The following is a 55,656-nucleotide window of genomic DNA, read 5'->3' as shown; positions in this document are numbered from 1 at the left end:
TCTGCACCTGGCCCAGGTTGAAGCCGGCACGCAGACCCAGGGCGAAGAAAGCGAAGATGACCGCAATCAACAGCGACAGGATCGGATTGTTAAGGGCATTGAACACCGCGTAGGCCAGCGACCCTTTGGCGCTGAAAGCGATGCCCAAGGTGCCGATCAGCATCAGCCCCGGTGGCAGCAGGACCGCGATGATCGACGACAGCAACGACACCTGGTGTTGGTCCGGGCTGACTTCACGGGCGCCTACAGGGCCTGCGGTGAGGTCGGGTGCGGGGCCGAACCAGGGGCTGATGAAGCGCGTGAAGATCGGGCCGCAGATGATCGCAGTGGGTACGGCGATCAACAGGCCGTAGAAAATCGTCAGGCCGGTGTTGGCATGGAACGCGGCGACAGCCAGGGTCGGCGCCGGGTGCGGCGGCAGCAGGCCATGAGAGACATACAGGCCGGCCGCCAGGGGCAGGCCGATATACAGCAGATGGCTATTGGTGCGCTTGGCCACCGTGTACACCAGCGGTGCCAGCATGATGAAGCTGACATCGAACAGGTGCGGCATACCGATCAACAGCGCGGCGGCGCAGATCGCCCAGGGCGCGTACTGTACCGGGCGCTGGCCGATGAAGGCATTGGCAATGCGGTCGGCACCGCCAGAACCCAGCAGAATACCCCCCAGCAACGTGCCCAGGCCTATCACCGGCCCGGTCTTGGCCAATGCTGAGCCGAAGCCCTTGGCGAAGCTGTCGATGGTCTCGCCAGCGCCTGCACCGCTGAGCAGGCCAAGGCCGATGGCGGTGAGGGTCAACGCCAGGAACGGGTTGAGCTTGAGCTTGGTGATGAGCAGAATCAGCACCACGATGGCACCGGCAGCCATCGCGAAAATCAGCAGTTCGCTATTCATGTTTTTATGGAACCTGTGAAGTGGACGTCGGTGCCCGTCATGGGCACCGGTATCGGCTCAAGGCCGGGTATGCGGTCAGGCCGACTGCAGGCCGGACTGCCAGGCGCTGTGCAGCTCGGCGTTGTAGTGTTCGATGTCGGCCATCAGCAACAGCTCGCCCGCCTTGATGTCCCGCGCAGCGGTGGCGTGGGCGGTCAGGTACAGTGGGGCGATGTCGTTGGGTGCGTCTGGGCGACCCAGCAATACCGCTTGGACGCCAGTGACGTCATGGTGATGTCCACCCATGTTCAGCACGGTGCCTGCGGCGATGTCCACCGTGGCCCGGCCGGCAAGAATGGTCGACTGGCTCGGCTTGTCGGTGCCGGATGCACGTTTGTGCAGTACCGCGTTGAGCAGGCTGATGGGGGTTTCCACGCCCATGAAGTGATACGGCAGGTACAGGCAGGCGTAGCGTCCATTGCGGCTGACCACGTGGCCCTTTTGCGCCAGCAGTTCCCAGGTCGGCTTGTCGTGGGTGCGGATGATCACGAACACACCGCCGGCGAAGCTCGCTTCGTCTGGCAGGCGCAGCACGTTGAACACTTCGATCACACCACTGCGGCCCAATATGCCACCGTCCTCACGCAGCGCGTAGATGTCGGCGAGCTCGCTGGTGCGGGCAATCGGGTAATGCAGCAGTTCGACGTCGGGCACCAGGCCGGTATTGGTAGCGACCACCGACATTTCACAGTAGTCGGCGGTGGCGGACGTCTTCAAGCCATTGAGGGCAGCGCGGCGGGCGGCCAGGGTGGCGGGAATGTCGTCGCCCAGGCGCAACAGCTCGCTCATGGCTGGCGCGCTTATGGTGGTGTCCAGTTGGGTGATGCTGCCGTCTTCGGGGTTGAACACCAGATCGTATTCGCTGGATTTGCCCGCAGCGACGATATCCAGCTTGAGCACACGGGCCCAGCTGACCCAGCCGATCAGGTTGGCCGGCTGATCGCCATCGGCCGTGGTGTACACCACGTCGTGCTTGGCGGCCAGGCGGGAGAGGGCGATACCGACGACCGAATCGACTTCCTTGCTGACCATGGCCACGTGGCGACCATCTTCGATGGCTCGGCGGGCGACCTGATAGCCGATGGCGGGGTTGCCGGTGGCTTCTACCAGGATGTCGTAGCGGGCAGCTTGCAGCAGCGCAACATCGGCAACCAGTACAATGGCATCGGCGGGCGCGCTGGCTACAGCGGCGGCATCGTTGCACACATGCAGCTGTTGGGCGGGAAAGCCCAGTTCCAGGCAGAGGGCCTGCAGGCCGGGAACGTCCAGGTCGCACAGGGCTGCCGGCACCAGGTTGGGCATCAGCCGGGTCTGCGCCAGCAGGGTGCGCGAGAAACCACCTTTGGCGCCGGTGAGTGCGTAACGTACAGCCTGGTCGGCGTGTGCAGCGAACAGCAATTCGAAATTCATGGTTCGTCCTCGGTGAAGGGAAGATCGGCAGCGACCACCGGATGAACAATATTTGTTATGGATTCGTAGCTCCCGAGTGCCAGCACGATAGTGTGAAATTCACATATAGGTCAATTTATTTCACAGGGATTAACACTGTTGCCTATTTCGATTGTAGTATTGGGCCATCCGAACGATCAGATGAACCAATAATTAACATGCACCGTGGCACTCACGGTGACCTGTGCAGGAGACCGCCCCCATGACCACTGCCAATCGCCCCTTGCTCGGCTGCATTGCCGACGATTTCACCGGCGCGACCGATCTTGCCAACATTCTGGTGCGGGGCGGCATGCGCACCGTGCAATCGATTGGCGTACCGGACAGAGACCTGGCCGAGTTCAGCGAAGCAGACGCCATCGTCATCGCTCTGAAGTCGCGCACCACGCCGGCCACCGAGGCCGTGGCCGAGTCGCTGCAGGCGTTGGAGTGGTTGCGTCAGCGTGGCTGCCAGCAGTTCTTCTTCAAGTACTGCTCGACGTTCGATTCGACGGCGACGGGCAATATCGGCCCGGTGACCGAGGCGCTGATGCAGGCGCTGGGCACTGATTTCACCATCGCCTGCCCGGCGTTTCCGGAAACCGGGCGCACGCTGTTCCACGGCCATCTGTTCGTCCAGGACAGCCTGCTCAGCGAATGCGGCATGCAGCATCACCCTCTCACGCCCATGACCGATGCCAATCTGGTGCGTGTACTGGACGCGCAAACCACGGCCGCAGTGGGCCTGGTGCGCTACGACGTCGTCGCGCAAGGTGCCGACGCCGTGGCAGCCCGTTTTCAGGCGCTGCGCGCAGAAGGCGTCAGCGTGGCCATCGCCGACGCCTTGAGCGATGGCGATCTACAAACGCTGGGCCGCGCCTGCGCTGACCTGACGTTGATCACCGGCGGTTCGGGTGTTGCCCAGGGCCTGCCGGAGAATTTTCGTCGGAAGGGCCTGCTGCGTGACGGCGATGCGTCGGCAATGCCGGTCATCGACGGCCGTGCCGTGGTGCTGGCGGGCAGCACCTCGAAGGCCACCAATGGTCAAGTGGCTGCATGGCTGGAGGCGGGTCGCCCGGCGTTTCGCGTCGATCCACTGGCAATCGCCCGTGGCGAGCCGGTGGCGGCACAGGCCGTGGCTTTCGCCGAGCGTGACGAACCGGTGCTGGTGTATGCCACTAGCAGCCCGGACCAGGTGGCCGCCGTTCAGCGTGAATTGGGTGCCGAGCAGGCTGGGGCCATGATCGAAGGGGTATTGGGCGAGGTCGCCGCGCAACTGCAAGGCAAAGGCTGGCGCCGCTTCGTGATTGCGGGCGGGGAAACGTCTGGGTCGGTGGTGCAGGCGCTGCAGGTCAAAGGGTTGCGCATCGGTCGCCAGATCGATCCTGGCGTGCCGGCCACGGTTGCTTTTGGTGGCAATACGGCGCTGGCGCTGACGCTCAAATCGGGCAATTTCGGCAGCGTGGATTTCTTTGCCAAGGCCTTGGTCCGTCTGGCGGGAGACTTCCAGTGAGAGATGAACAAGCGCTGCGCGAAGAAATCTGTGAAGTAGGCCTGAGCCTGTTTCAGCGTGGCTACACCGTGGGCAGTGCTGGCAACATCAGCGCGCGCCTGGACGACGGCTGGTTGATCACGCCCACGGACGCCTGTCTGGGTCGGTTGCAACCGCAGACCATCGCCAAGGTCACCACAGCCGGAGAATGGGTCAGCGGTGACAAGCCGTCCAAGACCCTGGCCCTGCACAGGCAGGTGTACGACCGTAATCCCGAGGTCAACGGCGTGGTGCACACCCATTCCACCCACCTGGTGGCGCTGACCCTGGCCGGGGTTTGGAGCAACCAGGACATCCTGCCGCCGCTCACGCCTTATCAGGTGATGAAGGTAGGGCATATCCCACTGGTCGGCTATCAGCGCCCAGGTTCGCCTGATGTCGCGACTCAAGTGGCGGCGCTGGCCCGGCAGGTGAGGGGGGTGATGCTGGAGCGGTTGGGCCCTGTGGTGTGGGAGAGTTCGGTGTCCAAGGCCAGCCACGCGCTGGAGGAACTGGAAGAAACTGCGCGGCTGTGGCTGATGACCCAGCCACGACCCGCGCCCTTGAGCGATGCAGCGATCGAGGAACTGAAAGCGGTGTTCGGCTGCGCCTGGTAAGGCATTGACCCTACTTGTGGAATGGCTTTTGTTGGGCTTTACTGGAACCAGCGTCCAACAAAAATCACAAGAGACGATGCCGATGAGCAATTCCGTGAAAACTCGCAAAAGCGACAGTCATGTCGATGCCTGGGCCATATTTTTCATGATCGTGGTAGTGGTGGCGACGGCGGTGTACTGGGTCAGCCACCAGTAACCTCACGCACCGGCCACGTACAGCACCAACTGAACCACGCCGTAGAGCATCACCGCAAAGATCAAGGTGCACAGCGCCCCGAGCACGATGAAGTGCAGGGGCTTGCCGTGGGTAAAATCGCGCTCGCGATTCTTCTGGCTTTGAACGCCCAGGGCGGCGGCGAGGATGCTTTGCAGCATTTGCCAGAAGGTGGGTGGAGTGGACATGGTTGAGTCCTTTGGTGGGGTGTTCTGCAGTTGGGTCTGTGGTGTCTGGTCCCCTCACCCCAGCCCTCTCCCTGGGGGAGAGGGAGCTAAAAGCGGATCGCGGTGTGACGGCTATCGGTGATCGGCTCCCTCTCCCTCAGGGAGAGGGCTGGGGTGAGGGGACCATTCACCGCAAATTCCCCCCCACCTACCTCACATCAATTCTCATACCCAAGATTCGGCGCCAACCACCGCTCACTCACCGCCAACTCCTGGCCTTTGCGCTGGGTATAGCTCTGCACCTGGTCCTTGTCCACCTTGCCGACCGCGAAATACTGCGCCTGCGGATGGGCGAAGTACCGGCCGCTCTTCTGGCTCTGAACGTCTTGGGCGGCAGCGGGGGTGCTTTGGAGCATTTGCCGGAAGGTGGGGGGGGGAATGGCTGAGCCCTTTGGTGGTGTGTTCGGGGTTGGGTCTGTGGTGAATGGTCCCCTCACCTACCTCACATCAATTGTCATACCCAAGATTCGGCGCCAACCACCGCTCGCTCACCGCCAACTCCTGGCCTTTGCGCTGGGTATAGCTCTGCACCTGGTCCTTGTCCACCTTGCCGACCGCAAAATACTGCGCCTGCGGATGGGCGAAGTACCAGCCGCTCACCGCTGCTGCCGGAAACATCGCGTAGTGCTCGGTCAAGGTCACGCCGCTTTGGCCATTCTGGTCCAGCAGCTCGAACAGGGTGCCTTTTTCGGTGTGATCCGGGCACGCCGGGTAGCCGGGGGCAGGGCGGATGCCCTTGTACTGTTCCTTGATCAACGCTTCGTTGTCCAGGGTCTCTTCCTTGTCATAGCCCCAGTGCTCCTTGCGCACCTGCTGGTGCAGCCACTCCGCGCAGGCTTCGGCCAGACGGTCGGCCAGAGCCTTGACCATGATCGAGTTATAGTCGTCGCCCTTGTCCTGATACGCCTTGGCAACTTCTTCGGCGCCAATACCGGCGGTGGTGATGAAGCCGCCGACATAGTCGGTCACGCCGCTGTCCTTGGGTGCGACGAAGTCGGCCAGGGAGAAGTTCGGTTTGCCGTCGGTCTTGATGATCTGCTGACGCAGGTGATGCAGCCGTGCCAGCGGCTGTCCGTCTTCGCCATACAGCTCGATGTCATCGTCCTGCACCTGGTTGGCCGGCCAGAAGCCGAACACCGCGCGGGCGCTGATCAGGCGTTCGTCGATGAGCTTGCGCAGCATGGCCTGGGCGTCTTCGAACAGCGCGGTGGCCGCTTCACCCACCACTTCATCGGTGAGGATGCGCGGGTATTTGCCGGCCAGGTCCCAGGAGATGAAGAACGGGGTCCAGTCGATGTACTGCGCCAGTACGTTGAGGTCGATGTCATCCAGCACCCGGGCGCCGGTGAACGTCGGCTTGACCGGCGCATAGCTGTTCCAATCGAACGTGGCCTTGGCCGCGACTGCCTGTGCGTAGCTCAGACGCTCGGTGCGGGCGCTGCGGTTGGCCGTGCGTTCGCGCACATCGATGTATTCCAGGCGCGTCTTCTCGACGAACGCTGGCTTGAGTTCCTTGGACAGCAACTGCGTTGCCACGCCCACGGCGCGGGAAGCGTCGGTGACATAGATCACCGCGTCGTTGCTGTACTTGGGTTCGATTTTCACCGCCGTGTGGGCTTTGGAGGTGGTCGCGCCGCCGATCATCAACGGCAGGTGGAAGTCCTGGCGCTGCATCTCGCGGGCCACGTGAACCATCTCGTCCAGGGACGGGGTGATCAGGCCGGACAGGCCGATGATGTCGCACTTCTGTTCGCGCGCCACCTGCAGAATCTTCTCCGCCGGCACCATCACGCCCAGGTCGACGATGTCGTAGCCGTTGCAACCCAGGACGACGCCAACGATGTTCTTGCCGATGTCATGCACGTCGCCCTTGACCGTGGCCATGAGGATCTTGCCTTTGGCCTCGGGTTTGTCGCCTTTTTCCAGTTCGATGAACGGGATCAGGTGCGCCACCGCCTGCTTCATCACCCGCGCAGACTTGACCACCTGGGGCAGGAACATCTTGCCCGAGCCGAACAGGTCGCCCACGATGTTCATGCCGGACATCAACGGGCCTTCGATGACCTCGATCGGGCGCTTGAACGACTGCCGCGATTCTTCGGTGTCTTCGACGATATGGGTGGTGATGCCCTTGACCAGCGCGTGTTCCAAGCGTTGATTCACAGGCCAGCCACGCCACTCTTCGGTTTCGGCTTCCTTGACGCTGCCGTCGCCCTTGTACTTGTCGGCAATGGCCAGCAGCGCATCGGTGCCTTCCGGAGTACGGTTAAGCACCACGTCTTCGACGCGGTCACGCAACTCGGCCGGAATCTGGTCGTAGATCTCCAGTTGCCCGGCGTTGACGATGCCCATGCTCAGGCCATTGCGGATGGCGTATAGCAGGAACACCGAGTGAATCGCCTCACGCACCGGGTTGTTGCCGCGGAACGAGAACGACACGTTGGACACGCCGCCGCTGGTCAAGGCATAGGGCAGCTCGTCGCGAATGTAGGCGCAGGCATTGATGAAGTCGACGGCGTAGTTGTTGTGCTCCTCGATACCCGTGGCCACGGCAAAGATGTTCGGGTCGAAGATGATGTCTTCGGGCGGGAAGCCGACCTGGTCCACGAGAATGTCGTAGGAGCGTTTGCAGATCTCTTTCTTGCGCGCTTCGGTGTCGGCCTGGCCAGCCTCGTCGAACGCCATGACCACCACCGCGGCGCCGTAGCGCTTGCACAGTTTGGCGTGGTGGATGAACGCCTCGACGCCTTCCTTCATGCTGATGGAGTTGACGATGCCCTTGCCCTGGATGCACTTGAGGCCGGCCTCGATCACTTCCCATTTCGACGAGTCGATCATGATCGGCACGCGCGAGATGTCCGGTTCACCGGCGATCAGATTGAGGAAGGTGACCATCGCCTTCTGCGAATCGAGCATCCCCTCGTCCATGTTGATGTCGATCACCTGGGCGCCGGCTTCCACCTGCTGCAGGGCGACTTCCAGGGCCTCGGTGTAGTTCTCTTCACGGATCAGGCGGGCAAAGCGCGCGGAGCCGGTGATGTTGGTGCGCTCGCCGACGTTGACGAACAGCGACTGGCGGTCGATGGTGAACGGCTCCAGGCCCGACAGGCGACACGCCTTGGGGATGTCCGGAATCTGCCGCGGCGCATAGCCGGCTACAGCCTTGGCGATGGCTTCGATGTGCCCCGGGGTGGTGCCGCAGCAACCGCCGACAATATTGAGAAAGCCGCTCTGGGCAAACTCTTCGATGATCCTGGCGGTTTCAGACGGCAGTTCGTCGTACTCGCCAAAGGCGTTCGGCAGGCCTGCGTTGGGGTGCGCCGACACATGGGTGCCAGCCTTGTTGGACAGTTCTTCCAAGTAAGGACGCAGCTCACTGGCGCCCAGAGCGCAGTTCAGACCAACGGAAATAGGCTTGGCATGGCTCACCGAGTTCCAGAAGGCTTCGGTGGTTTGCCCGGACAGCGTACGGCCGGAAGCATCGGTGATGGTGCCGGAAATCATGATCGGCAATTCGAAGCCCAGCTCTTCGTAGACACCTTGCACGGCGAAGATCGCTGCCTTGGCGTTAAGGGTGTCGAAGATGGTTTCGATCAGGATCAGGTCGGCGCCACCTTCGATCAGGCCTTTGGTGGCCTCGGTGTAGTTCTCCACCAGTTCGTCGAAGGTAACGTTGCGGTAGCCGGGGTTGTTGACGTCGGGCGACAGCGAACACGTGCGGCTGGTAGGGCCCAGGACGCCGGCGACGAAGCGCGGCTTGTCGGGAGTTTCCAGCGTCTTGGCATCGGCGACCCGCCGGGCCACTCGGGCACCTTCGACGTTGAGCTCGTAGACCAGCGATTCCATGCCGTAATCGGCTTGGGACACCTGGGTGGCATTGAAGGTATTGGTTTCCAGGATGTCGGCGCCGGCATCGAGGTAGGCCTTTTCAATCGCAGCGATCACGTCCGGGCGGCTGAGCAGCAACAGGTCATTGTTACCCTTGACGTCGCTGGGCCAGTCGGCGAAACGCTCGCCACGATAATCTTCTTCTTCGAGCTTGTAGCTCTGGATCATCGTACCCATGCCGCCGTCAAGAATCAGGATGCGCTCTTTGAGGGCTTGCTGGAGGACTTGGAGGCGAGCACTGCGGTCGGACATGGGGAACCACTCTTTCAGAAAATTCGGGCGCTGTTTCAGGGTGCGGATGATAGCAAACCTGTGTCGGATTTGATCGGGGGAGGGGTTTGCATGAATTTGGTTCATGTTGGGTGGGTGGTGGTGAATGGTCCCCTCACCCCACATCCCACCCCGACATCGCACCCCCATCCCCCCAACCCAGTACGCCCGTACCCACTCCCCCCATCTCTCTGTACAATACCCGCCGATTTCATACCAGGACCCTCCCATGTCGTACCGTTCCATGCTCGGCGCCGCGTGGCTGCTGGTCTGCAGCCTCGCGCAGGCGCAGGGTCCTGCTGTTTCCTACATCAAAGATGTCCAGCCGATCTTCACCGAGAAATGCGTGGCGTGCCATGCCTGCTACGACTCTGCCTGTCAGCTCAACCTGGGCGGCGGCGAAGGGGCTTCGCGCGGCGCCTCGAAAATGCCGGTCTACAATGGCGATCGCACCCAGGCGCAAGACCCCACTCGGCTCTATATAGATGCCCAGTCTCCTGCCGGTTGGGCGCGCAAAGGCTTTTATTCGGTGCTCGACGCCCAAGGCAGCCAGGCGGCATTGATGGCGCGCATGCTTGAGCTGGGCCATAACGCCGCGCCCCTGCAACCGAATGCCAAACTGCCCGACACCATCGTGCTGGGCCTGAGCCGCAGCAATATGTGCCCCACGCCCGGCGAATTCGATGCCTATGCCGCGGCGCACCCGCAGGAAGGCATGCCACTGGCCGTAACTGGCCTGACCGGCGCGCAGTACCAGACCCTGCAGCAATGGCTGGCACAGGGCGCACCGATCGACGAGCAGAGCCTGCAGCCCAGCGCTGAAGAAGCGCAGCACATCAGCGCGTGGGAACAACTGCTCAACGCCGATGGCGCGCGCAATCAACTGGTCGCGCGCTGGCTCTACGAGCATTGGTTCCTGGCCCATATGTATTTCGACGGCGGCAAGAGTGGGCATTATTTCCAGTGGGTACGCTCGCGCACACCCAGTGGCCAGCCGGTCGACCTGATCGCCACCCGGCGGCCGAACGACGATCCGGGTACCCACGCCTACTATCGGCTGATCCCGGTGCAGGGCGCCATCGTCTACAAGACCCACATTACCTACAACTTCGATGCCGCCAAGCTGGCACGGGTCAAGGCCTTGCTGTACACCGGCGACTGGCAGGTCAGTGAGTTGCCAGGCTATGGGCCGCAGCGGCGCGCCAATCCGTTCGAGACCTTTCAGCAGATTCCGGCGCGAGCCCGCTATCAGTTCATGCTCGACGACGCCAAATACTTCGTCGATACCTTCATTCGTGGCCCCGTGTGCCGTGGCCAGATCGCCACGGATGTTATCCGCGACCAGTTCTGGACGATGTTCCAGGCCCCGGACCGCGACCTGTACATCACCGATGCCAACTATCAGGCGCAGGCCACACCGCTCCTGGCCATGCCCGGCCAGAACGATGACGTCGGCAGCGTACTTGGCTTGTGGCTGCGCTACCGTGACAAGCGCAATCAATACGAAGCGCTGCGCAGCGCGGTGTACGCCGATGCGCCTGCGCCGGACTGGAGCAGCCTGTGGGCCGGAAACGACAATGCCATCCTGACCATCTTCCGGCATTTCGACAGTGCCACGGTCAGCAAGGGCCTGATCGGTGAGATCCCGCAGACCCTGTGGCTGTTCGACTATCCGCTGCTGGAACGTACCTATTACCAGTTGGCGGTGAATTTCGACGTGTTCGGCAACGTCTCTCACCAGGCGCAGACCCGCTTGTATTTCGACCTGATCCGCAACGGCGCAGAGGTCAACTTCCTGCGCCTGATGCCGCCGGACAGTCGCGAGGGGCTGCTCGATGACTGGTACCAGAACGGTGGCAAGTTGAAGATGTGGCTGGACTACCAGAATATCGACGACGACACGCCGACCGCCTTGAGCCTGGGGGAAAAGAACCCCAAGCGCGATTTCGCGCTGCAGCTGTTGCAGCGCTATGCCGGCCTCAATGCCAGCCCCGATCCGATCAATCGGTGTACCGGCGCGTTCTGCTCCCGCGACGGCGTACCGGCGCCGATCCAGGCTGCCGAGCAGGCCCTCAGTCGTCTGGTATCACGGCCCGCGGCCGGCTTGAAGATGATCGAGTTGATGCCCGAGGCGACGTTGCTGCGGGTGCAGGAAAAAGACGGCAAACGCGAGATCTACAGCCTGCTGCGCAACCGCGCGCACAGCAACGTGGCGTTCTTGCTGGGCGAGTCTTATCGCTTTCAGCCAGGGCTGGATACCCTCACGCTGTATCCCGGGGTGCTGACCAGCTATCCGAATTTCATGTTCAACGTCCCGGCCGAGCAGGTCCCGCAGTTCGTCGATGCACTGAGCGCGGTGACCGACCGTACAGGGTTCGAGCAAGTGGTACAGCGGTGGGGCATCCGTCGCAGCCATCCCCAGTTCTGGTCCTATTTCCATGACCTGACCCAGTATCTGCAGGAAAAAACCCCGGTCGAAGCGGGGGTATTGGACATGAACAGGTATGAAAACCTGTAGCCCAAAGATGCCCCCTCACGCCGCTCCCGCCCCTGTAGGAGCGGCGTCCAAGCCGCGAAAACGCCCCCCCCAACCACCCCACACCTTCCGTCGATCCCCCACCCCAAATCTGACCTTTCCGTCTTTTCTGTAGTCCGACCCCCTGAGAGCGCCCCCAAAAGGGGCATCGGATTCCGATTCAAAGGGCGGTACGCATGCTGATTTCGCTTCAAGCTTTACGGGCCCTGGCAGCCTGGATGGTGGTCTGTCATCACTTCATGCAGATCTTTTTCGATTTTCACGCTTCCGGCCCCATTGGCCAGTTCTTTACCGATCGGGGGGCGGTGGGAGTCGATATCTTCTTCGTCATCAGCGGTCTGGTAATCTACCTCTCCACCCAGGACAAACACATGCCCGCGGGGCGTTTTCTGCTCAATCGAGCGATTCGCATCGTGCCGGCGTACTGGCTTTACACCGTATTGATGGGGCTTATGCTGGTATTCCTGGGGCAATGGATGCCGCACTCGGCCATCGACCTGCCGCATTTCGTATTGTCCCTGCTGTTCATCCCCTCGGAAAACCCCGGCGGTTACGGGCTCTATCCAACGCTGAACGTGGGCTGGACGCTCAACTACGAGATGTTTTTCTACCTGTTGTTCTCGCTGGTATTCACCGTACCCCAGCGCTATCGGCCGTTGATCGTGGCGGCAGCGCTGTTCGCCGTGAGCGAAGTGCTGGGTCGCTATGGTGTGGTCAGCCGCTTCTACCAGAACAACATCATCTACGAGTTTCTGCTGGGTATCGGCATCGGCGTGCTGTATCGCCGTGGCCTCATCAGCCAAGGTCTGTGGCTGCCACTGGCGGTTATCGTCGCTTCGGTGCTAGCGATCTACCATCTGGACTCCAGCGATCGTCTGCTGCACTGGGGCTTGCCGAGCGCACTGATCGTCATGGCCTGCGTGGCGATGGAGCCGCACTTTCGCGGCAGTCGGGTACTCAAGAACCTGGGTGACTGTTCATACTCCGTCTACCTGGTGCATGTGCTGGTGCTGTATGGCGGCTGGCTGGCCAGCGTGCACTGGCACCTCAACCCTTACTGGGTGTTCGCGGTTTGTGTGCCATTGATTGCAGGGGTCTCCTGGGCCAGCTATGTATGGATAGAGAAGCGTCTGTATCGTCAGGTGAAGGCCTGGGCCGACGCGCGCTTGAGCCGTTCGGCCTCGGTACCGTCGAGCTGAGAGGGGCGGCGGTGACTGTCGGGGCGTGTATTCCCGACCAAAACAGTCAGGCTTTGTCAGGCGTCGCAGTTTCGCGTAAACTGCCGGCAAGTCTGTGAGGAACCACTATGAGTGCCATAACGATTACCGACGCTGCACACGATTACCTGGCCGATCTGCTGAGCAAGCAGAACACGCCGGGCATCGGCATCCGGGTCTTCATCACCCAGCCAGGCACCCAGTACGCGGAGACGTGCATTGCCTATTGCAAGCCAGGTGAAGAAAAACCGGAAGACACCGCTTTCGGCCTGAAAAGCTTTACGGCCTGGATCGACGCTGTCAGTGAGCCATTTCTCGATGACGCGGTGGTCGATTACGCCACCGATCGCATGGGCGGCCAACTGACCATCAAGGCCCCGAACGCCAAGGTGCCCACCGTCAACGCCGACAGTCCGGTCAACGAGCGCATCAACTACTACCTGCAAACCGAGATCAATCCGGGGCTGGCCAGCCACGGTGGTCAGGTCAGCCTGATCGACGTAGTCGAGGACGGCATCGCCGTACTGCAGTTTGGCGGCGGTTGCCAGGGCTGCGGCCAGGCCGACGTCACTCTGAAGGAAGGCATCGAGCGCACCCTGCTCGAGCGCATTCCAGAGCTCAAAGGCGTCCGCGACGTTACCGACCATACCCAGAAAGAAAACGCCTACTACTAAGGCACCACGTCCCAAAAGGGGAGTTGCCCGGGGGCTGAACACAGCCCCCAACACACCCCCCTTGTGGGTTGGTCTGGATGCCGCCCTCAACACAGCCCCCCCTTTGTGGGAGCGGGTTCTACCCGCGATGGCGGCAGTATGATCGCCGCCATTTCCGAATTCTGTACCGCCCATGCCGCCCTCATCGCGGGCAGAGCCCGCTCCCACAGGGGATTTGCGGGGCACCCCCGGTTTCTGGGTTTCAACACCGCCTTCTGTGGGAGCGGGTTCTACCCGCGATGGCGGCGGCATGATCGCCGCCATTTCCGAATGCTGTACCGCCCATGCCGGCCCCATCGCGGGCAGAGCCCGCTCCCACATGGGATTTGCGGGGGAGCCGGGATGGTGGGTTTCAACACCGCCTTCTGTGGGAGCGGGTTCTACCCGCGATGGCGGCAGCAGGATCGCCGCCATTTCCGAATTCTGTACCGCCCATGCCGACGCCATCGCGGGCAGAGCCCGCTCCCACAGGGGATTTGCGGGGCACCCCCGGTTTCTGGGTTTCAACACCGCCTTCTGTGGGAGCGGGTTCTACCCGCGATGGCGGCCGTATGATCGCCGCCATTTCCGGATTCCGTACCGCCCATGCCGGCCCCATCGCGGGCAGAGCCCGCTCCCACAGGAGATTTGCGGGGCACCCGGGTTTCTGGGTTTCAACACCGCCTTCTGTGGGAGCGGGTTCTACCCGCGATGGCGGCAGTATGATCGCCGCCATTTCCGAATGCTGTACCGCCCATGCCGACGCCATCGCGGGCAGAGCCCGCTCCCACAGGGGATTTGCGGGGCACCCGGTTTCTAGGTTTCAACACCGCCCCCTTGTGGGAGCGGGTTCTACCCGCGATGGTGGCGGTGGGGGCGCTGTCAATTCAGCGGCCGAAACGCTGGGCGTAGGCTTGTGGGCTTACTCCCAGGGTTTTCTGGAAGCCTCGTCGCAAGCTTTCCACATGGCCAAAGCCGCATAGCCTGGCCACGTTCTGCAGCGACATCTGTCCGCTCTGGATCATTGCCCTGGCCGCTTCCAGTCGAACCCGTTCGACATGCCGGGCTGGAGTGGTGTCCAGTTCGCTCAGAAACACCCGATGCAGGGTACGAGGCGCCATATTGGCCCTCGCTGCCAACGTTTCCAAAGACAGATCGGCGTCCAGGTGGGCGGCGATCCACTCCAGCAATTCTGTCAGTCGCGAGGTCGGGCCATTGCACTGAGCCAGATGCGGGCTGAACTGCGCCTGCCCGCCGGGGCGTTTCAGGAACAGCACCAGGCGTCGAGCCACCGCCAGGGCCAGGGGCCGCCCCAGATCGGCTTCGACCAGCGCCAACGCCAGGTCAATGCCCGCGGTGACCCCGGCGGAAGTGAAGATATGGCTATGCCCGTTGCGCCCCGAGGGGTCGAAGGTGTGCAGGCGGTCGCCTTGCACATTTACCGCGGCGAAGCATTGCAGTGCCGCCACATCATCCCAATGGGTAGTGGCCACGAGTCCATCCAGCAGCCCGGCGCTGGCCAAAATCAAGGCGCCCGAGCACACCGAGCCGAGCCGTCGCAGTTGCGGGGCGCAGGTCTTTAGCCAATCCAGCAACGCCGTATTGGCACACTGCTCGAGATCGCTGCTGCCTCCTGGCACCAGCAGGGTATCCAGTTCGGCAGCCGCTACCGATTCGAACGCCCGGTCCGCATACAGGCGCAGCCCGGCCGAAGTAGCCACGGGGCCCGCCGCCTGGGCCAGCAGTACCAGCGCATAGGCCTCAGGCAAACCCTGACGCCGCAGCTCCACGTTGGCCGACGCGAAGACCTGCATGGGCCCTGTCACGTCCAGGCTCATGACACCTGGATATACCAGACAGGCAATGGTTTTCATGGCAGCACTTCCTGTTGCAACGCAGTGGGCGAGGGGGGCTCAGGGGCGATACAGGTGCGCGTGACCCGCTCGGTACAGCGCCGACTCGGCAAAGCTGTCAGCCTGCAGCACACGGCCAACGAGAATCAAGGCGCTGCGGCGGAAATCCTTGGTCGCGGCCAACGCTTCGATGGTCGCCAAAGTGCCCAGCAGCCAATCCTGCTCCGGCCAACTGGCCTTGTGCACGATTGCCACCGGGCAGTCGGCGCCGTAGGAGGGCACCAACTCGGCAACGATATTGGCCAGGTTCTTCACCCCCAGGTGAATGGCCATGGTTGCGCCGTGGCGAGCCAGGCTTGCGAGGTCCTCGCCTGGGGGCATCGGCGACTTGTCACCGTAGCGGGTGAGAATCACGGTCTGGGAAACGTCCGGCAAGGTCAGCTCGACGCCAAGCAGTGCCGCGCAAGCGGCGGTGGCCGTCACGCCCGGGACGATTTCATAGTCGATTCCCAGCGCGCGAAGCGCCCGAATCTGTTCGCCGATGGCGCCGTACAAACTCGGGTCGCCACTGTGCACCCGCGCGACGTCTTCGCCGCGGGCATGTGCTGCCGCAATCAAGTCGATGATCTGCGCCAGGTGCAACTCGGCGCTGTTGTGCAGATGGCGGGCCGTGTGGCCCGCGAGCACAGCCTCGGGTACCAGGGAGCCGGCGTAGATGATCACCGGACAGGTACGGATCAGCCGTTGCCCCTTGACCGTGATCAGTTCCGGATCGCCGGGGCCTGCACCTATGAAGTAGACAGTCATGAAAGGTCTCTGGAATGCACGCGCGCTTGAATGGATTTCAAGTTGCTGAACGAGTAGCGGTATATGGCGCAGGCACGGTCGCGATCGCCAGCGTCGCCATGGGCGTGTGATGTCGGGTGACAAGAAGGTGGGCGCTGGCTCCGGTGCGGCGTTCGGCCAGTGCCAGGGCAGCACTTTCCGCGGCGCCAAAGCAGCCCGTCGCGGCGTAGGCGCGCGCCGAGCGGTGGCTCAAACGGTCGGTGTAGGGTGCCAGTTCCGCGGCACTGAAGGTGATCAGCGGCAGTTGCAGTTGGTTCGCCAGCGTCAGCAACCCGGGCTCCTGGGCCTTGATCGAAAGGCTCGCAATGCCGTGGAGCTGGTCGAATTTGAGCCGATGGGTACTCAGCACGTCGAAGAGCAGGGCACCCATTTCCAACGCCGAGCAGCCGCGGCGGCAGCCAAACCCCAACCACAACGGCGCTGATGTCATGCCTGTGGACGACGAAACAGCCAGGCACTGATCAGGCCCAGGCCGAGCCAGAAAATGGCGTTTGTCACCAGCGAAGCCACGATGAATTGCTGCTCCAGTGCTTCGGGTGCCAGGCCACCATGCTGTTCGGGTTGGGGCGCACCGATGATATGGGGCACCACCAGGATCGCTACGCCGAGTGCCTTGAGTAGCCAGCTGCGACCGAACACCAGCAGCGCCAGGCCCACGGCGGTAGACGCCGCCGTACCTATCCACCATGTCTGGCGCAGGCTCAGATCGGCTGCCTGAGCACCAGGCAGTTCAGGCGGCAGGCCCAGGTTGGGCGCCAGGCAGAACACGGCGAAGCCGGCCAGGCCCCAGAGCAAACCTTCGGAGGTGCGCCCCGGTGCGCGCAAGGTGTAAAGCGCCGCAAGCATCAGCGCGAAGCCCACCCCTACCACCAGATTACCGCCGGTGGTGGACAGCACACGTTGCCAGCCGTTTTCCGGCTCCCACGCTTGGGCATCGTGACTGTGGGCAGCGCTTGCGGTGTCGGCATGTTCATGCAGCTCGGCTGCCGGGGCCTGTTCATAGGTTTCACCCTGCAGGATCAGCGGAGCGACCCACAGGCTTTGCAGCACGGTCAGTAATAGGGCGGCAAGCAGGCCCGTGAATCCCGCAGTCGTAGCGATTCGCTTGATCATTTTTTCGCCCTCAGTGGCAAGGGAACGCGGCACTGTGACGAGTATCGTGGGCAGCGTTGTGCACCGCTTCGATGTGCGAAAAACCTGCGAACCAGACCAGGCAGGCCCCCAGCAGCGCGGCGCTGATGGCAATGGCGAGGCGCTGGGTCTGGGTGACGGCGGCGTCATTGGCACGGGATGTGGAGACAGTGGCGGACATGGCGTTCCCTCTTTCGATTGGAGCAACGGCTGATGGTAGCGACCAGGCATGCGCAAAAGAGGGCCGCCGTGCATGCGCACAGAGCCCGCAACAGCGCTCGCCCACCGCGAGTTTGTCAGGTACAGACAGCTTGGGCCGGTCTCCGGACTCACGAGGGGCAGGGCACAGGGCCTACCTTCAAGCATCGCCTTCCCATGCCCATGGGCACAGTGGATCTGACGCTTCTCTCGCTTACCGTTGCGGGGGCAGCACCGGACTTGCACCGGTTTCCCGTTTCACCCTGTGAAGGGCACCCAAACGAAGGGGTGTAGCAAATCATGGAGTGGGGGCGGCGTCAATGTTCGGGAAGCTCTGTAGAATGAAGTTACATTTTGTGTGGATGGTCCCCTCACCCCAGCCCTCTCCCTGAGGGAGAGGGAGCTAAAAGCAATGCGTGATGCTGCGAATGTCGGCAGTCTGCCCCCTCCCGCTGAGGGAGAGGGGGCTAAAAGCAGTGCGTGGTGCTGCGAATGTCGGCGGTCTGCTCCCTCTCGCTGAGGGAAAGGGGGCTGAAAGCAGTGCGCGGTGCAGCGGATGTCGGCGGTCTGCTCCCTCTCCCTCAGGGAGAGGGCTGGGGTGAGGGGACCATTCACCACCGAACCACCCGCCCACCCTACAAACCAAGGAGGTCCCATGCCTGAAGAAGGCAACATGCTCCAAGCCGCTGTCGTGTTCCTGTTCGCAGCGGTCATCACCGTCCCTCTTGCCAAGCGCCTGCAACTAGGCGCCGTACTGGGTTATTTGTTCGCTGGCGTGGTCATCGGCCCGCAGGTGCTGGGCTGGGTCAACAACCCCCAGGCGGTCAGTCACATTTCCGAACTGGGCGTCGTGCTGCTGCTGTTCATCATCGGCCTGGAGCTGTCACCCAAACGCTTGTGGGTGATGCGTAAATCGGTGTTCGGCGTCGGCCTGGCGCAGGTGCTGCTGACCGGCGTTGTGGTAGGCGCGGTGGCACTACTCGGCTTCGGCCAGCCGCTCAACAGCGCCGTCGTGCTGGGCCTGGGGCTGGCGTTGTCTTCAACGGCCTTCGGGCTGCAGAGCCTGGCAGAACGCAAGGAGCTGAACAGCCCCCACGGACGCCTGGCGTTTGCCATCCTGCTGTTCCAGGACATCGCCGCCATTCCGCTGATCGCCATGGTGCCGCTGCTCGCCGGCGGTGGAGCCGATGCCGAAGCGGGCAGTTCGCTGGACCATGGCCTGCGGGTGTTAGGCAGCATTGCCGTGGTGGTCATCGGTGGTCGCTATCTGCTGCGTCCGGTTTTCCGCATCGTCGCCCGCACGGGGTTGCAGGAAGTGTCTACGGCCACCGCGCTGCTGGTGGTGATCGGTACGGCATGGCTGATGGACCTGGCCGGGGTGTCCATGGCCCTCGGCGCATTCCTGGCAGGCCTGCTGCTGGCCGATTCCGAATACCGCCACGAGCTGGAATCGCAGATCGAACCGTTCAAGGGTTTGCTGCTGGGCCTGTTCTTCATCAGCGTGGGCATGGGCGCCAACCTCAGCCTGCTGGTGGAAAACCCGGCCATCGTACTGGGTCTGACCTTGTTGCTGGTGGGCATCAAGCTGCCATTGCTGGTGCTGATCGGTCGTCTGGCGGGCGGCTTGGGGCGTTTGAGCGCGGTGCGCCTGGGCGTGGTGCTGGCCGCAGGCGGTGAGTTTGCCTTCGTGGTGTTCAAGATAGGCCGCGATCAAGGCCTGTTCGATGCACGCCTGTACGACACCTTGCTTCTGACCATCACCCTGTCCATGGCCTTGACGCCGTTGCTGCTGTTGGGTTGCGCGCGCCTGGCACGGCAGAAGCCCAAGGCAGTCGAGGTGCCCGAGGAATACCGCGACATCGACAGCGACCGGCCCCGCGTGGTGATCGCGGGCATGGGCCGCATGGGCCAGATCGTTGCCCGTATCCTGCGAGCGCAGAAGATCAGCTTCGTCGCTTTGGACACTTCGGTGGAGTCCATCGAGTTCTCCCGCAGCTTCGGTCACCTGCCCGTGTTCTACGGTGACCCCTTGCGCCCGGAGATCCTGCGAGCCGCCAAGGTCGACCAGGCCGAATACTTCGTGATCGCCACCGACGATCCCGAGATCAACATCAAGACGGCGGAACTGGTACACCGCCTCTATCCGCAGATCAAGATCATCGCCCGGGCCCGCAACCGTCAGCATGTGCATCGACTGGTGGACCACGGCGCGGTGGCCGTGCGCGAAACCTACTATTCGAGCCTGGAAATCACCCGCCGTACCCTGGTGGGGCTCGGGCTCAGCCAGACCCAGGCCGATGCCCGCATCAGCCGTTTCAAACGGCACGACGAGCAAGTGCTGCAAGCCCAGCACGGCATCTACGACGATGAGGCCAAAGTCATGCAGACGGCGCAGGAGGCGCGCGCCGAATTGGCCAGGTTGTTCGAGTCGGATCGTCAGGACGAGGAAGCCGCCGACGCCAAATGACCGCTGATTGACAACCCTCTTGGGCGCCTTTACGTTAACGTAAAGCATAACAATACGAACGAGAGGATTGTCATGATGAGCGTGCTCAAGACCGCGCTGCGTGCGTACACCCCTGAATTACAGGCCAACCCGGCGGCGATGCTCGATCAGCTTGGCCGCTTGCCTGAGTGGCGCCGCATGGCCCATCGCAATTGGGACAAGCAGTTTTCGTCCCGTTTCGGCCTGTTCAGGAAGTAATGCCATGACCCCTTTCCAAACCATCGAATTGCAGCGGCCGCACACCGCAGTCGTGACCCTGTGGCTGAACCGCCCGGACAAGAACAACGCCTTCAATGCACAGATGATCAGCGAGTTGCTGGTGGCCCTGGAGCAGATAGAGCAGGACCCTACCGTACGAGTGTTGGTGCTGCGCGGTCGTGGCCGACACTTCAGCGCCGGTGCGGACCTGGCCTGGATGCAGGCCTGTGCCGAGCTCGATTACCAGGCCAACCTGGACGATGCCAGGCAACTGAGCGAGCTGATGCAGCGCCTCTACCACATGCCCATGCCCACCCTGGCGGTGGTGCAAGGCGCCGTGTTCGGCGGCGCCGTGGGCCTGGTCAGCTGTTGCGACCTGGCGATCGGCAGTGGCGATGCCCAGTTCAGCCTGTCGGAAGTGCGCATCGGCCTGGCGCCGGCAGTGATCAGTCCCTATGTGGTGCAAGCCATTGGCGAGCGGGCCGCGCGGCGCTACGCGCTCACCGCCGAGCGTTTCGACGGTGCCCGTGCCCACGCGCTCGGGTTGCTCTCGGAAACCTACGCCACCGGCGCGCTGGAAAACGCCATGCGTGAATGGGTCGATAACCTGTTGCTCAACAGCCCTCACGCCATGCGCACCACCAAGGCACTGTTGCAGGAGGTAGGCAGTGGTGAGCTGAGCGACGCGCTCAGGCACAAGACCGAGGAAACCATTGCCCTGATTCGCATCAGCCCTGAAGGGCAGGCGGGTCTGAGAGCGTTTCTGGATAAACGTAAGCCTGCCTGGCAGGAGTGATGACGATCCCGCCGTTGTAGGAGCGGCGTCAAGCCGCGAAGGCGTCAGCTGGGTCAATGCATATTTTGGATTATGTGGCGTTTATGCTGGCGCCTTCGCGGCTTGACGCCGCTCCTACAGAGTGCGGTGGGGATCTTCATACCGGGGGCTGCCGTGCAACTTCTACGGGGGCATCGGAGGAGGGTGGATGCACGGTGCGCGTCGACATTTCCGCCCGCAGTTGTGGCAGGCACTCGGGGTACTTGTCATTGACGAAGGTAATCAGCCGCTCCCGCACATGGCAGCGTGCGTCCCAATTGCGCGAAGAGTCCAGCGAGCTCAGCAATATCCGCAGCTGCATGGCCTTTTCGCTGGTGTCAGTGACCTGTAGCACCACAACCCGGCCATCCCACAAATGCGGGATCTCATCGCACAGACGCTGGGTCTCTTCACGCAGCGCGTCCAGGGGCACGGAATAATCCACCCACAGGAACACCGAGCCGATGATGCTGGAGGTGCTGCGCGTCCAGTTCTGAAAGGGCTTCTCGATGAAATACTGCAACGGCACCACCATGCGGCGCTCGTCCCAGATCTTCACCACTACATAGGTCCCGGTGATTTCCTCGATTCGCCCCCACTCGCTCTCCACGATCACCACATCATCGATGCGAATGGGCTGGGAAATGGCGATCTGCAGCCCCGCAATCAGGTTGCCGAGCACTGGCTTGGCGGCGAAACCGGCCGCCAGCCCCGCCAAGCCCGCCGACGCCAGCAGGCTGGTACCAATCTGACGGACCGCCGGAAAGGTCATCAGGATCAGCGCGATACCGAAGATCAGCACCAGCACGTTCAGGCACTGCACCAGCACCCGCACCTGGGTCTGAATACGCCGCGCCGCCAGGTTGTCCTCCATGTCCAGCGGATGCTTGATGGCCATGGTATTGGCCACCGCCTTGACGCAGCGCAGGCCCAGCCAGGTGAGGCACGCAGTCACCAGCATGCCATTGATATGCCGCACGGTATTGATCATCAGCAAGTCGTCCGGGGCCGATGTCCATACCGCTTGCAGCGCCATCAACGGCAGCAGCCACAGCGTCGGTTGCTCGGCCCTGGCAATCAGCTGTTGCGCCAGGATGAACGACTTGGAAACCCGGCGCAGGATCATCAGTCCGACCCAGCGGATCAGCAATATAAGACATACCGCCAGGACGGCGGCGATCAGCGTGCTCAGCCAGGGCAGCGGCACGCGGGCCAGCAAGGATTCGGGAAGCATGTATTCCATGGGTCGAAGGCTCGCAGCGGCATGAACTGGAGTCGACCGGCAAATGCCCGCACAGGTTCCCCTGTTTCCCCAGCCGATCAGTCTACCAAGCGGGTTTCCCGTGATGGCGAGTGGCCAAAATAGCCGCTGTAGCATTTGCTGAAGTGGCTGACCGAAACGAAGCCGCAGGCGATAGCCACCTCCATGATCGACAACTGCGAGTGCTGCAGCAGTCGCCGTGCTTCGGTGACCCGCAGCTCCATGTAGTAACGGTGCGGAGAGGTGCCCAACTGCTCCTGAAACAGCCGATCGATCTGCCGCCGCGAGCGGCCGACGAACTCGGCAAGTTGATCCAGCGACAGGGGCTCTTCCAGATTGGTCTCCATCAGATCGATGATGTTGCGCAAGGGCAGGCTGAGCTTCTCCATGGCCTGAGAGCCTGCGCGACGAAAGCGCAGCCCCTCGAACGCGAGGATCTGTTCGATGCCCTGGGCGAGGGTTTCGCCATGGTGCTGGCGGATCAGTTCCATCATGAGGGTGAAACCGCCATTGGGGCTGGCGGCGGTCATGCGGTCCCGGTCGATCACATGGCTGGCCGGGGTGACCATGGTCTGCGGGCTGATCTCGGCCAGGGATGCGCGGTTCTCCGGGTGCACCGCGCAACGATATCCCTTGAGCACGCCAGCCTGCCCCAGAAACCAGGCACCATTCCACAGCCCGCCCAAGGCCAGCCCCCGGCGCGCGCCTTCGACCAGCAGGCGACTGAGGACGGGCAGGGCGCGCAAGGGCGTACGAAAGCCGCCGCATACGATCAGCAGGTCCAGATGCTCCAGCGCCGCTGGGGTCATCGGTTCGTCGGGCTGCAGGCCAATACCCAGGTCACTGAGCACCTGGCCTTCACTGAGCCCGAAGGAACGGATGACGTAGGCGCCGCGATGGATCAGGTTGGCGGTGACCAGCGTGTCCAGAGTGGCGGTGAACGCTGCCAGGGAAAAATGCTCGAGCAGAATGAAACCGACTCGCTGAGGCTTGGCGTGTGGATCGCGCAGGGCGTCACCGGCTTCGGCCAGGTACAGCAGATTCTTGCTTTGCCCACCGCCGCTGAACGTTCGTTGTCCTGCCAAGCCGCACCTCATGAGCCCATGCCTTAAATCCCTGTCGATATTACCGTATTATCAGCGCTTTACCTGCCCCGGATGCCTCGCCATGACCACGCTCGCCTCACCTGAACAGCCCGCCGATGCCGGCGCCGAGATCACCGTCATCGACGGCAAGGCCATTGCCGAGGCGGTGGTGGCCCAGGTGCGCGACGCGGTCGTTCGCGAAGGGCTGCAACCGGGGCTTGCGGTCATCCTGGTAGGCGCGGATGCCGCCAGTCAGGTGTATGTGCGCAACAAGTCGCGCCGCGCCAAGGAGTGCGGCTTCGTTTCGCGTCAGTACGATCTCCCTGCCGACACCAGCGAAACCCAGTTGCTGGAGTTGATTGCCGAACTCAATGGCGACCTGGAAATCCATGGCATTCTGGTGCAACTGCCGCTTCCCCCGCAGATCCATGCCGCCAAGGTGATCCAGGCGATTCATCCGCGCAAGGACGTGGACGGTTTTCACTACGTGAATGTCGGTCATCTCACTACCGGCGCCCTGGAAGATGCACTGGTGCCTTGCACGCCGCTCGGCGCCCTGCACCTGATTCAGCGGGTACTCGGCGACAACCTCAGTGGCAAGCACGCTGTGGTGATCGGCCGCTCCAATATCGTCGGCAAGCCGATGGCCAGCCTGTTGCTGCAGCACGACTGTACGGTGACGCTGGTGCATAGCCGTACGCCGTCGCCGGAAGTGCTGTGTCGACAGGCCGATATCGTCGTGGCGGCGGTGGGGGTGCCGGGTTTGGTCAAGGCCGACTGGATAAAGCCGGGGGCTGTGGTCATCGATGTGGGCATCAATCGGGTCGAGGCCGCCGACGGCAGCTCGCGGTTGGTGGGCGATGTGGACTACGCGGCTGTGGCCCCCATCGCCGGAGCTATCACTCCGGTGCCGGGTGGAGTAGGGCCGATGACCATCGCCATGCTGATGCAGAACACCCTCGACGCCGCACGCCGCCTGCAGCTGGCCCCCGGTATTTGACGTCACGCATTGAAACCTTGGCCGTGGCTCTGCGAGACTGACGGCCCTTGTCCCTGTGGATCGATGAACCATGCCTTTGCTGCCTGGCAGACACTGCCTGTTGTTGTGCCTGCTCGCCTGTGGCGTGGCCCACGCCGAAGACAGCCTGATCGTATGGCCCGCTGACTGGCAGGTGCAGATACTGCCCAGCGCCGATGGCGCCGGTGGGCAACCCAGCGGCAGCCGCCAGCGGGCGACCAAGAACGATGCCAACGGCGACCCCTTGATGATTGTGGAAATGACCCGCGGCGCGGTGCCGCAGGATCATGCGGTGAACCTGGAAGCGGTGCTTCTGGAAATGCGCAAGGCGATCCAGATCAACTTTTCCCGCAGTGGCTATCAGAGCCTGTGCACCAAGGTGCGCGAAACCACCCTGGGCGACCTGCCGGCGGCGCAAACCACCTGCAAGGTGACCCTCAACGGCAACCATGTGATCACCCAGACGTTGGTGGCGGCTGTGCAACCGGGCATGGCCTATGGGTTCAGTTACGCAGGTTCGGTAGTGGGGTATCCGCAGTTGGAGGCTGAAGTGAACGGCATCCGGCAGGGATTGCGGTTCAAGGTCGATTGATGCATTTGGCAGTTAGCTCCCTCTCCCCCAGGGAGAGGGCTGGGGTGAGGGGACCATCCACCACCAACCTTCCAGTTATATAAAAAGCATTATTTATTCTTTTTAAATATTCCCAATCCAGTGCAATCTCTCCCTCAAGCACTGCGGTGCAACCGAATACTTAAAGAGGGTAACCGGCATGACCATCAAAGCGATCAACGTACGCAACCAGTTCAAGGGCATCGTCAAGGAAATCATCGAAGGCCCCGTCGTTTCGGAGATCGATGTGCAAACGCCAGCCGGTATCGTCACTTCGGTCATCACCACCCGCTCGGTGCATGAGCTCGAGCTGCAAGTGGGCAGCGAAGTGATTGCTTTCGTCAAATCCACCGAGGTGTCCATCGCCAAGCTGTAACAATCTTGCTGCACATTAGGTGCAGCACCCAACGCGCAACGTCGTGGTGTTCTCGTCAAGGTTCAAGTGATCTTGGGGGCTGTACTCTTGCAGGGGAGTACGGCCCCTTTTTTTTTTGCATGGCGTTTGCAGGACGTCGCACGTGAGGCGGTTTTCGCTGTCGAACGTGCGCCGCTGTAGACATGGCATACAAATAATTCGAGGGAATACCATGCGAACATTGATGGGCATTACAGCGTTGGCCTTGCTGGCAGGTTGCTCTTCGGCCCAGCTTGAATACCCGGAGCCGGCACTCGCCGAGACCTCCACCAAATCCCCCCAAGCCTATACCCAATGCCTGGCGCCAAAGTGGCAGCAGTTCGATCGCAATGGCGAGGTCACGCAGAACGGTGATGTATGGTTGACCACCGTGACGGCCGGTTTTACCCATGCCTTTGCCACCGCCCAGGCAGCGCCTGCGGCGGAGGGGTCGAAGGTCGAGGTTCGGTTGCCGACTGAATGGAAAGGCACCACGGCTTGGACGGAAATGGCAAGATCCTGTCTGTGATCGGCAGCTGAAGATTGGTTGATCCAGACTGGCCCCATCGCGGGTAGAACCCGCTCCCACACTGGATCTGCGCCACCCGCAGCCTCTCAGCCAACCCTGTGCGCCCCCCTCAGGGCGCCCCTATGGGAGCCCCCTGTCGGAGTCCCCCTGTGAGAGCCCCCCTGTGGGAGCGGGCTCTGCCCGCGATGGCGGCCGCACGGGCGACGCACATTTCACTGACTTCAACCCAACGGCACCGGCGCCAATGTACCCAGCAACGACACGGCTCCCACCGCCGCCAGACCGCAGCACCACTCCACCGCCACGGTACGCTTGATCTGCGCCACATCCATCGGCTCCTGATCCAACCGCCAGCGGTGGTACAACGCCAACCCGAGCATCACCGCCACCAGCACCATCTTCACCGCCAGCACCGTTGCGAAACCCGATTCCCCGGGCATGGGCCAGAATTGCCCAGTGAGCACGCGCACGTTGATCAACCCGGTAATCAGCACGCCGGCCACCAGCACCAAGCCCACACCGCTGAATCGACGCAGCAGTTGCTGCACGTCTTCGCCCCCTGGGCTGGCAAGCACGAACAACAGCAGCATCAAGCCACCCGACCAAGCCCCGACACACAGCAGATGGATCAACTGGTTGACGACCAGCAACTGCCCCGCCGTTCCATCGAGCATCGCGGCATGCCCAATCGGGGCCAGGGTGGCCAGCGCCAAGGCGCTCAGCGGCCGCGCCACGACCTGCAATTTGGGATTGGCGATCCGCAGGCATACCAACAGGGCCACGCAGCACATCAAATGCAGCGTCCAGACCTTGCCAAAGAACGTCTCGGCCAACACCCGCCGCACCAGTGCCATGTCCAGCGAGCCGCCCATTTCATAGGCCGTGGCGAACAGCCAGGCCACGCCACTGATCAACGCCAGCGCCGCCAGCAGGCAGACCAACGGGTCGAGCAGGTTGCGCAGACGCTTCTGCTGGCCCGGATGGGTCAGCAGCAGGGGCCTGAACATGCATGCGCCGAACACCAGCATCAGGCTGGTGAAGTGCAGTAAACGCAGAATGACCAAAACACTCATGACTTAGCGACCCACCGTGAAGCGGTAGTCGCCGGCACTTTTATGGGTGTCCACCGACAGCACCTGCCAGTACACCTGATAGGTTCCCGCAGCCAGCGGCTCGGCGGGGCTCACTATCAGGGTCTTCTTGTCACCGGCAGCAGTGGTCAAGGGCTTGAGCTCGACGTGCTTGCCGTCGGCTGCCGTGACACTGACGCTACTGAAGCCTGGCTCGATGCCTTCGGAAAAACTCAGGGTCAGCTGGGCCGGCGTAGCCACTGTGGCATCCGCCGCCGGCTCCTGCGCCTTGAGGTGGGCGTGGGCAAACGCCAGCGGTGAAACAAGGGTCAGGGCAACAGCGGCGAGCAGGTGCTTGGCAGTCATGGCAATGGCCTAGGGTCAAGGAAAAGCGGGCAATAAACCATGAACGGCGCGCAACGGCAACTCATGCCCAGGCTGCCGTTGGTCATGAATGCGGCATCATCTCGACGCCATCGCTGTCTATTCGCATGGCGAGCGGTAAAGTTCCTTAACACCCGCTCGTTATCGTTACAGGATGTCTCGGCTAGCCTATTCAGGGTTGGCCAGCTTCAAATGACGCAATTGGTCGGAGACCGGACCTTGGCGAACAAGAAAGAACCTTTGAATTTCCGCGCCAATGACGGTGAACCGGCCTTGCTGGAGCATCACGGCGTCGGCGCGCGGCCCAGCCTCGGCGAACTCAACGCGAGCATCCCGGTGCCCAGTGGCGGGCAGTGGTTTCGTCGCTTGCTGGCCTTCGCCGGGCCCGGTTATATGGTTGCCGTGGGCTACATGGACCCCGGCAACTGGGCCACCGACCTGGCCGGCGGCTCGCAGTTCGGTTACACACTGCTGTCGGTGATTCTGCTGTCGAACCTGATGGCCATCGTGCTGCAGGCACTGGCCGCACGGCTGGGTATCGTCACCGGAATGGACCTCGCCCAGGCCTGCCGCGCCCACTATTCGAAATTTACCCGCATAGTGCTGTGGCTGGCATGCGAGTTGGCGATCATCGCCTGTGACCTGGCGGAGGTCATCGGCACTGCCATTGCCCTGAAGCTGTTGTTCGGCATTCCCTTGCTGTGGGGGGCGATTATCTGTGCGGCGGACGTGTTTCTCATTCTGCTCTTGATGAACCGTGGCTTCCGCGCGCTGGAAGCTTTCGTGGTGGCACTGCTTACGGTGATCTTCGCCTGTTTCGCCGCGCAAATGGTGCTGGCGCAGCCCAGCGTTGCGGCGATCATGGCGGGGTTCATCCCTCAGGCCGAGATCGTCACCAATCCCGCGGCGCTGTACATCGCCATTGGCATCATTGGCGCGACGGTGATGCCCCACAACCTGTATCTGCATTCATCCATCGTGCAGACCCGCGCCTATCCTCGGACCGATGCCGGGCGCAAGCTGGGGCTGCGCTGGGCCGTCACCGACAGCACCATCGCCCTGATGCTGGCGCTGTTCGTCAACGCTGCGATTCTGATCACCGCCGCCGCGGTATTCCACAGCGCCGGCCGTACCGATGTGGTGGAGATCGAACAGGCCTATGAACTGTTGTCACCCATGCTGGGCGTCGGGATTGCTTCGACGCTGTTCGCGGTGGCGCTGCTGGCGTCGGGAGTGAATTCCACGGTCACGGCGACGCTGGCCGGGCAGATCATCATGGAAGGCTTCCTGCACTTGCGCATTCCCAACTGGATGCGTCGGTTGTTGACCCGCGGGCTGGCGATTGTGCCGGTGGTGATCGTGACTGCTCTGTATGGAGAGAAGGGGACGGCGCAGTTGCTGGTGTTCAGCCAGGTGGTGCTGTCGATGCAGTTGCCGTTTGCGGTGATTCCGCTGGTGCGCTTCGTTTCGGATCGCAAGAAGATGGGGCATTTCGTGACCGGGCCCTGGTTGACGGGCACGGCGTGGCTGATTGCCGGATTGATCGTGGTGCTCAATGTGAAGCTGCTGCTGGATACCGCGTTGCCGCTCTGATCCCTGCCAGACCTGGGACCGTGTCGGCGCCATCGCGGGTAGAACCCGCTCCCACACCAACCACGCAACCCGCCCATACCTCAGCCCCACCACCCCACCCTGTGGGAGCGGGTTCTACCCGCGATGGCGCCAGCACAGTCCCCACCTACCTCAGCCCCAACACACCACCCTGTGGGAGCGGGTTCTACCCGCGATAGGGCCAGCGCGGACCACACACATGCTGAAGGTGGCAGTGCTCGAACGGGCGCTCTGGGGCTTTTGTCAGCGGGTGCTTTTAAGGCCCGCGCGGGCCTGATGGCGGTCCAGTGCCAGGTCGATCAGCTTGCTGACGAGCTCGGTGTAGCTCATCCCGCTGGCCAGCCACAGTTGCGGGTACATGCTGATGCGGGTGAAGCCGGGCAGGGTGTTCAGCTCGTTGATCAGCACTTCGCCACCGGGTGTCAGAAACACATCGACCCGGGCCAGTCCGCTGCACCCGAGCACTTCGAACGCTTCGACCGCCATTGCGCGGATACGCTCGCTCTGCTCCGTGCCGATGTCGGCCGGCACCACCACCTGGGCGGCATCGCCGTCGATGTACTTGCTGTCGTACGAATAGAACCCGCTACCTACCACAATCTCGCCGCAGCCACTGGCTTGAGGCTGCTCATTGCCAAGCACCGCGCACTCGATCTCCCGGCCAACCACAGCAGCCTCCACGAGCACCTTGGTGTCGTAACTCAAGGCAAGCGCCACGGCCGCATCGTAGCCCGGCGCATCTTCCACCTTGCTGACACCCACCGAGGAACCCTGGTTGGCCGGCTTGACGAACAGCGGCAGGCCCAGCCGAGCCGCCACACTGGCGAAGTCGTGGCGGGCAAGGCTCGCCCGGGTCAGGGTCACGAACGGCGTGACCGGTAGCCCCGCATCGCGCAGCAGGCGCTTGGCGATGTCCTTGTCCATGCACACGGCAGAACCCAGCACATCGGAACCCACGAACGGCAGGTCGGCCATGCGCAGCAGCCCCTGCAGGCAACCGTCTTCACCCAGGGTGCCGTGCACCACCGGAAATATCACATCGATGGCCGCCAACGGCGCGGCGGCACCCGGTTCGATCAGCTGCCGCTCGGTTTCGCCCGGCACCAGCGCCAAGCCACGGTTGGAGCGGTTGAGGGCGATCAGGCTGGGATCATGGGCGTTGAGCAGGTAATCGCTGGCATCGTTCAAGTGCCACTGGCCTTGTTTGTCGATGCCGATCAGTACCGGCTCGAAGCGCTCGCGGTCCAGGGCGTCGACGATATTCTTCGCTGACTGCAAAGACACCTCATGCTCGGCCGAGCGGCCCCCAAAGACGATACCTACGCGCAACTTGCCCATCAGCGGACTCCCTGAAAAAAGTGCGTGCTTTTTATCATATTAATGCCCTGACCAGCATGCCCCAGATGCCTGTGCGCCAGCGATCAACGGGGCTTCTTCACCAAGCGCGGCTGAACTCCCACCAGCACCCCCAGCCTAAGCCTGCATGACCCAACGACTCAGGAGGCCTCATGGCCAGCAAGAAAGTGGCGGATATCGTCATCCAGACCCTGCAGGAAGCCGGTGTGCGCAATTGCTACGGCATTGTCGGTGACACCCTCAACTACGTGACCGATGCCATCAAACGCAGCGACATCGAGTGGGTTCATGTTCGCCATGAAGAAGCCGCTGCGTTCGCGGCGGGCGCCGAGTCGTTCATCAGTGGTCGCCTGACGGCCTGTGCCGGTTCCTGCGGGCCTGGCGGGCTGCATTTCATCAACGGTATCTTCGAGGCCCAGCGCAACCACGCACCCATGGTGTTGATTGCCAGTCAGGTAGTGACCAGCGAACTGGGCATGGATTTCCCCCAGGAAGTCGACTTCAAGGCCATCTACGGCAGCTGTACAGTGTTTTGCGAACAGGTCTACACCCCGGAGCAGGCACGCCGGGTGACGACCCTGGCCGCCCAGACCGCGCTCAATGAAGGCGGGGTGGCGGTGATCATCCTGCCATCTGACCTCAGCAGTGCCGAGGTCAAGAACGACCGGCCATTTTCGGTTCATCAGCCACGGCCAGTGCTGCGCCCGGATGACGCGGAGCTGGCAGAGATCGTCGAGATGCTGGGGCAGGGCAAGAAGATCGCCATCTATGCCGGCTTCGGCTGTGAGGGTGCCCACGACGAGCTGATCGAACTGGCCGAGCGCCTCAAGGCGCCCATTGCACATACCTCCCGGGCCAAGGACTTCGTCGAATACGACAATCCCTACAACATGGGTATGACCGGTGTGTTCGGTGTCGAATCCGGCTACCACGCCATGATGGAATGCGACACGCTGCTGTTGCTGGGAGCGGACTTTGCCTGGGGGCAGTTCTACCCGCAGAACGCCAGGATCATCCAGGTCGACCGCAAGGGCGCTCACCTGGGGCGTCGTCATCCGATCGACCTCGGCGTGATCGGTGACGTATTGCCGACCCTCAAGGCCTTGCTGCCGCTGTTGCCGGAGCGCACCGAGTACAGTTTCCTGGAGGAATGCCTGAAGGTCCGCCAGAAGACCCTGAAAACCCTGCTGCACGATCAGCGCCACACCGACGGCCATCTGATTCACCCGCAATACCTGACCCATTTGATCGACAAGCATGCCACCAGCGACGCGCTGTTCACGGCCGACGGCGGTTCGCCCATGGTCTGGGTACTGCGGCACATCAACACCAATGGGCAGCGTCGTACGCTGACCAGCCTGCGCCACGGCACCATGGCCAACGCCATGCCCCAGGCGTTGGGCCTGCAGAAGGCTTACCCCGAGCGCCAGGTGATTTCCCTGTCCGGCGACGGCGGGCTGGCCATGCTGCTGGGGGATTTGCTGACGGCCGTGCAGGAGCAACTGCCCATCAAGGTGGTGGTGTACAACAATGCCTCGCTGAACTTCGTGCAGATCGAGCAGAAGGTCGAAGGCTTGCTGGACAATTTCACCGACCTGAAAAATCCGGATTTCGCCAAGCTGGCGCAGGTGATGGGCTTCTATGGCCAGCAGGTGAGTGACGGCGCGAGCCTGGAGGAGGCCGTGCAGGCCTTCCTCGCGCATCCTGGCCCGGCGCTGCTGGACGTGAAGGTCAACCCGGAAGAATTGGTGATGCCACCCAAGGTGGAGTTCTCCCAGGTATCGAACATGGCGCTGTACTCGGCCAAGGCCGTGCTCAGTGGTCGAGCCGATGATGTCAAACACCTGCTGGTGGACAACTTCATCAAGTAACGCCGCCCTCGGGCCGACAGGTTCAGACCTGTCGGCCTGTCAGGATTCCTTGCTCTCCTTGTGAATCAGGTACATCACATAGCCGAAGGAACCCAGGGTTGCGGTGATGATGGTCAACATGATCAAACCGTCCATAACACACCTCTCAAACATTGCGTTGTGATGGGTATGAATATGGACGGTTGTTGCACTGCATAACAGCGGCAGAAGGCTGTTAAAAAACCATATCAGATGACCTGTCGCTCAGCGCTCACTTGAGCAGCTTGGCGAAGTGATCGATGGCCAGCTTGTAGCCATGGGTGCCGAAACCTGCGATCACGCCGACAGCCACTTTGGACACGTAGGACAGGTGCCGAAACTCTTCGCGCTTGTGCACGTTGGAAATATGCACCTCAAGCACCGGCACTTCGGCAGCAATGAAGGCGTCGTGAATGGCGATGGAAGTGTGGGTCCAGGCGCCCGGGTTGATCACGATCCCGGCCACGCGCTGGCGGGCCTGGTGGATCCAGTCGATCATCTGGCCTTCATGATTGGTTTGCTTGCACTCCACGGTGAAACCGTGGGCTTCACCGGTTTGGGTGGCCATGGCCTCGACGTCGGCCAGCGTTTCATGGCCGTACACGGCAGGCTCGCGAAGGCCCAGCATGTTCAGGTTCGGGCCGTTCAGGACGAGGATGATCTGCGACATTCGGTGTTCCTTGTTTGAGAGGCATGGGCGCGGTAGGGCGCCAAGAATACCGAATTATCCGAGGTTTGTGGGCTGCCGGGCACGCCTTCAGCGCGCGTCGCGAGCCAGCACGCCGACGGCCCTGGCGCGCTGGGCGGGATCATCCAGCGCGCGGATGGCTCTGGCCTGGGTCAGCAACCGATCGCGCTGTGTTCGGGGCATGTCGGCAAACACCCGGCCGGCCTCCACGTCCTTGCCGGCCAAGGTCAGGATCAGCAACTGTTGACGCTGATGGCTGGGCTTGACCAGGGGCGAGCGGACGACCTGAGCGATCTCGGCTTGAGCGGGAGCAAACTCGCCATTGAGCGCCAGGGCCAACGCGAAGTTGGTGCGAATGTCCAGATTACCCGGCTCGCGCTGGCTGGCCTGGCGAAAGGCATTCACAGCGGCTTCGGTATCGCCCGCCATCACGGCGGCCGCGCCCCAGCGGTTGTAGGCGCTGGCGCTGTCCACCCGAGGCGCCGCACGGCTCAGGGTCTGGGCCGCGCCGGTCGGTTCGCCCGCCTGCAACTGCGCGGTGCCCAGCCCCAGCAGGGCCTGGGCATCGTCAGGCTGCTTGGCCAACGCGCCGCGAAACGCCCGAGCGGCGCCTTGGGCGTCACCTGCGGCGAGGCGGGCACTGCCGAGTTCGCGCATCACCTGAGGGTCCTGATTGGACACCACGGCGGCACGCTCGTACAGCGCCACCGCCGAACCGGGATCGCCCCGTCGTTCGACGTCGCTGGCCAGTTGCAGCAGCCGTGCCTGCTCGTCGGCGGGGCCAGTGGCCGAAGTGTTGGAAGGTGTGGAAGAGCACGCCGCGAGTACGGCGCAAGCAGCAAAAAGCGACAGGTGTGGCCAATGCAGTGGTGACAAACACGACTCCTTTACGAAGGCCTGGCGGCCATCGATCGAATGTTCTACACAGATGAGCGCTTGATGCAGCCCATGGGTGACTGGACAACCCGGGTTAAGTTCACTATCGCGCATTTCTCGGGCCGAAAGTGTCAGGTCCGACACATTAACCACCATCGCCGATTGCGCGCATGAATCGTTCTGCGCACTGTAAATGCACAAATGCCAAGCCGGCTTGAAGCCCAAGCCTCGATCGTGGATGGCGCCAATCGATGATTCCAGTTCGTTGTTTACGCCCCTTCAAGCAGTGGGCCGCCAGGGCCTGGGTGCTGGCGACGGTGCTCTGCGCAGCGTCGAGCGTCGCCGCGCAGGAAGATGAGCCCTGGCTGCTGCAGCCTTACGACTATCTGGTGATCGACCAGGACGTGCGCGGCGTGCTCGGCGAGCTGGGCCGCAACCTCAATGTGCCTGTCGTCATGACCGAGCAGGTCAAGGGCAAGGTGCATGGCAAGCTCAAGGCCGGCTCGGTGCACGAATTCATTTCTCGTGTGACCAGTGCCAATGGTCTGGTCTGGTATTTCGACGGCAGTACCCTGTTCGTCGACTCGGACAAGAATCTGCAAAACCGCATCTTCGACACCTCCAGGCTCAATGCACTGGCGGTGGACGCCACCCTGCAGCAACTGGCGTTCAACGGCGAACGCATCGCCGTCGATTACGACGCCGCCCACTCGGTAGTCAGCGTGTCGGGCCCGCCGGGCTATGTGGCGATGGTCGACCAACGTCTGGCAGCGCTGCGGCCCAAGGTATCCGGCCCGGGCGCCGAACGGGGCGTGCGGGTCTTCCGCGGTGGCGCCGAGCCCCAGGTGGTGTCCCAGAGCCGCTGACTTCCACTTCATTCCTTTACCCACCCAGGCCGTCAGGCCATCACCCGCAAGGAGACGTAAATGGCTGTCAACTCGATCGACCCCAGCGCCGCAGGCGCCGAACCCGCCAGCGGCGAAACTGAGTTCAACGCCGCCGTCGACAGTGCCACTGGCATGACCGACGAAGAGTTCACCGACACCATGATCACCGGTGCCATCACTGTTGCCGGACAAATGATCATCATGCCCAAGGCCAACGAGATTCTGAACGAAGGCATGTCCGACGAGTAAACCGTCGGGGCGAGCCCGGGCGCCCCGTTTCTTCTTCCGCTTGCAAGGGTATTGGCCATGACGCTGCCTGTTACCACCAGTTTGCCGCTTCCACCGCCCACCGTTGGCCAGGACATCGCCAGCCCCGCGTCTCAAAGTATTTTCGAGCACATGGCCCAGCAGGCCCAGGCCGTGCCGCAAGGTGCGAGCCCCAGCCAGCTGGGGGCCAAGGTCATGGACAACCTGGACGGGTTCATCGACCGCAGCCAACGCTTCGCTGCGCACGGAGCCGGCCAGGCGCCACAGCAATCGCCCATGCAGCCGCCCGCGCAACCCGGCCAGAGCGCTGAAAGCGGGCAACCGAAAACCACCGACCAGCAGCTCAAGCAAGTGGTCGATTCCCTGAGCGTCATGTTCGACCATTCCATCGAAACCCAGATGGTGGTGCGCGGTGCCACCCAGGTATCAGGCGCCGCCAACACACTGTTGCGTGGCCAATGACAGCGCTCAGGATGGACGACAAGGCATGAGACGACTGGCCCGATTGATCGCCCTGGCAGCATTGCTGTGCATGCTGCAGGCTTGCAAGACCGAGCTCTACACCAATTTGTCCGAGCGCGAGGCTAACAGCATGGTTGCCGCCTTGCTGCACCAGGGCATTCCGGCGGGCCGGGTGGTGCAAAAGGACGGGCGTCTGACCGTGACCGTTGCCGAAGACCGCTTCGCCGAAGCCATGACCATCCTCGACGAGGCGGGTCTGCCTCGCCAGGACTTTGCCAACCTGGGCCAGGTGTTCAAGAGCAACGGCCTGGTGTCCTCGCCCGTGCAGGAGCGGGCGCAGTTGATCTATGCCCTGAGCGAAGAACTGGCGCACACCGTTTCCGAAGTCGATGGCGTGGTTTCGGCCCGCGTCCATGTGGTGCTGCCGGACAACGATCTGCTCAAGCGCAATGTGGCCCCGTCTTCGGCGTCGGTGTTCATCCGCTATGAGGCCGGTATGGACGTACAGCGACTGATCCCACAGATCAAGACGCTGGTGGCCAACGGCATCTCCGGCCTGAGCTACGACGGCGTCTCGGTGATCCCCGTGGAAGCGGCAGCCAGAAGTGCAGAGCAAGTGGCGCCGCCGCTCAAATCCTTCATGGGCATCTGGATTCTCGCCTCCAGCAGCAGCTTGGCCACCCTGATATTCAGCATCATGGCCCTGATGATCGTCGCGCTGGCGGGTGCGCTGATCTACCTGATTCGCCGCGACCGCCGGCCCCACAGTTACGCCCTCGTTCAGCAACCATGAGTACCCATGCCATGAGCAGTGCTGCCCTGAACACCCCGTTGCAACCCGACTGGACCGAGTTCGCCGCGCAACCCCTGAGCGCTGTGCACCTGAGCCGCCTGCAGGCCTGTTTCGAAGGCCTGGGCCTGCCCTTGACCACCTTGCAGGCCATGCTCGAGCAACCCCGGTTCCAAAGCCGCCTGACACGGTTGCTGGAGCAGCGTCATGGCCTCTCGCCGTTGGACCAACTGACCCCACCGGTCGCTGCCGATGTGCCCGCGTCAATGCTGCCCGCCATGGACATCGACGCGCTCAGCCGTGCCTGTGGGGTGGTGTACTGGGCCCGCGCCTTCACCGGCGAGATCCGCGCAGCGCAGGTTCTGCAATTGCGTGAGAGGTTTGGTGACGCCCTGTATCAGTTGGCATTGAACAGCCGCGAATTGGCCAGCGACGAGCCGCTGCCCGCCGGCCTTGAAGCGCTGGACGAAGCGGTCAGCCGCGAGGGCGAGAATTGCCTGCATGCCTGGCTCAATGATCAACCTCGCGCACTGGGCGCCTGGCAGCGTCTGAAAGTCCGCGACCGGCGCAGCACCGAAAGTCTGCCTGAACCGGTACTGCAACGCGGCCCGGCGATCATGCGCAGCGTGGTGCAATGGCGCAACGCCCAAGGCGAGGGCGGCCTGTGAGCCAACTGCCCAGCCAGCCCGGCAAGCGCATCCTCAGCCCCGCCGAAGCGCAGCATTGGACCGAAGGTTACGCGTTCCTCGAGCAGGCTCGCCAGCAAGCGGCGTCGTTGCTCGAAGGCACCGCGCAAACCGTCGAGCAAGCGCGCGCCGAAGGCTTTGCGCAAGGCCGGGAAGAGGGCGCTGCGGCGGCAGCAGCGCTGTTGCTCGCCACTCATGGGCAGGTAGACCGTTACCTTTCAGGGCTGGAGGGGCAATTGGCGGCGCTGGCGTTGGACGCCGTGCGCCAGTTGCTCGAAGACCAGGACCATGAAGCGTTGCTGGCCGGGCTGGTGCGCAAGGCCCTGCCGACCTTTCGCGACGAACACCGATTGACCCTGCGCGTCGCGCCCGAACACCACAGGGCGGTAGGCGAACTGCTCGGTGATGATCCGCGTATCGAAGTACTCAAGGACGCGGCGCTCGGTCCACGCCAGGCACTGCTGAGCAGCCCGGCGGCGGTGATCGACCTGAGCCTGGACGCGCAACTGCAGGGCCTGCGCAACGCCCTGGGGCTGGCGCGATGAGTGCGGCGTTCGACTTCGCCGCCATCGTCCCAAGGCTCGCGCAACGCTTGCACAGCGCCCAACCTCGACCGGTGCGCGGCCGGGTGCGGCGCATTCGCGGCATCATGGTCTACGCCAGCCTGCCCATGGCCCGCATCGGTGAACTGTGTCAGTTGTACGACCCGGTCACCGGCCGCGGTATTCCCGCCGAAGTCGTGGGCTTCGAAAATGACGAAGCCGTGCTCACGCCCATCGGCGAACTGGAAGGGTTGTCCACCCGCTGCGAAGTGATTCCCACCGGTGAGCTGCTCAGCGTGCCCGTCGGCGAGCATCTGCTGGGCAGGGTCATCAGTCCCTTGGGTGAATGGCTGGACGGCGACCGAGGTACCCAGCCGCTGCAGGTGCAGCGCTACCCGGTGCACGCCGAACCGCCCGCGCCGTTCAGCCGACTGTTGATCAAGCATCCGCTGCAACTGGGCATTCGCGCCATCGACGGCCTGTTGACCGTCGCCCGCGGCCAGCGTGTGGGCATCTTCGGTGAGCCGGGGGTGGGCAAGTCGTCGTTGCTGGCCAGTATCGTCAAGGGCACCGACGCCGACGTGATCGTGCTGGGGCTGATCGGCGAACGGGGCAGGGAAGTGCGCGAGTTGCTCGACGTACAACTGGACGCGGCGGCCCGGGCCCGCACGGTGGCCGTGGTGGCGACCTCGGACCGTCCCGCCATGGAACGGGTCAAAGCTGCCCACGTTGCCACCAGCCTGGCGGAGTATTTTCGTGACCAGGGCAAACACGTGTTGCTGCTGATGGACAGCGTCACCCGTTTCGCCCGGGCGCAACGAGAGATCGGCCTGGCCGCTGGCGAACCGCCGACCCGCCGCGGCTTTCCGCCGTCGTTTTTCGCCGCATTGCCCAGGCTGCTCGAACGTGCCGGCCCCGGCGCGATGGGTACCATTACCGGGCTGTACACGGTGTTGGTGGAGGGCGACGGCAGCCTCGACCCGGTGGCCGAAGAAGTGACCTCGATCCTGGACGGTCATATCGTCCTCAGCGCCGCCCTGGCCCAGCGCAATCATTTTCCGGCCATCGATGTGCTGCGCAGCCGCAGCCGCCTGATGGAGGCGGTCAGTCGCCCGCTGCAACGCCGCTGCGCCGCTGCCATCCGTGAATCCATGGCCCAGTACGACGAAGTCGAGCTGCTGCTGCGGGTGGGCGAGTACCGCAGCGGCACGGACGCGGGCATCGATGCCGCCGTAGCTAGACAACCTGCCATTGAGGCGTTCCTGCGCCAGCCTGCCGACCAGTACGTAAGCTTCGGCGACACCCTCAAAGCCATGTCGGGGCTTCTGGAATGATCGTTTCCGCCGCTGATCTGACCGCCCTGAGCCGCCTGCGTACCCTTCGCGAGCGCCAGGCCGCTCGGGCGTTAAGCGAACAGCGAGCCAAAAGCGCCGAGCTGTGTCACCAGCGACAGGCCGCCGAGCAGGCGTGCAGCCTCTACCAGCAGCGCTATGAAGCGCAGCGTGATGCCGATTGGCAAGAGCAACTGCGCCAGCCGCTGGGCTATTTGGAACTGCAAGCCTTCCAGGACCGTGAGGCCCAGGGCCGGGCCGGCCTGCAAGCGCTGTACAACGCTCGCGACCAGGCCATCGCCGCCCATGACGCCAGCGAGCAGGAGTGCGCGCAGCGGCAGGCGGCACTGGCCCAGCGACAACGCCAGGTGCAGGCGCTGGCGGATCTCGGCGTCCGGCAGCAGCGGCTCGAGCAGCACCGCGCTGAAACCCTGGCCGACTTGATCAATGAGGACATCCCCCACCATGTCGCCCGTTGACGCGCCCCAGGCGTTGCAGTTGCCAGTGATGCCATCCACGGCGATCGACGCGTTGAACCTGTTGTTGCGGCCGCGCGAGCCTTTGAGCTGGCACTGGGCTGGCCAGGTGCGACAGGTCAGCTTCATGGCTGCCCCGACGAGTGCGGGTGACGCCCTGTGCTTGCCGTTCAGTTGCGATGAACAGCCGGGTTGTCTGTGGCTGAGCGCCGACGCCCTGCACAGCCTGACGCCTGATCTGGCCGCCGCCCTGGAGGCGGCTGATCCTGGCCAACGGGCCCTGCTGTTCGAATTCGCCTTGCTCGACGCCCTGAACCCTGTGGAAGCGGCTTTGGGCAGCACGGTGATCTTCACCGAGGGCCCACAGCAGCTCGCCGAGGCGGTCGCCGTAGGGCTGCGTATCGATGAGCACACTCTGAGCCTGGTACTGGGCCCGCGCCTGCTACAGCGACTGGCCGAGCATTGGCAGACCTGCACGCCGGCCCGCCCGGGCCATTGGCCGCACCTGGCCTTGCCGGTGGCCTTGGAGCGCGGCTGGCAGCGCCTGGAACCCGGCGACTGGGCCGAGCTGGTGCCGGGGGCGGTGGTGATGCTCGAGCCGCGCATGCGTCTGGTCGTCAACCACCAGCACGGCGCTGCCGTCGCGCTCCAGGGGCCCAACACCCTGCAATTATTGACCTCCCTCGATTTCGATTCCACCCCAAGGACTTGCCCCATGCCGACGCCCCCCACCGAGCCGCTGGACACCACCCCCCTGACCTTGGTGTGCGAGGTCGGTCGCTGGCAGCTGCCACTGGCCGAATTGCGCACCTTGGCCGAAGGCAGCGTCCTCACCGTGCCAGGCGGGCAGGGCGATGCGGTGCAGCTGTGCGTCGACGGCCAGGTCATCGGCAGCGGTGAGCTGGTACGCATCGGCGAAGGTCTGGGTGTGCGGGTAACGAGCCTTGCCCATGAATGAAGTGCAACCCAACCTGATCGAGATCATCGTGGTGGTCTCCACCATCGGCCTGGTGCCGCTGGCGGTGGTGACCATGACCGGCTTCCTGAAGATCTCGGTGGTGCTGTTCCTGATTCGCAACGCTCTGGGGGTGCAGCAGACCCCGCCCAATCTGGTGCTGTATGGCATTGCCTTGATCCTGACCGTCTACGTCACTACGCCATTGGTGGGTGAAATGGCTCGGCAGTTCGAGAACCGCCCCATGAGCCTGCAGAGCGTCGAAGACATCGGCGAAACCGCAGACGCCTTGCGGGGCCCGCTGCAGGCGCACCTGAACCGGTACACCACCGACACCGAGAAAGCCTTTTTCATGCAGGCCACCGAAAGCGTCTGGAGCGAGGAAGCGCGGGCCGACCTTCGCGACGATGACCTGGTGGTGTTGATCCCGGCATTCGTCAGTTCCGAGCTGACCCGCGCCTTCGAGATCGGCTTTCTGCTGTACATCCCCTTTCTGGTGATCGACCTGATCGTGTCCAATGTGCTCATGGCCATGGGCATGATGATGGTGTCGCCCACCTTGATTTCGATTCCCCTGAAGATCTTCCTGTTCGTTGCCGTCAGTGGTTGGTCGCGGCTGATGCACGGGTTGATCATGAGTTACGGAGGCTGACGTGGGCCAGGACGTCTTCCTCGGGCTGCTCAACGATGCGCTGATGACGGTGTTGCTGCTGTCGGCGCCGGCCCTGGCCGTGGCCATCCTGATCGGTTTTGGCGTGGGCCTGCTGCAAGCGCTGACCCAGATCCAGGACCAGACCTTGCCCCAGGCGGTGAAACTGGTGGCCGTGCTTCTGGTACTGATCTTCGTTGGGCCCTTGCTGGCCGGACAGGTGGTGAATCTGGCCAGCCATGTGCTGGACAACTTCGCCGTGTGGACCCGCTAAGGTCATGGCCCAGTGAACTTCGCCAGTACCACGGCCCTTTTCGAACTGGCCTATCCCTACCTGACGGCGCTGTCCCTGGCAGTCGCCCGGGCACTGGGCATGGTGCTGATCACCCCGGCGTTCAATCGGCTGGGCTTGACCGGCATGATTCGCTCTGCCGTCGCGGTGGTGATCGCGCTGCCGGTGGCCCCGGCAGTGTTTGCAGCCCTGACCTCGGGCCAGGACCCCTCGACGCTGGCCCTGATGGGCTTGATGATCAAGGAAATGACCATTGGCCTGCTGGTTGGCCTGGTGTTTGGCATTCCGTTCTGGGCGGCGGAAGTGGCCGGGGAACTGATCGACCTGCAACGTGGCTCGACCATGGCCCAGTTGCTGGACCCGCTGAGCGCCGGCGAGTCCAGCATCACCTCGACCTTGCTGAGCATCACCCTGATCGCGTTGTTCTTCATGTCCGGCGGGTTCACCCTGGCCATCGATGGCCTGTACCGCAGCTATCAGTTGTGGCCCGCACTGGAATTCATGCCGGTGGTGGGGCAGGGCACGGCACTGGAAATCATGCGCATCCTGGATCGGGTCATGGAGATCGGCGTGCTGATGGTCGCCCCCATCGTCATCGCCTTGCTGGTGGCGGATCTGCTGCTGGCCTACGTATCGCGCATGGCGCCGCAGTTGCATGTCTTCGACTTGTCGCTGCCGCTGAAGAATTTGCTGTTCTCGTTTCTGATGGTGGTCTACGTGGCGTTCCTGGTGCCCTACATGCTGGCCGAATTGGGCAATATGCGCGGACTGTTCCAGGTGCTGGAAACGGCAGTCAACGGCTGAGGGCCCTGCATCGTGAGCAATGACACGTGAGCAATGACAGCAGCGAAGAGAAGTCGCTTCCGGCCTCGACGAAGAAGCTGCGCGATGCACGCAACAAGGGCCAGGTGCCCAAGAGTCAGGACCTGGTCACCGGCATGGTGATCCTGGCCTGCACGGTATGCCTGGCCGCTACCGCCAGCGATGTCGTGGTCAAGGCCCGGGAGCTGCTGGAGCTGGTGGCGCGCATCTACGTCGAGCCGTTTGCCAGTGTCTGGCCGCGGGTGCAAGGGCTGGCCATCGAACTGCTGTTCGCCGCCGCCTGGCCGGTGCTCACGGTGACTGTGGCAACGGTGATCCTGACCAACGTCACGGTGATGGGCGGGGTGATTTTTTCTGGCGAGCCGATCAAGCCGCAATACGAACGTATCGATCCCGTGCAGGGTTTCAAGCGGATCTTTTCGATGCGCAGCGTCATCGAAGTGCTCAAGACCCTGTTCAAGCTGGTGGTGCTGAGCGTGGCCTTCGTGCTGGTGTATCGCACCGGCTTGCAGAGCCTGATGGAGTCCGCGCGCTGCGGCGCACCTTGCGTTTACTCATCGTTCTTCCAATTGCTGACGCCTCTGGTAATCACCGGGATCATCGCCTTCCTGGCGGTTGGCCTGCTCGACGTGCTGATGCAGCGCTGGCTGTTCGGCCGGGAAATGCGCATGACCAAGAGCGACCAGAAGCGCGAAAACAAGGATTCGGACGGCGATCCACTGATCAAGCGTGAACGCCACCGTCAGCGGCGGGCGATGCAGGCGTTGGCCACCAAGCGCGGCGTGCACAACGCCACGCTGATCATCGGCGAAGCGGGTGGCTGGGCCGTTGCGGTGCGCTATGTGCGGGGCGAAACCCCAGTGCCGGTGATCGTCAGTCGGGCGGGGCCGGAGGATTCGGCGAAGCTGGTGGCCGAGGCCAGCCAGCACGGCATCGCCCGGGCGGTGAACAGCCGATTGGCGCAGCGCATCGCCGTCAAGGCAGTGGGCGAAGCGGTCCCCGATGACACCTTCCAGGCCGTAGCTGACATCCTGGTGGGGGCGCGCTTGATATGAACGTCCAGCCACGGAGTAATCAGGTGACGCCGTTCTTGATAAAAGCATTTGGCCATGTTTCACCGCGATCATTGGCACGCATCTGCCTCGCCGTTTCTGACGCCATGTTCCCGACGCCGCGCAATAAATTTATCTTCAGTATTTACTGTGACCTACCGGTCATTTCAACAGCGGCGACGCTGAACGCAACACGCGTACGGTGTACTTTCTTTCGTGTCGAAACGCGCTTCGGACCCGGGCTTCGAAGCACGCTTCAACATGCAGTTTCGGTGAGAGTACCTTGGACATGTTGTCCTTCCCTTAAGCAAGGAGAAACATTGAGATGAGCACCACTCCAACAACCGGTTCCACTGGCGGCGGCGCTGATGCAGCCATCGAAAAAATGACCGCTGCCTTCGATTCCGCAATCGAGAAATCGGCAGAGATCACCAAAGTCACCACCGAGAAGAAGACTGAGCTCGACGCCGCGAAACAGCGTCCTCAGAACTGATTCTCAGGCGGGCAACGTTCAGCGTTGCCCGCCTGTCCGTTTGCGCAGTGCGTGGCGCAACGGCACCTTGCAACCTGCGCAGCACGTTGCGCGATCGATCCCGCCTCAAACGTATTTTCAGTGTGGCGCCGATAGCGGCGACACCTTTTCGAACATGCAAGAGTGAGAACTGACTGTGATCGCTTTGCTCGCCAATCCCGCTGTCACTGCCCCGCAATTGAGCGTCATCGGCGGCTTGCATGCCGGCGTTACCCTGGCGCTGGACGGGCCGGGGTACCGGATCGGAACCGATGTCGACAGCGACATCCTGTTGGCCGACTCCGGCGTCCTTCCGGGCCATGCGATGCTGCGTTTCAAGGGCCGCGGCATAGCCGTCGAAGCTGTCGCCGGCGATGTGCAAGTGGGCGAACGCACCGTGGCTCGAGGCACCGGGTATCGCTGCCCATTGCCCGTGCAACTTCAGATCGGTCAGGCCCTGCTACAGATCAGCGCGCCGCAACCGTTGGCCGCGCCACTGCCACCGACGCTGTTGTGGGCGCAACGGCATCTGCCGCTGCTGGCCATGGCAGCGGTGACGCTGACCGTCGGCCTGTACTCGGCGATGAGCGTCAGTCAGTCCGCGCCCCAGCCTCAGGTGAATCTGGCGGCGCTGGAGGCCCCGGTCCCGCCGCCTGCCAGTGAGCAAGACGTGGCCCAGGCGCTGCGCCAGCAACTGAGCGAGGCGCGTCTGCCGATGCTCAGCGTGACCGCCGAAGACAATTACCTGCGGGTCAGCGGCGAGCTCGATGCCGACCAGCGCGCACGCTGGGGCAGTGTGCAGCAATGGTTCGACAGCCACTACGGCCATGACTACCTGCTGCACAATGCCGTCACCCTGCGCGCGCCGATGGCACAGCCGCGAGTGCGCATCCAGGGCGTGTGGCTGGGTGACAAGCCTTATGTGGTGGGCGAGCGGGGCGAACGGCTGTATCCCGGCGCGGCCATGGCCGAAGGGTGGGTGCTGCAACGCATCGAGCCTGAGCAACTGGTACTGAGCCGTAACGGCAACGAGTTCAAATTGTCCCTATGAGCATGCGCCGTTGAGAATCGACCCCCGCCGACTCGGTGAACTGCTGCGCCTGGATGCCACACGACCCCAGGCCCTGGAAAAATCTGCACCCAGTGCTGCCGACCCGGCCCGCGCCGCATTCGAGCAGGCCTTGCGTGCGCGCCGCGCCGCCAGCAGTGGTGCCCTGCGCCGCGAGATCGAGCGCCTGGCACAACCGGTGATCGACGACCCGGGCATCTTCACGCCGACCCGCTCGCTGGAGATCCTCCAGCATCTGATCGATACCCTGTTGCCGCAGATGGGCGCCGAACCCGAGGTGCAGGCCTTGGCCATCAGCCTGCTGGAAGACGAGATCGCCCAGCATCGCGCCCTGGAACAGCAGTTGGCCGTGAGCGAACCGCTGTGAGTGTGCGCGAGCGTGACGTGACCCAGTGGCTGCACGCCAAGGGTGCGTTGTATGCGCGCAGTGGTCAGCATCAGAAAGGCCTGGCCTATCTGCTGATGGCCAACCGCATCGCGCCGGACGACATCAATGTGCTGCGCAGCCTGGCCGGGGTGTTCACCGGCCACGGCGACGGCCAGCGTGCCTTGAGCGCCATCGGCCGCTTGAGCCAATTGGAAGGCCCCACACTGAGCCAGCAACTGCTGCGGTGCCGAGCACTGTGGGTGATGGGCGACCACGTCGAAGCACGACGGTGCTTTCGCGACTACCTGCAGAGCACCCGCGACGCCGCTACCGAGCAACCGGATCACAGGAGCAGCCCATGACCCTGGCCCCCCTCAACCGCCTGGCGCAACTGGCTTCGCAGCGCAGTGACGTGGTGATCGCCGCGTTCATGATGCTGGCAGTGGTGATGATGATCATGCCGCTGCCCACTGGACTGGTGGACGTGCTGATCGCTTTCAACATGGCCTTCAGCCTGCTGATCCTGGTGGTGGCGTTCTACGTTGCACGCTCCGTGGACTTCTCCGCGTTACCGCCCATCATCCTGCTCAGCACGCTGTTCCGCCTGTCCCTGTCGATCACCACCACCCGCCTGATCCTGCTCGATGGCGACGCTGGGGAGATCGTGGCTGCATTCGGCGAGTTCGTGATCGCCGGCGAAGTGGTGATTGGTCTGGTGGTATTCCTGATCATCACCGTGGCCCAGTTCCTGGTCATCACCAAGGGCGCGGAGCGGGTGGCCGAAGTGGCGGCGCGGTTCACCCTGGATGCCATGCCCGGCAAGCAGATGAGCATCGACAACGACCTTCGCAACGGTGACATCGAGCCACAGGAAGCGCGTTTGCGTCGCGGTCGGCTGGAGCGTGAAAGCCAGCTATACGGGGCCATGGACGGGGCGATGAAATTCGTCAAGGGCGACGCCATCGCCAGCCTGGTGATCCTGTTCGTCAACCTGTTCGGTGGGCTGGCGATAGGCATGGTCAAGCGCGACATGGCGTTCGGCGACGCCGTGCACACCTACTCGTTGCTGACCGTAGGCGACGGCTTGATCGCGCAGATTCCGGCGCTGCTGATCGCCGTGGCCGCGGGCATCGTGGTCACCCGCGTCGCCTCCGAAGACGACCGCGACCTGGGCACCGAAATCGTCACCCAGCTCGGCGCCAATCAGCGTGCGCTGGCGCTCACCTCCCTGATTCTGTTGGGCATGGCGTTCATTCCCGGATTCCCGGCCCCGGTGTTTCTGGTCATAGCGGCCATTCTCGGGGGCGCGGCGTTCGCCATGCACCGGCGTACGCAGGCCAGTCAGGTCGCCGCCGAAACGATGAGCGCCCAGGCCTTGCAGCCTGTGAGCACCCCACCGGATGTGGAAAGCGAGGAAGCGGATGACCGCTCGTTCCGGGTGGTGCTCTGGGTCAGCGAGGCGCTGCGTCAGGAGTGCACCCTGACGCAATTGCGTGAGCGTGCCGAGGACGTCCGTCAGGACTTGATGCTCGAACTGGGCATCCAGTTTCCTGCGGTCGGTGTGCGCGTCGACAAGCAGGCGGCGGCCGAGCGCTTCAGCATCGACCTGGAGGGGGTGCGGGTCTCTGGTTCCGCGCTGCCACTGGGGCACGTGCTGGCACTGGACGAGGCGGTCCATTTGCAACTGTTGGGCGTGGAGTTTCAACCCGGCACCGCGCTGCAGCGCAAGCGCGACACGCTGTGGGTCAAGGCCCAACAGCGCGAGGCACTGGAAGAGGCCGGTATCGGTTACCTGCACATGGACCAGGCCATTGGCGAGTACCTGCGCCTGACCCTGCGCCGCTATGCCGGCGACTTCCTCGGCATCCAGGAAACCCGAGCCTTGTTGACCCAGATGGAAGGGGAGTATCCGGAGCTGGTCAAGGAGGCGCTGCGCTGCACGCCGATCCAGCGGGTGGCGGAGATTTTCCGTCGGCTGCTGGATGAGGGCATCCCCGTGCGCAACCTGCGGGCATTACTCGAAGCACTGGTGGAGTGGGGGCCGCGGGACCTGGAGTTGCACGTGATCAGTGAGCACGCCCGCTCGGCGCTGGCCCGGCATATCTGTCACCAGCATGCCGATGCCCATCGGGTGATCTGCGCCTACGTGTTGGATCGCCCGCTAGAGGATGCGATGCGTCAGGCCCTGCGCCGAGCCGAACCAGGGCGTGCGGCGGGGTTGCCGGAAGACCTGACGCGCGCGGTGGTCGAGCGGGTGCGCAAAGAGTTCGATGGCATGAGCGGCGACCTGGATGCGGTGGTCATGGCCTCCGCCGACCTGCGCCGCTATCTGCGGCAGATGCTGGTGCGCCACGACCTGGATGTGCCGGTACTGAGCTATCAGGATCTGACCCGCGAATACACCTTGCAGTCGCTGGCCGCCATCGGCTTGCCCGAAGGCACGCTCGGACGTCTGCACGGCGCCCCCGAGCGAGCCCTGGCGCAATGAGTCCCCAGACACCGCATCCCCACCTGCCAACCCCAGGAATCCATCAATGAGCCAACCCTACCTCTGGCCCCGCTTCATGCTGCTGCTCGCCACCGCCTTATGGGTGCTGCAAGCCCAGGCTCTGGAGGTCGACCCCAATGGGGGGCGGCGCATCGATATCGGATTGGGCGAAGGCCGCATCGTGCGCTTCGCCTCACCGGTGGAATCGGTGTTTGTCGCCGACACTGCCGTGGCCGATATCCGCGTAGTGTCGCCGGGCGTGGCTTACGTGTACGGCAAGGCCAGCGGGGAAACCAACCTGATTGCCCTGGGCGATGACGAGAGCACCCAGGGCTCGGTCCAGCTGCGCGTTGCCCCGGCTGCCGCGCAAGCCATGCGGGACCGTAACCCAGCCAACCTGGTCGAGGTGCAGCCTGCCGGCAAGCGTCTGTTGGCCAAGGGCAGCACGGCCGACGTCACCTCGGCGCTGGAACTCAATGCCATGTTGGTGAGCGGCTCCAGCCCGCAAGATCCGCCGATCAACACCACCACCTACGCCCGCGGCTCGCCACAAGTGAACATCCGCGTGCGTTTTGCCGAGGTGTCACGTCAGCAATTGCTGCAATACGGGGTGAACTGGAACGCGCTGATCAGCAGTGGCAACTTCACCTTCGGCCTGGTCACCGGCGGACCGCTGGCCAGCGCTGCCGCCGCCGGAGCCACCAACGCCATCGGCGCCGGGTTCAGCAGCGGCAGCGCCAATATCGACGTGCTGCTCGACGCCCTGCAAAGCAACGGTTTCCTGGAGATTCTGGCCGAGCCCAATATCACCGCCGTCAGCGGCCAGACGGCGAGTTTTCTGGCGGGCGGCGAGATTCCGGTGCCGGTACCGGTGAACAGCGAACTGGTGGGCATCGAATACAAGCCTTTCGGGGTCTCCCTGCAATTCACGCCAACCCTGCTGCCGAACAACCGCATTGGCCTGCAGGTGCGTCCAGAGGTCAGCAGCCTGTCTACGGTCAACCCGGTCCAGATCGCCGGCTTCAGCATCCCCAGCTTCCAGGTGCGTCGTGCCGACACCCGGGTGGAAGTGGGCAGCGGCCAGACCTTCGCCATCGCCGGACTGTTCCAGCGCAGCAATTCCCAGGACATGGACAAACTGCCGCTGCTGGGGGACATCCCGGTGATGGGCAACCTGTTCAAGTCCAAGCGGTTCCAGCGTAGCGAGACCGAACTGGTGATCCTGATCACCCCGTATCTGGTCGAACCCAGCTCGACGCATGATCTGGCCACGCCGCTGGACAGTGATGGCAACAACCCGGCGCGCCAGCTGGCAGCGGGTACCGGCACACTGCCCACTCATTCGGAGTTTGGTTTCTATGTCGATTGATCGCCTGGCTGTGCCATTGCTGTGCGTCGTACTGGGCGGTTGCGCCACGGAGCTGGAGGTGCCGGCCTACGATTCGGACTACACGCGCCAGGGCGCCACCACGGTGCCTGCCGCCTGCCTGGGGCAGGCCGAGCCGGGACCCAACCAGACCCTACGCCTGCCCATGGGCTGCGCCAACAACCTCAACCTGCAGCGCATGGCCGAACGCAGCGCCGATCTGCAACGGGGACGAACCATGGGGCCCACATTGTCGGCGCCGCTGGGGCGAGCGGCGGAGCGCTACATCCAGGGCGAGCAGGCGCCTCTGGGGCCCGCGCCGGCAACCACCAGCGAGGTGCCCGTGCAGCCTTGAGGGGGGGCGGGTGTGAAGCAAGAGAAGAGGGGCCTGGGCCCCTCGCTCACTCAACGCGTTCCGTAGATCACCATCGTCTTGCCGCGTACGTGCACCAGACTGCGTTCTTCCAGTTCCTTGAGCACTTGCCCCACCATCTGCCGAGAACAGCCCACGATACTGCCGATTTCAAGTCGGGTGATGCGTATCTGCATGCCATCGGGATGGGTCATGGCTTCCGGTTGCTTGCACAGATCCAGCAGGCAGCCGACGATGCGGCCACTGACGTCGACGAAGGCCAGATCACCGACCTTGCGCGTGGTGCGCCGCAAGCGCTGAGCAATCTGTTTGCCCAGGTCGAAGAGGATCACCGGATTGCGTCGGGCCAGCTCGCGAAAGCGCTGATAGCTGATATCCGCCACTTCGCATTCGGTTCGAGCCCTGAGCCAAGGGCTGTTGCCCGTGTGCTGGTGGGCGGTGGCAAACAAGCCAAGTTCGCCGAAATAGTCCCCGGGGTTCAAATAAGCAATGATCATCTCGCGACCGTCTTCGTCCTCGATGAAGAGGGTGACGGAGCCTTTAATGATAAAAGACAGTGTTTCACGGCGCTCATCCACACATTGAATATGTGAGTTGGCGCCAAAGCGGCGGCGCTGGCTATAGGCCAGTAATTTTTCCACGTTCGAACTATTGACGGTTTGCGGAAGCATGTTTGATATCTCGCAAGTAGACCATCGGTGCGACAACATCGCCCATTGCGCGCGAGGCCTTTTGCACAATGGGGCAGGGGAGTTGTCAATGAAAAGCGCTTAATGATCGCGGGTAACAATGCGCAATATGCTGCACATCACAGCGGCCGGGGCTTACGGGACCTCTAGCCCAAGTAGTGGCACAATGCTTTATTCTTTGTCTTTAGAGTCATGGCTCTACGCTAAACATGAACTAGTTAGTATCATTGCTCTATTTAGTTGTGGGATAGATGGCGATCGAGGCAAAGGGCGGGTCAGAATGCTGCCGCAGACGTTGCGCATTGAAAGGCTCCGAAGTCGGTTGGATTGAGACGATCAAATCTAACGAATTACAGTAACAGAGGGATGTTTCATTCTCACGATCGGCGAGTCGGCGCACGGAAATGGCGCGACACTGCAACAAAAAAGTGCGGCATCAAGCCAATATGAGAACAGGTTCATAACTATTGAAAGTTCGCTGACAGCGCTAATTTAATCCACGTATGCTTCAACCTGAAGCGATTCAGGGTTGAAAGATTTTCAAGGGAAAGTTGAGCAGCCAATGAAGAACCTGCATGGGATCAGCGCCTTTCTGGAATCCGTCAACAGCGGCACCTTCACGGTGGCGGCCGAGCGCCTGGGCGTGTCCACTGCCGCGGTGAGCAAGAACGTGGCTGTGCTGGAACGGCAGTTGGGGGTGAGGCTGTTCAACCGCAGCACCCGACGTCTTTCGCTCACCGATGAAGGCCAGGTGTTCCTGGACATGGCAGGGTCGGCAGTGCACCTACTCGAGGAGGCCGTCGCGAAGATGTCCCAGGCTCAGGCATCACCTTCGGGTACGGTGCGCATCTCGGTCGGCATGTCGTTCGGCCGGCGCTGGGTGATACCGCTCCTGCCTGGCCTGGCCGAAAAATATCCCCAGCTCAAGCTCGAGGTAGACCTGGATAACCGGCCGGTCGACCTGCTGGCCAGTGGTGTTGATATAGCCGTGCGCAGCGGCGTGGTCGAGCCTTCCAATCTGGTGGCCCGAAGGTTTTGTGAACAACCGTTGGTACTGCTGGCCAGCGCGGGCTATCTGGCGGAAGCAGGGATGCCCACCACACCCGAGGCGCTGATCGACCACCGCTGCATCTGCATGCGCTGGACTGACAAACCGGTTTCCCCTTGGCATTTCAAGGACGGGCATGGCTCGGTCGTGGCCATTACACCGCGGGCACAGATGGTCGCCAGCGACCCGGACGCACTGCTGGATCTGGTACTTGCCGATGTGGGGATTGCACAGTTGGCGCTGAATGTTGCCTGGCCGTATCTGCGTTCTGGAGCATTGAAATTGGTTATGGCGGATCTGCACCACCCCGGGGAGGGCGAGATGGTGCTGTATTACCCGCATCGCCAGCATATGGCGCGGCGAGTGAAGGTGGTGGTCGATGAGCTGTTGACCCATTTCGGTCAGGCAACGGACTTGCACCTCACTCGCGCAGACGTGCTGGCTCGTCTTTAGTTGCTGACGCCGCCCGCGCCACTGCCCGTACCCTGGCCGGAGCTTGCGCCGTTGCCAGTGCCGGTGCCCATCGAGCCTTTGTTGGCGCCGCTGCTGTTGCCGGTGCCGTTGCTCATGGAGCCTTGGCCCGATGGGGCCTGACCACTGGTGGCACTGCCACTGCTGCTGTTGGCGTCGTTGCTGCGACCGTTGCCCATCTCGTTACCGGTACGGACATCGTTGCTGGTGCTCGGGGTGGACGGAGTAGGTTCCTTGCCAGGCGGGACAGAACCTGCGACAGCGGCCATGGAACCGGCAGACAGCAGCCCGATCAGGGCAAAGTGAGCGATCTTTCTTGTGATCATGGTACTTCTCCGTTGTGGGATTACACGGAATTAAGGCAACGCCGCTCGTCGAAGGGTGCCCGCTAGCCGACCAACGGTAGTGTTACCCTCACTGCGCTTTCGATCCTCGATCAATCCAAGGAGCCCATGGTGATGATCAAAAAACTCGCCCTCGCATTGCTGCTTTTTTCAGGAATGGCGAACGCCGATCTGCCGATTCACACCGATCTTCCCCTTAGCTACGTGGAGAAGGCTGCGCCGGAAACGGCCGGCAAGCCGCTGGTGATCTTCATGCATGGGTACGGCAGCAACGAGCTCGACCTGTTTGCGCTGTACACCGGTTTGCCTGCCGATTACACCTATCTGTCGGTACGTGCACCCATCACCCTGGCGCCGGGTCGCTTCCAGTGGTTCCGACAGACCTCGAACGAGCGCGACTACAACGGCGAAACCGCCGATCTGGCCCAATCGACCCACACGTTGAGCAGCTTCATCGACCAGGCCGTGAACAAGTACCACCCACCGGCGCGCAAGGTCTACCTGGTGGGTTTCAGCCAGGGCGCAATGATGAGCTATGAACTAGCGCTGCGCGCGCCTGAGAAGGTCGGCGGCATCGCCGCCTTGAGCGGCAAGATCCTCCCCGTGCTGCGCAACGAACTGAAGAACATCCAGGGCTTTGGCAATCTGGCGGTGTTCATCGGTCATGGCACCGCCGATCAGCGCATTCCGCTCGCGGGTGCGACTCAAGCCGACGAATTTCTCAGGCAGCATGGCTTGCAAGCAGCAATGCGCACCTATCCGGGGTTGACCCATTCCATCAACCCGCAGGAGATAGCCGACTTGAAAGGGTGGCTGCTTGAGCGCAACGCTGGGTAAGCCGGGTAGCCGCGAATCATGCGCATATGGCATCATGTTTGGAGGCTTAGATCAGCGCATAGAATATTAGCTTATGTCTTTATCGCATTTCCAAATGCCCTGACCAAACGCTAACGTATAAGCGTCAGTCAAGCGGAAGAGGGCGCAACAGCGCCCAACCGCCAATGCCTCGGGAGTGCCCTCAGATGTTCACTGTTTCGCCTTACCTGGACCACGCTAAAACCTCTTCGCGGGAGGTTTCCCAGTGAGGACGCCTACCCGATTGTTCGCTGCCCTGGCTTTGGCCATCGGTCTGAGTGCTCAGGCTTTTGCTGCTGACGTAGTGACCCTGCGCATTGCCGACCAGAAGGGCAATATGCGCGCGCAACTGGAAGCCGCCGATGGCCTGAAGGACCTGCCGGGCTATCGCATCGAGTGGGCCGAATTTCCCGCCGCTGCACCGCTGGCCGAAGCCCTGAATGCCAAAGCCGTGGACGCCGGGATCATCGGCGACGGCCCGCTATTGTTCGCCCTGGCAGCGGGCGCCGAGGTCAAGGCCATTGCCGTGGACAAATCCGACCCCTACGGTACGGCGGTCATCGTGCGGGGCGATTCGCCGCTGCAGTCGGCGGCGGATCTCAAGGGCAAGCGTATTGCCACTCGCCGTGGCTCGATCGGTCATTACATCGCGCTCAAAGCGCTGGCCTCGGTAGGCCTGACGGCCAAGGACGTCGACCTGCGCTTCCTCGGACCGGTCGATGCGAAGATGGCCCTGGCCAACGGCTCGGTAGATGCCTGGGCCACGTGGGAGCCGTATACGGCGCAATCGGAGCTGGTCGACAAGGCGCGGGTATTGGTCAATGGCCGGGGGCTATGGGCGGGCAACAGTTACCTGGCAGCCACTGACGTAGCATTGGCCGACCCGGCGCGCCATGCCGCCCTGCAGGATTACCTCGATCGCCTGGCGGCGGCGCAGCGCTGGGGCTACGAGAATATCGACAGCTACTCTCAGACCCTGGCGCGGATCATCGGCTTCCCGGTGGAAGTGGCCAAACTGCAATTCGAGCGCCGCAAGCTGCAATGGCAGCCGCTGACAGACGAGATCGTCAGCCAGCAGCAGGCCGCAGCGGACTTCTACCTCAACAGCGGAATGATCCCCAAACGCCTGGACGTCACGCCGACGTTCGATCGCAGCTTCGCCCTCAAGACCCAGTAAAGTCGGTGCTCACCATGGGTTTGCCGGCGCGGCCAGCGCCTGGCCGATGACCTGGATTGCAGTGTCGATATCGCCGGCTTCGGAATATCGGCCCACGCTCAGGCGCACACTGCGCAGCGCCTGGGTCTGACTACGACCCAGCGCCAGCAGCACGTGGGATGCAGCGGCGCTGGCGGAGTTGCAGGCGGATGTCGATGACACCGCCAGTCGACTGGCCAGCGCTGCCGTATTGAAGCCCGGATGGTCCACGCACACGTTGAGGGTGTGGGCAATGCGCTGGTCCGGGCAGCCGTTGATGCTGACACCGGGCAAATTCAGCAAGCCTTCGCGCAACTGCGCTGCCAGGCGGGCAATCTTGTGATTTTCACTGTCCATCTGGGCGGCGGCCAAGGCAAACGCAGCGCCCATGCCGACAATCTGGTGGGTTGGCAGCGTGCCCGAGCGCAGCCCCTGTTCATGACCACCCCCATGCATTTGCGCCTGCAATCGTGGCTTCGCCCGCGCGCCCACGTAAAGCGCGCCGATGCCTTTGGGGCCGTAGGCCTTGTGCGCCGACAGCGATAGCATGTCGATACTCAGGCCACGCAAGTCGATGGTGACCTTGCCTGCTGCCTGGGCAGCATCTACATGCAGCAAAGCGCCGTGCTCACGGACCAGCCCGGCGATGCTGGCAACGTCGGTGAGGGTACCCAGCTCATTGTTGACCCACATCAGCGAGACCAGCACGGTGTCTGGGCGTAACGCCTGCTGCACGGCGTGAGGCTGGATCAAGCCTCGGGCGTCCGGCTCCAGCCAGGTGACCGCGCAGCCGTTTTGCTCCAGCTGGCGGACGGTGTCGATCACGGCCTTGTGTTCCAGCACGCTGGTGATGATGTGGCCGCCGTTCTGAGCGATACCTTTGATTGCCAGGTTGTTCGACTCGGTGGCGCCGGACGTCCAGATCAGGTCCTGGGCCTGGGCACCGATCAGCTGGGCAACCTGGCGACGGGCATGCTCTACGGCCTGGCGTGCCTGCTGACCGTAGGCGTGGGAACTCGAGGCGGGATTGCCAAAGGTGGCCCCGCGGCCAAGGCAGTCGACCATCGCCTGGATGACGCGGTCATCGACTGGGGTGGTGGCGGCATAGTCGAGGTACACGGGAAGGCTATTCATGAACGGGTCTCGGCGAGGCTGTTTTGGTTGAGAAAATGCTAACGCCAATTCGGGTGAAAAAAATTGACTTGTGGTCGTCATCGAGGACGTTATGCGCAAAAGCATTCCGGTCAGGAGGCGATATACGCAATACTGTTCGCCTTGGTGCCTTGTAGCGGCATTCGATCACCGAAAGAGCGGCAGTGATGGATAAATTCGACGTAGCCCTTCTGCAACTGCTGCAGGCCGACTGCACCCGGCCAGTGGCCGACATGGCCGAGCAGATCGGGCTGGGCAGTACGGCGTGTTGGCGGCGTATTCAGAAGCTGGAGGAGGGTGGGCTGATCAGGGGCAGGGTGGCCTTGCTCGATGCCGCCGAGCTGAATGTGCCAGTCACCGTGTTCGCGGCCCTGCGCACCAACCAGCACAACGCTCAATGGCTGGCGACGTTCCATGACGCTATCGGGACATTGCCGGAAGTGGTGGAGTGCTACCGTATGGCAGGGGATACCGACTACATGTTGCGGATCGTGGTGCCCGATATTGCGGGGTATGACGCGGTGTACAAGCAGTTGATCCAGATCAGCGGGATCACCGACATCAGCTCGAGTTTCGCGATGGAGAAGATCAAGTCGACGACGCAGCTGCCGTTGGGGTATTTGAATCGTTGAGGAGTTGGCTGGGG

General features: G+C 62.8%; 57 protein-coding genes, 1 pseudogene and 1 riboswitch (1 of these 59 cut by a window edge). Of the genes and pseudogenes, 38 read left to right on the top strand and 20 right to left on the bottom strand.

All coding sequences use genetic code 11. From position 1 onward, the window contains the following. Nucleotides 1–895: the 5' portion of a gluconate:H+ symporter gene (locus tag B3397_RS00400; protein ID WP_296246234.1), read on the bottom strand. 455 nt of this gene lie to the left of the window's left edge; only the first 895 of its 1,350 coding nucleotides appear in the window; it begins with the start codon at nt 893–895; its stop codon lies beyond the left edge, outside the window. A 75-nt stretch (nt 896–970) separates the two neighbouring features. Continuing rightward, on the bottom strand, nt 971–2,344 hold the full coding sequence (locus tag B3397_RS00395) for a hypothetical protein (protein ID WP_296246232.1): 1,374 nt from the start codon (nt 2,342–2,344) through the stop codon (nt 971–973). Nucleotides 2,345–2,585: 241 nt separating this feature from the next. On the opposite strand from B3397_RS00395, the gene otnK reads away from it, so the two are divergent. Both otnK and B3397_RS00385 read left to right on the top strand, forming a co-directional pair. Beyond that, on the top strand, nt 2,586–3,875 hold the full coding sequence (gene otnK / locus B3397_RS00390) for a 3-oxo-tetronate kinase (RefSeq protein ID WP_296246231.1): 1,290 nt from the start codon (nt 2,586–2,588) through the stop codon (nt 3,873–3,875). Next, nucleotides 3,872–4,510 carry an aldolase gene (locus B3397_RS00385; RefSeq protein ID WP_296246229.1) on the top strand — a complete coding sequence of 213 codons (639 nt, stop codon included), beginning with the start codon at nt 3,872–3,874 and terminating at the stop codon, nt 4,508–4,510. The genes otnK and B3397_RS00385 overlap by 4 nt, the downstream gene beginning before the upstream one ends. A 198-nt stretch (nt 4,511–4,708) precedes the next feature. Here the strand turns inward: B3397_RS00385 and B3397_RS00380 are convergent, their stop codons facing one another. From B3397_RS00380 to metH, 3 genes and pseudogenes are all read right to left on the bottom strand, one after another. After that, a complete protein-coding gene (locus B3397_RS00380) occupies nt 4,709–4,912 on the bottom strand; it encodes a DUF2970 domain-containing protein (RefSeq protein WP_296246228.1) in 204 nt (67 codons plus the stop codon). Between the two features lie 197 nt (nt 4,913–5,109). Next, nucleotides 5,110–5,259 (bottom strand): annotated as a pseudogene (locus B3397_RS00375) (vitamin B12 dependent-methionine synthase activation domain-containing protein); the annotation flags it as partial. A 139-nt stretch (nt 5,260–5,398) separates the two neighbouring features. Continuing rightward, nucleotides 5,399–9,091 (bottom strand): methionine synthase, encoded by a 3,693-nt coding sequence (gene metH, locus B3397_RS00370; protein ID WP_296246223.1) that lies wholly within the window; start codon nt 9,089–9,091, stop codon nt 5,399–5,401. 247 nt (nt 9,092–9,338) lie between these two features. Here metH and B3397_RS00365 point away from each other — a divergent pair, with 247 nt between their 5' ends. From B3397_RS00365 to nfuA, 3 genes are all read left to right on the top strand, one after another. Continuing rightward, nucleotides 9,339–11,627, top strand: coding sequence for a fatty acid cis/trans isomerase (locus B3397_RS00365; protein WP_296246221.1), 2,289 nt, complete (start codon nt 9,339–9,341; stop codon nt 11,625–11,627). Between the two features lie 194 nt (nt 11,628–11,821). After that, entirely contained in the window at nt 11,822–12,844 is a 1,023-nt protein-coding gene (locus B3397_RS00360; RefSeq protein WP_296246220.1) for an acyltransferase family protein, read from the top strand. Between the two features lie 107 nt (nt 12,845–12,951). Continuing rightward, nucleotides 12,952–13,536 carry a Fe-S biogenesis protein NfuA gene (nfuA, locus tag B3397_RS00355; RefSeq protein WP_296246218.1) on the top strand — a complete coding sequence of 195 codons (585 nt, stop codon included), beginning with the start codon at nt 12,952–12,954 and terminating at the stop codon, nt 13,534–13,536. Nucleotides 13,537–14,441: 905 nt separating this feature from the next. On the opposite strand, the gene B3397_RS00350 is transcribed toward nfuA, so the two are convergent. Genes B3397_RS00350 through B3397_RS00330 form a run of 5 tightly spaced genes read right to left on the bottom strand, consistent with a single transcriptional unit; the run spans nt 14,442 to nt 17,565 of the window. Continuing rightward, nucleotides 14,442–15,428, bottom strand: a complete 987-nt coding sequence (locus tag B3397_RS00350) for a GlxA family transcriptional regulator (protein WP_296246217.1) — start codon at nt 15,426–15,428, stop codon at nt 14,442–14,444. 39 nt (nt 15,429–15,467) lie between these two features. Continuing rightward, nucleotides 15,468–16,214, bottom strand: coding sequence for a precorrin-4 C(11)-methyltransferase (gene cobM / locus B3397_RS00345; protein ID WP_296246215.1), 747 nt, complete (start codon nt 16,212–16,214; stop codon nt 15,468–15,470). 37 nt (nt 16,215–16,251) lie between these two features. Beyond that, nucleotides 16,252–16,683 (bottom strand): cobalamin biosynthesis protein, encoded by a 432-nt coding sequence (locus B3397_RS00340; RefSeq protein ID WP_296246214.1) that lies wholly within the window; start codon nt 16,681–16,683, stop codon nt 16,252–16,254. Next, entirely contained in the window at nt 16,680–17,366 is a 687-nt protein-coding gene (locus B3397_RS00335) for a CbtA family protein (RefSeq protein ID WP_296246213.1), read from the bottom strand. The genes B3397_RS00340 and B3397_RS00335 overlap by 4 nt, the downstream gene beginning before the upstream one ends. A 10-nt stretch (nt 17,367–17,376) precedes the next feature. Continuing rightward, nucleotides 17,377–17,565, bottom strand: coding sequence for a CbtB domain-containing protein (locus B3397_RS00330; protein WP_296246211.1), 189 nt, complete (start codon nt 17,563–17,565; stop codon nt 17,377–17,379). Nucleotides 17,566–17,681: 116 nt separating this feature from the next. Next, a riboswitch (cobalamin riboswitch) is annotated at nt 17,682–17,877 on the bottom strand. 360 nt (nt 17,878–18,237) lie between these two features. Between B3397_RS00330 and B3397_RS00325 the strand changes: the two genes are divergently transcribed. The 3 genes from B3397_RS00325 to B3397_RS00315 all read left to right on the top strand — a co-directional run bounded on the left by B3397_RS00325 (nt 18,238) and on the right by B3397_RS00315 (nt 21,082). Further along, nucleotides 18,238–20,049 carry a monovalent cation:proton antiporter-2 (CPA2) family protein gene (locus tag B3397_RS00325; protein ID WP_296246209.1) on the top strand — a complete coding sequence of 604 codons (1,812 nt, stop codon included), beginning with the start codon at nt 18,238–18,240 and terminating at the stop codon, nt 20,047–20,049. A 75-nt stretch (nt 20,050–20,124) separates the two neighbouring features. Further along, on the top strand, nt 20,125–20,286 hold the full coding sequence (locus tag B3397_RS00320) for a hypothetical protein (RefSeq protein ID WP_296246207.1): 162 nt from the start codon (nt 20,125–20,127) through the stop codon (nt 20,284–20,286). A gap of 4 nt (nt 20,287–20,290) precedes the next feature. Continuing rightward, nucleotides 20,291–21,082 (top strand): gamma-carboxygeranoyl-CoA hydratase, encoded by a 792-nt coding sequence (locus tag B3397_RS00315; RefSeq protein WP_296246205.1) that lies wholly within the window; start codon nt 20,291–20,293, stop codon nt 21,080–21,082. Nucleotides 21,083–21,218: 136 nt separating this feature from the next. On the opposite strand, the gene B3397_RS00310 is transcribed toward B3397_RS00315, so the two are convergent. Together B3397_RS00310 and B3397_RS00305 are read right to left on the bottom strand one after the other, a co-directional pair. Further along, on the bottom strand, nt 21,219–22,343 hold the full coding sequence (locus B3397_RS00310; RefSeq protein WP_296246203.1) for a mechanosensitive ion channel family protein: 1,125 nt from the start codon (nt 22,341–22,343) through the stop codon (nt 21,219–21,221). A 77-nt stretch (nt 22,344–22,420) separates the two neighbouring features. Next, nucleotides 22,421–23,458, bottom strand: coding sequence for a GlxA family transcriptional regulator (locus B3397_RS00305; protein WP_414704327.1), 1,038 nt, complete (start codon nt 23,456–23,458; stop codon nt 22,421–22,423). Between the two features lie 70 nt (nt 23,459–23,528). On the opposite strand from B3397_RS00305, the gene B3397_RS00300 reads away from it, so the two are divergent. The 4 genes from B3397_RS00300 to B3397_RS00285 all read left to right on the top strand — a co-directional run bounded on the left by B3397_RS00300 (nt 23,529) and on the right by B3397_RS00285 (nt 25,997). Next, nucleotides 23,529–24,446, top strand: a complete 918-nt coding sequence (locus B3397_RS00300) for a bifunctional 5,10-methylenetetrahydrofolate dehydrogenase/5,10-methenyltetrahydrofolate cyclohydrolase (protein ID WP_296246199.1) — start codon at nt 23,529–23,531, stop codon at nt 24,444–24,446. A gap of 70 nt (nt 24,447–24,516) precedes the next feature. Further along, entirely contained in the window at nt 24,517–25,056 is a 540-nt protein-coding gene (locus B3397_RS00295) for a DUF4946 domain-containing protein (protein WP_296246197.1), read from the top strand. Between the two features lie 178 nt (nt 25,057–25,234). Then, the gene (locus B3397_RS00290; protein ID WP_296246195.1) at nt 25,235–25,450 is read left to right on the top strand and encodes a TOBE domain-containing protein; all 216 of its coding nucleotides are present in this window, start codon (nt 25,235–25,237) and stop codon (nt 25,448–25,450) included. A 211-nt stretch (nt 25,451–25,661) separates the two neighbouring features. Next, nucleotides 25,662–25,997: a hypothetical protein gene (locus B3397_RS00285; protein WP_296246193.1), complete on the top strand. Its 336-nt coding sequence runs from the start codon at nt 25,662–25,664 to the stop codon at nt 25,995–25,997. Between the two features lie 221 nt (nt 25,998–26,218). Here the strand turns inward: B3397_RS00285 and copD are convergent, their stop codons facing one another. Next, a complete protein-coding gene (copD, locus tag B3397_RS00280) occupies nt 26,219–27,070 on the bottom strand; it encodes a copper homeostasis membrane protein CopD (RefSeq protein ID WP_296246192.1) in 852 nt (283 codons plus the stop codon). A 3-nt stretch (nt 27,071–27,073) separates the two neighbouring features. After that, nucleotides 27,074–27,433: a copper homeostasis periplasmic binding protein CopC gene (gene copC, locus B3397_RS00275; protein ID WP_296246190.1), complete on the bottom strand. Its 360-nt coding sequence runs from the start codon at nt 27,431–27,433 to the stop codon at nt 27,074–27,076. A 291-nt stretch (nt 27,434–27,724) separates the two neighbouring features. Between copC and B3397_RS00270 the strand changes: the two genes are divergently transcribed. Next, nucleotides 27,725–29,044, top strand: a complete 1,320-nt coding sequence (locus B3397_RS00270) for an Nramp family divalent metal transporter (protein WP_414704328.1) — start codon at nt 27,725–27,727, stop codon at nt 29,042–29,044. Nucleotides 29,045–29,305: 261 nt separating this feature from the next. On the opposite strand, the gene ddlA is transcribed toward B3397_RS00270, so the two are convergent. Further along, nucleotides 29,306–30,400, bottom strand: a complete 1,095-nt coding sequence (gene ddlA / locus B3397_RS00265; RefSeq protein WP_296246188.1) for a D-alanine--D-alanine ligase — start codon at nt 30,398–30,400, stop codon at nt 29,306–29,308. Between the two features lie 170 nt (nt 30,401–30,570). Here ddlA and B3397_RS00260 point away from each other — a divergent pair, with 170 nt between their 5' ends. Continuing rightward, nucleotides 30,571–32,289 (top strand): thiamine pyrophosphate-dependent enzyme, encoded by a 1,719-nt coding sequence (locus tag B3397_RS00260; RefSeq protein WP_296246187.1) that lies wholly within the window; start codon nt 30,571–30,573, stop codon nt 32,287–32,289. A 250-nt stretch (nt 32,290–32,539) separates the two neighbouring features. On the opposite strand, the gene aroQ is transcribed toward B3397_RS00260, so the two are convergent. Then, on the bottom strand, nt 32,540–32,977 hold the full coding sequence (gene aroQ / locus B3397_RS00255) for a type II 3-dehydroquinate dehydratase (protein WP_296246185.1): 438 nt from the start codon (nt 32,975–32,977) through the stop codon (nt 32,540–32,542). Between the two features lie 87 nt (nt 32,978–33,064). Next, entirely contained in the window at nt 33,065–33,871 is an 807-nt protein-coding gene (locus B3397_RS00250; protein ID WP_296246184.1) for a tetratricopeptide repeat protein, read from the bottom strand. Between the two features lie 251 nt (nt 33,872–34,122). Between B3397_RS00250 and B3397_RS00245 the strand changes: the two genes are divergently transcribed. The 20 genes from B3397_RS00245 to B3397_RS00150 all read left to right on the top strand — a co-directional run bounded on the left by B3397_RS00245 (nt 34,123) and on the right by B3397_RS00150 (nt 49,238). After that, complete coding sequence (locus B3397_RS00245; RefSeq protein WP_296246182.1) at nt 34,123–34,737, top strand: type III secretion protein; 615 nt, start codon at nt 34,123–34,125, stop codon at nt 34,735–34,737. A 60-nt stretch (nt 34,738–34,797) separates the two neighbouring features. Next, nucleotides 34,798–35,007 carry a hypothetical protein gene (locus tag B3397_RS00240; RefSeq protein ID WP_296246180.1) on the top strand — a complete coding sequence of 70 codons (210 nt, stop codon included), beginning with the start codon at nt 34,798–34,800 and terminating at the stop codon, nt 35,005–35,007. A 57-nt stretch (nt 35,008–35,064) separates the two neighbouring features. Beyond that, nucleotides 35,065–35,487, top strand: a complete 423-nt coding sequence (locus tag B3397_RS00235; RefSeq protein ID WP_296246178.1) for a hypothetical protein — start codon at nt 35,065–35,067, stop codon at nt 35,485–35,487. A gap of 25 nt (nt 35,488–35,512) precedes the next feature. Next, nucleotides 35,513–36,280 (top strand): type III secretion system inner membrane ring lipoprotein SctJ, encoded by a 768-nt coding sequence (gene sctJ, locus B3397_RS00230; RefSeq protein ID WP_296246176.1) that lies wholly within the window; start codon nt 35,513–35,515, stop codon nt 36,278–36,280. Between the two features lie 11 nt (nt 36,281–36,291). Beyond that, nucleotides 36,292–36,945: a type III secretion protein gene (locus tag B3397_RS00225; RefSeq protein ID WP_296246174.1), complete on the top strand. Its 654-nt coding sequence runs from the start codon at nt 36,292–36,294 to the stop codon at nt 36,943–36,945. Beyond that, entirely contained in the window at nt 36,942–37,508 is a 567-nt protein-coding gene (gene sctL, locus B3397_RS00220) for a type III secretion system stator protein SctL (protein WP_296246173.1), read from the top strand. The genes B3397_RS00225 and sctL overlap by 4 nt, the downstream gene beginning before the upstream one ends. After that, nucleotides 37,505–38,839, top strand: coding sequence for a FliI/YscN family ATPase (locus B3397_RS00215; protein ID WP_296246170.1), 1,335 nt, complete (start codon nt 37,505–37,507; stop codon nt 38,837–38,839). The genes sctL and B3397_RS00215 overlap by 4 nt, the downstream gene beginning before the upstream one ends. Next, nucleotides 38,836–39,315: a hypothetical protein gene (locus tag B3397_RS00210; protein ID WP_296246168.1), complete on the top strand. Its 480-nt coding sequence runs from the start codon at nt 38,836–38,838 to the stop codon at nt 39,313–39,315. Before B3397_RS00215 ends, B3397_RS00210 begins: the two co-directional genes overlap by 4 nt. Then, a complete protein-coding gene (locus tag B3397_RS00205; RefSeq protein WP_296246166.1) occupies nt 39,302–40,270 on the top strand; it encodes a FliM/FliN family flagellar motor switch protein in 969 nt (322 codons plus the stop codon). Before B3397_RS00210 ends, B3397_RS00205 begins: the two co-directional genes overlap by 14 nt. Then, a complete protein-coding gene (sctR, locus tag B3397_RS00200) occupies nt 40,263–40,919 on the top strand; it encodes a type III secretion system export apparatus subunit SctR (RefSeq protein ID WP_296246164.1) in 657 nt (218 codons plus the stop codon). Before B3397_RS00205 ends, sctR begins: the two co-directional genes overlap by 8 nt. Nucleotide 40,920: 1 nt before the next feature. Further along, nucleotides 40,921–41,190 (top strand): EscS/YscS/HrcS family type III secretion system export apparatus protein, encoded by a 270-nt coding sequence (locus B3397_RS00195; RefSeq protein ID WP_296246161.1) that lies wholly within the window; start codon nt 40,921–40,923, stop codon nt 41,188–41,190. A gap of 12 nt (nt 41,191–41,202) precedes the next feature. Beyond that, on the top strand, nt 41,203–42,012 hold the full coding sequence (gene sctT, locus B3397_RS00190; RefSeq protein ID WP_296246160.1) for a type III secretion system export apparatus subunit SctT: 810 nt from the start codon (nt 41,203–41,205) through the stop codon (nt 42,010–42,012). Nucleotides 42,013–42,038: 26 nt separating this feature from the next. Then, entirely contained in the window at nt 42,039–43,085 is a 1,047-nt protein-coding gene (locus B3397_RS00185) for an EscU/YscU/HrcU family type III secretion system export apparatus switch protein (protein ID WP_296246158.1), read from the top strand. 322 nt (nt 43,086–43,407) lie between these two features. Then, nucleotides 43,408–43,575 (top strand): hypothetical protein, encoded by a 168-nt coding sequence (locus tag B3397_RS00180; protein ID WP_296246156.1) that lies wholly within the window; start codon nt 43,408–43,410, stop codon nt 43,573–43,575. A gap of 175 nt (nt 43,576–43,750) precedes the next feature. Beyond that, nucleotides 43,751–44,644, top strand: coding sequence for a SctD/MshK family protein (locus B3397_RS00175; RefSeq protein WP_296246154.1), 894 nt, complete (start codon nt 43,751–43,753; stop codon nt 44,642–44,644). A 10-nt stretch (nt 44,645–44,654) separates the two neighbouring features. Next, nucleotides 44,655–45,029: a hypothetical protein gene (locus tag B3397_RS00170; protein WP_296246151.1), complete on the top strand. Its 375-nt coding sequence runs from the start codon at nt 44,655–44,657 to the stop codon at nt 45,027–45,029. Further along, nucleotides 45,026–45,391, top strand: coding sequence for a type III secretion protein (locus B3397_RS00165; protein WP_296246150.1), 366 nt, complete (start codon nt 45,026–45,028; stop codon nt 45,389–45,391). Before B3397_RS00170 ends, B3397_RS00165 begins: the two co-directional genes overlap by 4 nt. Continuing rightward, the gene (sctV, locus tag B3397_RS00160) at nt 45,388–47,517 is read left to right on the top strand and encodes a type III secretion system export apparatus subunit SctV (RefSeq protein WP_296246149.1); all 2,130 of its coding nucleotides are present in this window, start codon (nt 45,388–45,390) and stop codon (nt 47,515–47,517) included. The genes B3397_RS00165 and sctV overlap by 4 nt, the downstream gene beginning before the upstream one ends. A gap of 46 nt (nt 47,518–47,563) precedes the next feature. Beyond that, complete coding sequence (locus B3397_RS00155; RefSeq protein ID WP_296246148.1) at nt 47,564–48,886, top strand: type II and III secretion system protein family protein; 1,323 nt, start codon at nt 47,564–47,566, stop codon at nt 48,884–48,886. Next, nucleotides 48,876–49,238, top strand: coding sequence for a hypothetical protein (locus B3397_RS00150; protein WP_296246146.1), 363 nt, complete (start codon nt 48,876–48,878; stop codon nt 49,236–49,238). Before B3397_RS00155 ends, B3397_RS00150 begins: the two co-directional genes overlap by 11 nt. 50 nt (nt 49,239–49,288) lie before the next feature. Here the strand turns inward: B3397_RS00150 and crp are convergent, their stop codons facing one another. Beyond that, nucleotides 49,289–49,927, bottom strand: coding sequence for a cAMP-activated global transcriptional regulator CRP (crp, locus tag B3397_RS00145; RefSeq protein WP_296246144.1), 639 nt, complete (start codon nt 49,925–49,927; stop codon nt 49,289–49,291). A gap of 580 nt (nt 49,928–50,507) precedes the next feature. On the opposite strand from crp, the gene B3397_RS00140 reads away from it, so the two are divergent. Then, nucleotides 50,508–51,446 carry a LysR family transcriptional regulator gene (locus tag B3397_RS00140; RefSeq protein ID WP_296246142.1) on the top strand — a complete coding sequence of 313 codons (939 nt, stop codon included), beginning with the start codon at nt 50,508–50,510 and terminating at the stop codon, nt 51,444–51,446. Here the strand turns inward: B3397_RS00140 and B3397_RS00135 are convergent. Beyond that, nucleotides 51,443–51,790 (bottom strand): hypothetical protein, encoded by a 348-nt coding sequence (locus B3397_RS00135; protein WP_296246141.1) that lies wholly within the window; start codon nt 51,788–51,790, stop codon nt 51,443–51,445. The two genes, B3397_RS00140 and B3397_RS00135, sit on opposite strands and share 4 nt — an antisense overlap. Nucleotides 51,791–51,922: 132 nt before the next feature. On the opposite strand from B3397_RS00135, the gene B3397_RS00130 reads away from it, so the two are divergent. Both B3397_RS00130 and B3397_RS00125 read left to right on the top strand, forming a co-directional pair. Beyond that, nucleotides 51,923–52,645 (top strand): alpha/beta hydrolase, encoded by a 723-nt coding sequence (locus B3397_RS00130; protein WP_296246139.1) that lies wholly within the window; start codon nt 51,923–51,925, stop codon nt 52,643–52,645. A 244-nt stretch (nt 52,646–52,889) separates the two neighbouring features. Further along, nucleotides 52,890–53,840, top strand: a complete 951-nt coding sequence (locus B3397_RS00125) for an ABC transporter substrate-binding protein (protein ID WP_414704326.1) — start codon at nt 52,890–52,892, stop codon at nt 53,838–53,840. Between the two features lie 9 nt (nt 53,841–53,849). Here the strand turns inward: B3397_RS00125 and B3397_RS00120 are convergent, their stop codons facing one another. After that, nucleotides 53,850–54,992 carry a cysteine desulfurase family protein gene (locus B3397_RS00120; RefSeq protein WP_296246134.1) on the bottom strand — a complete coding sequence of 381 codons (1,143 nt, stop codon included), beginning with the start codon at nt 54,990–54,992 and terminating at the stop codon, nt 53,850–53,852. Between the two features lie 185 nt (nt 54,993–55,177). Between B3397_RS00120 and B3397_RS00115 the strand changes: the two genes are divergently transcribed. Next, a complete protein-coding gene (locus tag B3397_RS00115; RefSeq protein ID WP_296246132.1) occupies nt 55,178–55,642 on the top strand; it encodes an Lrp/AsnC family transcriptional regulator in 465 nt (154 codons plus the stop codon). Nucleotides 55,643–55,656 lie beyond the last annotated feature (14 nt).

This window comes from Pseudomonas sp. UBA4194 (genome assembly GCF_002379585.1).
Taxonomy (GTDB): Bacteria; Pseudomonadota; Gammaproteobacteria; order Pseudomonadales; family Pseudomonadaceae; genus Aquipseudomonas.
The sequence above is the reverse complement of the archived record's forward strand: the minus strand, read 5'-3'. Positions and strand labels throughout refer to the sequence as shown.

Bases quoted from the DNA above. Each gene is read 5' to 3' on its own strand.
- B3397_RS00350 (WP_296246217.1), bottom strand. From the start codon at position 15,428: ATGAAAACCATTGCCTGTCTGGTATATCCAGGTGTCATGAGCCTGGAC.
- cobM (WP_296246215.1), bottom strand. From the start codon at position 16,214: ATGACTGTCTACTTCATAGGTGCAGGCCCCGGCGATCCGGAACTGATC.
- B3397_RS00310 (WP_296246203.1), bottom strand. From the start codon at position 22,343: ATGGAATACATGCTTCCCGAATCCTTGCTGGCCCGCGTGCCGCTGCCC.
- B3397_RS00340 (WP_296246214.1), bottom strand. From the start codon at position 16,683: ATGACATCAGCGCCGTTGTGGTTGGGGTTTGGCTGCCGCCGCGGCTGC.
- crp (WP_296246144.1), bottom strand. From the start codon at position 49,927: ATGCTTCCGCAAACCGTCAATAGTTCGAACGTGGAAAAATTACTGGCC.
- B3397_RS00130 (WP_296246139.1), top strand. From the start codon at position 51,923: ATGATCAAAAAACTCGCCCTCGCATTGCTGCTTTTTTCAGGAATGGCG.
- sctV (WP_296246149.1), top strand. From the start codon at position 45,388: ATGACCCTGGCCCCCCTCAACCGCCTGGCGCAACTGGCTTCGCAGCGC.
- B3397_RS00135 (WP_296246141.1), bottom strand. From the start codon at position 51,790: ATGATCACAAGAAAGATCGCTCACTTTGCCCTGATCGGGCTGCTGTCT.
- B3397_RS00115 (WP_296246132.1), top strand. From the start codon at position 55,178: ATGGATAAATTCGACGTAGCCCTTCTGCAACTGCTGCAGGCCGACTGC.
- B3397_RS00315 (WP_296246205.1), top strand. From the start codon at position 20,291: ATGACCCCTTTCCAAACCATCGAATTGCAGCGGCCGCACACCGCAGTC.
- B3397_RS00295 (WP_296246197.1), top strand. From the start codon at position 24,517: ATGCCTTTGCTGCCTGGCAGACACTGCCTGTTGTTGTGCCTGCTCGCC.
- B3397_RS00180 (WP_296246156.1), top strand. From the start codon at position 43,408: ATGAGCACCACTCCAACAACCGGTTCCACTGGCGGCGGCGCTGATGCA.
- B3397_RS00335 (WP_296246213.1), bottom strand. From the start codon at position 17,366: ATGATCAAGCGAATCGCTACGACTGCGGGATTCACGGGCCTGCTTGCC.
- B3397_RS00150 (WP_296246146.1), top strand. From the start codon at position 48,876: ATGTCGATTGATCGCCTGGCTGTGCCATTGCTGTGCGTCGTACTGGGC.
- copD (WP_296246192.1), bottom strand. From the start codon at position 27,070: ATGAGTGTTTTGGTCATTCTGCGTTTACTGCACTTCACCAGCCTGATG.
- copC (WP_296246190.1), bottom strand. From the start codon at position 27,433: ATGACTGCCAAGCACCTGCTCGCCGCTGTTGCCCTGACCCTTGTTTCA.
- B3397_RS00360 (WP_296246220.1), top strand. From the start codon at position 11,822: ATGCTGATTTCGCTTCAAGCTTTACGGGCCCTGGCAGCCTGGATGGTG.
- B3397_RS00245 (WP_296246182.1), top strand. From the start codon at position 34,123: ATGATTCCAGTTCGTTGTTTACGCCCCTTCAAGCAGTGGGCCGCCAGG.
- B3397_RS00215 (WP_296246170.1), top strand. From the start codon at position 37,505: ATGAGTGCGGCGTTCGACTTCGCCGCCATCGTCCCAAGGCTCGCGCAA.
- B3397_RS00330 (WP_296246211.1), bottom strand. From the start codon at position 17,565: ATGTCCGCCACTGTCTCCACATCCCGTGCCAATGACGCCGCCGTCACC.
- B3397_RS00325 (WP_296246209.1), top strand. From the start codon at position 18,238: ATGCCTGAAGAAGGCAACATGCTCCAAGCCGCTGTCGTGTTCCTGTTC.
- sctJ (WP_296246176.1), top strand. From the start codon at position 35,513: ATGAGACGACTGGCCCGATTGATCGCCCTGGCAGCATTGCTGTGCATG.
- B3397_RS00260 (WP_296246187.1), top strand. From the start codon at position 30,571: ATGGCCAGCAAGAAAGTGGCGGATATCGTCATCCAGACCCTGCAGGAA.
- B3397_RS00395 (WP_296246232.1), bottom strand. From the start codon at position 2,344: ATGAATTTCGAATTGCTGTTCGCTGCACACGCCGACCAGGCTGTACGT.
- otnK (WP_296246231.1), top strand. From the start codon at position 2,586: ATGACCACTGCCAATCGCCCCTTGCTCGGCTGCATTGCCGACGATTTC.
- B3397_RS00365 (WP_296246221.1), top strand. From the start codon at position 9,339: ATGTCGTACCGTTCCATGCTCGGCGCCGCGTGGCTGCTGGTCTGCAGC.
- B3397_RS00285 (WP_296246193.1), top strand. From the start codon at position 25,662: ATGCGAACATTGATGGGCATTACAGCGTTGGCCTTGCTGGCAGGTTGC.
- B3397_RS00300 (WP_296246199.1), top strand. From the start codon at position 23,529: ATGACCACGCTCGCCTCACCTGAACAGCCCGCCGATGCCGGCGCCGAG.
- B3397_RS00120 (WP_296246134.1), bottom strand. From the start codon at position 54,992: ATGAATAGCCTTCCCGTGTACCTCGACTATGCCGCCACCACCCCAGTC.
- sctR (WP_296246164.1), top strand. From the start codon at position 40,263: ATGAATGAAGTGCAACCCAACCTGATCGAGATCATCGTGGTGGTCTCC.
- B3397_RS00235 (WP_296246178.1), top strand. From the start codon at position 35,065: ATGACGCTGCCTGTTACCACCAGTTTGCCGCTTCCACCGCCCACCGTT.
- B3397_RS00210 (WP_296246168.1), top strand. From the start codon at position 38,836: ATGATCGTTTCCGCCGCTGATCTGACCGCCCTGAGCCGCCTGCGTACC.
- ddlA (WP_296246188.1), bottom strand. From the start codon at position 30,400: ATGGGCAAGTTGCGCGTAGGTATCGTCTTTGGGGGCCGCTCGGCCGAG.
- metH (WP_296246223.1), bottom strand. From the start codon at position 9,091: ATGTCCGACCGCAGTGCTCGCCTCCAAGTCCTCCAGCAAGCCCTCAAA.
- B3397_RS00140 (WP_296246142.1), top strand. From the start codon at position 50,508: ATGAAGAACCTGCATGGGATCAGCGCCTTTCTGGAATCCGTCAACAGC.
- aroQ (WP_296246185.1), bottom strand. From the start codon at position 32,977: ATGTCGCAGATCATCCTCGTCCTGAACGGCCCGAACCTGAACATGCTG.
- B3397_RS00240 (WP_296246180.1), top strand. From the start codon at position 34,798: ATGGCTGTCAACTCGATCGACCCCAGCGCCGCAGGCGCCGAACCCGCC.
- nfuA (WP_296246218.1), top strand. From the start codon at position 12,952: ATGAGTGCCATAACGATTACCGACGCTGCACACGATTACCTGGCCGAT.
- B3397_RS00305 (WP_414704327.1), bottom strand. From the start codon at position 23,458: ATGAGGTGCGGCTTGGCAGGACAACGAACGTTCAGCGGCGGTGGGCAA.
- B3397_RS00380 (WP_296246228.1), bottom strand. From the start codon at position 4,912: ATGTCCACTCCACCCACCTTCTGGCAAATGCTGCAAAGCATCCTCGCC.
- B3397_RS00155 (WP_296246148.1), top strand. From the start codon at position 47,564: ATGAGCCAACCCTACCTCTGGCCCCGCTTCATGCTGCTGCTCGCCACC.
- B3397_RS00290 (WP_296246195.1), top strand. From the start codon at position 25,235: ATGACCATCAAAGCGATCAACGTACGCAACCAGTTCAAGGGCATCGTC.
- B3397_RS00225 (WP_296246174.1), top strand. From the start codon at position 36,292: ATGAGCAGTGCTGCCCTGAACACCCCGTTGCAACCCGACTGGACCGAG.
- B3397_RS00320 (WP_296246207.1), top strand. From the start codon at position 20,125: ATGAGCGTGCTCAAGACCGCGCTGCGTGCGTACACCCCTGAATTACAG.
- B3397_RS00205 (WP_296246166.1), top strand. From the start codon at position 39,302: ATGTCGCCCGTTGACGCGCCCCAGGCGTTGCAGTTGCCAGTGATGCCA.